General features: G+C 41.1%; 47 protein-coding genes and 5 pseudogenes (2 of these 52 cut by a window edge). 31 read left to right on the top strand and 21 right to left on the bottom strand.

Annotated features, from left to right (window positions below):
• Window positions 1–588, bottom strand: the 5' portion of a protein-coding gene (locus tag QUD05_RS22895) for an ATP-binding protein (protein ID WP_289798090.1). Its footprint begins 1,323 nt before the window's first position; the window shows 588 of its 1,911 coding nt (coding positions 1–588); it begins with the start codon at window positions 586–588; its stop codon lies beyond the left edge, outside the window.
• Window positions 589–846: 258 nt separating this feature from the next.
• Between QUD05_RS22895 and petN the strand changes: the two genes are divergently transcribed.
• The 3 genes from petN to QUD05_RS22880 all read left to right on the top strand — a co-directional run bounded on the left by petN (window position 847) and on the right by QUD05_RS22880 (window position 4,407).
• Entirely contained in the window at window positions 847–936 is a 90-nt protein-coding gene (petN, locus tag QUD05_RS22890; protein WP_012408302.1) for a cytochrome b6-f complex subunit PetN, read from the top strand.
• 7 nt (window positions 937–943) lie between these two features.
• Window positions 944–1,105 (top strand): hypothetical protein, encoded by a 162-nt coding sequence (locus tag QUD05_RS22885; protein WP_094350864.1) that lies wholly within the window; start codon window positions 944–946, stop codon window positions 1,103–1,105.
• Window positions 1,106–1,257: 152 nt separating this feature from the next.
• Complete coding sequence (locus QUD05_RS22880) at window positions 1,258–4,407, top strand: GAF domain-containing protein (RefSeq protein ID WP_289798087.1); 3,150 nt, start codon at window positions 1,258–1,260, stop codon at window positions 4,405–4,407.
• A gap of 1,201 nt (window positions 4,408–5,608) precedes the next feature.
• On the opposite strand, the gene QUD05_RS22875 is transcribed toward QUD05_RS22880, so the two are convergent.
• Entirely contained in the window at window positions 5,609–6,232 is a 624-nt protein-coding gene (locus QUD05_RS22875; protein ID WP_289798086.1) for a hypothetical protein, read from the bottom strand.
• Window positions 6,233–7,817: 1,585 nt separating this feature from the next.
• Between QUD05_RS22875 and QUD05_RS22865 the strand changes: the two genes are divergently transcribed.
• Window positions 7,818–7,976 carry a hypothetical protein gene (locus QUD05_RS22865; RefSeq protein WP_289798084.1) on the top strand — a complete coding sequence of 53 codons (159 nt, stop codon included), beginning with the start codon at window positions 7,818–7,820 and terminating at the stop codon, window positions 7,974–7,976.
• A gap of 33 nt (window positions 7,977–8,009) precedes the next feature.
• Here QUD05_RS22865 and QUD05_RS22860 read toward each other — a convergent pair whose 3' ends face one another.
• The 4 genes from QUD05_RS22860 to QUD05_RS22845 all read right to left on the bottom strand — a co-directional run bounded on the left by QUD05_RS22860 (window position 8,010) and on the right by QUD05_RS22845 (window position 11,660).
• Window positions 8,010–8,237: a hypothetical protein gene (locus QUD05_RS22860; RefSeq protein ID WP_289798082.1), complete on the bottom strand. Its 228-nt coding sequence runs from the start codon at window positions 8,235–8,237 to the stop codon at window positions 8,010–8,012.
• 442 nt (window positions 8,238–8,679) lie between these two features.
• A complete protein-coding gene (locus QUD05_RS22855) occupies window positions 8,680–10,083 on the bottom strand; it encodes an NAD(P)(+) transhydrogenase (Re/Si-specific) subunit beta (protein ID WP_289798081.1) in 1,404 nt (467 codons plus the stop codon).
• A complete protein-coding gene (locus QUD05_RS22850; RefSeq protein WP_190889745.1) occupies window positions 10,080–10,373 on the bottom strand; it encodes an NAD(P) transhydrogenase subunit alpha part 2 in 294 nt (97 codons plus the stop codon). The genes QUD05_RS22855 and QUD05_RS22850 overlap by 4 nt, the downstream gene beginning before the upstream one ends.
• 75 nt (window positions 10,374–10,448) lie before the next feature.
• Window positions 10,449–11,660 (bottom strand): Re/Si-specific NAD(P)(+) transhydrogenase subunit alpha, encoded by a 1,212-nt coding sequence (locus tag QUD05_RS22845; RefSeq protein ID WP_289798080.1) that lies wholly within the window; start codon window positions 11,658–11,660, stop codon window positions 10,449–10,451.
• Window positions 11,661–12,429: 769 nt separating this feature from the next.
• Here QUD05_RS22845 and QUD05_RS22840 point away from each other — a divergent pair.
• From QUD05_RS22840 to QUD05_RS22805, 8 genes and pseudogenes are all read left to right on the top strand, one after another.
• Window positions 12,430–12,942 (top strand): DUF2808 domain-containing protein, encoded by a 513-nt coding sequence (locus tag QUD05_RS22840; RefSeq protein WP_289798079.1) that lies wholly within the window; start codon window positions 12,430–12,432, stop codon window positions 12,940–12,942.
• 113 nt (window positions 12,943–13,055) lie between these two features.
• Window positions 13,056–13,190: a 50S ribosomal protein L34 gene (gene rpmH / locus QUD05_RS22835; protein ID WP_289798078.1), complete on the top strand. Its 135-nt coding sequence runs from the start codon at window positions 13,056–13,058 to the stop codon at window positions 13,188–13,190.
• Window positions 13,191–13,215: 25 nt separating this feature from the next.
• Window positions 13,216–13,638, top strand: a complete 423-nt coding sequence (rnpA, locus tag QUD05_RS22830) for a ribonuclease P protein component (RefSeq protein WP_289798077.1) — start codon at window positions 13,216–13,218, stop codon at window positions 13,636–13,638.
• Window positions 13,625–14,017 (top strand): PH domain-containing protein, encoded by a 393-nt coding sequence (locus tag QUD05_RS22825; protein WP_289798076.1) that lies wholly within the window; start codon window positions 13,625–13,627, stop codon window positions 14,015–14,017. Before rnpA ends, QUD05_RS22825 begins: the two co-directional genes overlap by 14 nt.
• Before the next feature lie 178 nt (window positions 14,018–14,195).
• Window positions 14,196–15,347 (top strand): membrane protein insertase YidC, encoded by a 1,152-nt coding sequence (yidC, locus tag QUD05_RS22820; RefSeq protein WP_289798075.1) that lies wholly within the window; start codon window positions 14,196–14,198, stop codon window positions 15,345–15,347.
• Window positions 15,344–15,871 carry a Jag family protein gene (locus QUD05_RS22815; RefSeq protein WP_289798073.1) on the top strand — a complete coding sequence of 176 codons (528 nt, stop codon included), beginning with the start codon at window positions 15,344–15,346 and terminating at the stop codon, window positions 15,869–15,871. Before yidC ends, QUD05_RS22815 begins: the two co-directional genes overlap by 4 nt.
• A gap of 161 nt (window positions 15,872–16,032) precedes the next feature.
• Entirely contained in the window at window positions 16,033–16,560 is a 528-nt protein-coding gene (locus QUD05_RS22810) for a YceD family protein (RefSeq protein ID WP_289798072.1), read from the top strand.
• Between the two features lie 145 nt (window positions 16,561–16,705).
• Window positions 16,706–16,837: pseudogene (locus QUD05_RS22805) on the top strand (IS982 family transposase); the annotation flags it as partial.
• On the opposite strand, the gene QUD05_RS22800 reads toward QUD05_RS22805, so the two are convergent.
• The 5 genes from QUD05_RS22800 to QUD05_RS22780 all read right to left on the bottom strand — a co-directional run bounded on the left by QUD05_RS22800 (window position 16,827) and on the right by QUD05_RS22780 (window position 19,321).
• Window positions 16,827–17,255, bottom strand: coding sequence for a putative toxin-antitoxin system toxin component, PIN family (locus QUD05_RS22800; RefSeq protein ID WP_289798070.1), 429 nt, complete (start codon window positions 17,253–17,255; stop codon window positions 16,827–16,829). The pseudogene QUD05_RS22805 and the gene QUD05_RS22800 overlap by 11 nt on opposite strands.
• Complete coding sequence (locus QUD05_RS22795) at window positions 17,255–17,476, bottom strand: AbrB/MazE/SpoVT family DNA-binding domain-containing protein (protein ID WP_029637898.1); 222 nt, start codon at window positions 17,474–17,476, stop codon at window positions 17,255–17,257. Before QUD05_RS22795 ends, QUD05_RS22800 begins: the two co-directional genes overlap by 1 nt.
• A 73-nt stretch (window positions 17,477–17,549) precedes the next feature.
• Window positions 17,550–17,780: a hypothetical protein gene (locus tag QUD05_RS22790; RefSeq protein ID WP_289798069.1), complete on the bottom strand. Its 231-nt coding sequence runs from the start codon at window positions 17,778–17,780 to the stop codon at window positions 17,550–17,552.
• A gap of 19 nt (window positions 17,781–17,799) precedes the next feature.
• The gene (locus QUD05_RS22785) at window positions 17,800–19,026 is read right to left on the bottom strand and encodes a protein NO VEIN domain-containing protein (protein WP_289798068.1); all 1,227 of its coding nucleotides are present in this window, start codon (window positions 19,024–19,026) and stop codon (window positions 17,800–17,802) included.
• 160 nt (window positions 19,027–19,186) lie between these two features.
• Window positions 19,187–19,321, bottom strand: coding sequence for a hypothetical protein (locus QUD05_RS22780; RefSeq protein ID WP_289798067.1), 135 nt, complete (start codon window positions 19,319–19,321; stop codon window positions 19,187–19,189).
• Between the two features lie 410 nt (window positions 19,322–19,731).
• Here QUD05_RS22780 and QUD05_RS22775 point away from each other — a divergent pair, with 410 nt between their 5' ends.
• The 3 genes from QUD05_RS22775 (at window position 19,732) to QUD05_RS22765 (ending at window position 23,685) form a co-directional block, all read left to right on the top strand.
• On the top strand, window positions 19,732–21,243 hold the full coding sequence (locus QUD05_RS22775) for a Ycf46 family AAA ATPase (RefSeq protein WP_289798066.1): 1,512 nt from the start codon (window positions 19,732–19,734) through the stop codon (window positions 21,241–21,243).
• Between the two features lie 290 nt (window positions 21,244–21,533).
• Window positions 21,534–22,043: an SH3 domain-containing protein gene (locus tag QUD05_RS22770; RefSeq protein ID WP_289800054.1), complete on the top strand. Its 510-nt coding sequence runs from the start codon at window positions 21,534–21,536 to the stop codon at window positions 22,041–22,043.
• Window positions 22,044–22,260: 217 nt separating this feature from the next.
• A complete protein-coding gene (locus QUD05_RS22765) occupies window positions 22,261–23,685 on the top strand; it encodes a peptidoglycan-binding protein (protein ID WP_289798065.1) in 1,425 nt (474 codons plus the stop codon).
• A 115-nt stretch (window positions 23,686–23,800) separates the two neighbouring features.
• Here the strand turns inward: QUD05_RS22765 and sbcC are convergent, their stop codons facing one another.
• Both sbcC and QUD05_RS22755 read right to left on the bottom strand, forming a co-directional pair.
• A complete protein-coding gene (gene sbcC, locus QUD05_RS22760) occupies window positions 23,801–26,827 on the bottom strand; it encodes an exonuclease subunit SbcC (RefSeq protein ID WP_289798064.1) in 3,027 nt (1,008 codons plus the stop codon).
• A gap of 354 nt (window positions 26,828–27,181) precedes the next feature.
• Window positions 27,182–27,373: a hypothetical protein gene (locus QUD05_RS22755; protein WP_289798063.1), complete on the bottom strand. Its 192-nt coding sequence runs from the start codon at window positions 27,371–27,373 to the stop codon at window positions 27,182–27,184.
• 413 nt (window positions 27,374–27,786) lie between these two features.
• Here QUD05_RS22755 and QUD05_RS22750 point away from each other — a divergent pair, with 413 nt between their 5' ends.
• The 8 genes and pseudogenes from QUD05_RS22750 to QUD05_RS22720 all read left to right on the top strand — a co-directional run bounded on the left by QUD05_RS22750 (window position 27,787) and on the right by QUD05_RS22720 (window position 38,504).
• Complete coding sequence (locus QUD05_RS22750) at window positions 27,787–29,133, top strand: hypothetical protein (RefSeq protein ID WP_289798061.1); 1,347 nt, start codon at window positions 27,787–27,789, stop codon at window positions 29,131–29,133.
• A 54-nt stretch (window positions 29,134–29,187) separates the two neighbouring features.
• On the top strand, window positions 29,188–29,352 hold the full coding sequence (locus tag QUD05_RS22745; RefSeq protein ID WP_289798060.1) for an NACHT C-terminal helical domain 2-containing protein: 165 nt from the start codon (window positions 29,188–29,190) through the stop codon (window positions 29,350–29,352).
• Window positions 29,353–29,742: 390 nt separating this feature from the next.
• Window positions 29,743–30,462, top strand: a complete 720-nt coding sequence (locus QUD05_RS22740; protein ID WP_289798058.1) for a conjugal transfer protein TrbI — start codon at window positions 29,743–29,745, stop codon at window positions 30,460–30,462.
• A gap of 398 nt (window positions 30,463–30,860) precedes the next feature.
• Window positions 30,861–31,757: pseudogene (locus QUD05_RS34495) on the top strand (right-handed parallel beta-helix repeat-containing protein); the annotation flags it as partial.
• 348 nt (window positions 31,758–32,105) lie between these two features.
• Window positions 32,106–32,735: pseudogene (locus QUD05_RS22735) on the top strand (S-layer homology domain-containing protein); the annotation flags it as partial.
• Window positions 32,736–33,151: 416 nt separating this feature from the next.
• On the top strand, window positions 33,152–34,393 hold the full coding sequence (locus QUD05_RS22730; RefSeq protein WP_289798057.1) for an S-layer homology domain-containing protein: 1,242 nt from the start codon (window positions 33,152–33,154) through the stop codon (window positions 34,391–34,393).
• Window positions 34,394–35,036: 643 nt separating this feature from the next.
• Window positions 35,037–35,771, top strand: a complete 735-nt coding sequence (locus QUD05_RS22725; protein ID WP_289798056.1) for a hypothetical protein — start codon at window positions 35,037–35,039, stop codon at window positions 35,769–35,771.
• Between the two features lie 6 nt (window positions 35,772–35,777).
• Entirely contained in the window at window positions 35,778–38,504 is a 2,727-nt protein-coding gene (locus tag QUD05_RS22720; protein WP_289798055.1) for a protein kinase domain-containing protein, read from the top strand.
• A gap of 133 nt (window positions 38,505–38,637) precedes the next feature.
• Here QUD05_RS22720 and QUD05_RS22715 read toward each other — a convergent pair.
• Window positions 38,638–39,994 (bottom strand): annotated as a pseudogene (locus QUD05_RS22715) (GAF domain-containing sensor histidine kinase).
• Between the two features lie 287 nt (window positions 39,995–40,281).
• Here QUD05_RS22715 and QUD05_RS22710 point away from each other — a divergent pair.
• On the top strand, window positions 40,282–40,599 hold the full coding sequence (locus QUD05_RS22710; protein WP_041566316.1) for a DUF3155 domain-containing protein: 318 nt from the start codon (window positions 40,282–40,284) through the stop codon (window positions 40,597–40,599).
• Between the two features lie 451 nt (window positions 40,600–41,050).
• Here QUD05_RS22710 and QUD05_RS22705 read toward each other — a convergent pair whose 3' ends face one another.
• Together QUD05_RS22705 and QUD05_RS22700 are read right to left on the bottom strand one after the other, a co-directional pair.
• Window positions 41,051–41,581, bottom strand: a complete 531-nt coding sequence (locus QUD05_RS22705) for a cofactor assembly of complex C subunit B (RefSeq protein WP_289798054.1) — start codon at window positions 41,579–41,581, stop codon at window positions 41,051–41,053.
• A 53-nt stretch (window positions 41,582–41,634) separates the two neighbouring features.
• The gene (locus QUD05_RS22700) at window positions 41,635–41,982 is read right to left on the bottom strand and encodes a PadR family transcriptional regulator (RefSeq protein ID WP_289798053.1); all 348 of its coding nucleotides are present in this window, start codon (window positions 41,980–41,982) and stop codon (window positions 41,635–41,637) included.
• Between the two features lie 667 nt (window positions 41,983–42,649).
• Here QUD05_RS22700 and QUD05_RS22695 point away from each other — a divergent pair.
• The 6 genes and pseudogenes from QUD05_RS22695 to rpsN all read left to right on the top strand — a co-directional run bounded on the left by QUD05_RS22695 (window position 42,650) and on the right by rpsN (window position 47,731).
• The gene (locus tag QUD05_RS22695; protein WP_181930989.1) at window positions 42,650–43,228 is read left to right on the top strand and encodes a DUF3611 family protein; all 579 of its coding nucleotides are present in this window, start codon (window positions 42,650–42,652) and stop codon (window positions 43,226–43,228) included.
• A 233-nt stretch (window positions 43,229–43,461) separates the two neighbouring features.
• Complete coding sequence (locus QUD05_RS22690; protein WP_289798052.1) at window positions 43,462–43,662, top strand: hypothetical protein; 201 nt, start codon at window positions 43,462–43,464, stop codon at window positions 43,660–43,662.
• 153 nt (window positions 43,663–43,815) lie between these two features.
• Window positions 43,816–45,075, top strand: a pseudogene (serS, locus tag QUD05_RS22685) (serine--tRNA ligase); the annotation flags it as partial.
• 511 nt (window positions 45,076–45,586) lie between these two features.
• The gene (gene rseP, locus QUD05_RS22680) at window positions 45,587–46,687 is read left to right on the top strand and encodes an RIP metalloprotease RseP (RefSeq protein WP_289798051.1); all 1,101 of its coding nucleotides are present in this window, start codon (window positions 45,587–45,589) and stop codon (window positions 46,685–46,687) included.
• Complete coding sequence (gene nth, locus QUD05_RS22675) at window positions 46,663–47,352, top strand: endonuclease III (protein ID WP_289798050.1); 690 nt, start codon at window positions 46,663–46,665, stop codon at window positions 47,350–47,352. Before rseP ends, nth begins: the two co-directional genes overlap by 25 nt.
• Window positions 47,353–47,428: 76 nt before the next feature.
• Window positions 47,429–47,731 carry a 30S ribosomal protein S14 gene (rpsN, locus tag QUD05_RS22670; RefSeq protein WP_012410383.1) on the top strand — a complete coding sequence of 101 codons (303 nt, stop codon included), beginning with the start codon at window positions 47,429–47,431 and terminating at the stop codon, window positions 47,729–47,731.
• A gap of 78 nt (window positions 47,732–47,809) precedes the next feature.
• Here the strand turns inward: rpsN and QUD05_RS22665 are convergent, their stop codons facing one another.
• Window positions 47,810–48,139, bottom strand: a complete 330-nt coding sequence (locus QUD05_RS22665; protein WP_012410384.1) for a DUF8822 family protein — start codon at window positions 48,137–48,139, stop codon at window positions 47,810–47,812.
• Window positions 48,140–48,239: 100 nt separating this feature from the next.
• On the opposite strand from QUD05_RS22665, the gene aat reads away from it, so the two are divergent.
• Window positions 48,240–48,815 (top strand): leucyl/phenylalanyl-tRNA--protein transferase, encoded by a 576-nt coding sequence (aat, locus tag QUD05_RS22660; protein ID WP_289798048.1) that lies wholly within the window; start codon window positions 48,240–48,242, stop codon window positions 48,813–48,815.
• Between the two features lie 77 nt (window positions 48,816–48,892).
• Here the strand turns inward: aat and QUD05_RS22655 are convergent, their stop codons facing one another.
• The 4 genes from QUD05_RS22655 to QUD05_RS22640 form a co-directional block, all read right to left on the bottom strand.
• The gene (locus QUD05_RS22655) at window positions 48,893–50,260 is read right to left on the bottom strand and encodes a diguanylate cyclase domain-containing protein (RefSeq protein ID WP_289798047.1); all 1,368 of its coding nucleotides are present in this window, start codon (window positions 50,258–50,260) and stop codon (window positions 48,893–48,895) included.
• A complete protein-coding gene (locus QUD05_RS22650; RefSeq protein ID WP_289798046.1) occupies window positions 50,250–52,913 on the bottom strand; it encodes a hybrid sensor histidine kinase/response regulator in 2,664 nt (887 codons plus the stop codon). Before QUD05_RS22650 ends, QUD05_RS22655 begins: the two co-directional genes overlap by 11 nt.
• A 9-nt stretch (window positions 52,914–52,922) precedes the next feature.
• Window positions 52,923–53,900 (bottom strand): ABC transporter substrate-binding protein, encoded by a 978-nt coding sequence (locus QUD05_RS22645; RefSeq protein WP_289798045.1) that lies wholly within the window; start codon window positions 53,898–53,900, stop codon window positions 52,923–52,925.
• A 223-nt stretch (window positions 53,901–54,123) separates the two neighbouring features.
• Window positions 54,124–57,671: the 3' portion of a WD40 domain-containing protein gene (locus QUD05_RS22640; protein ID WP_289798043.1), read on the bottom strand. Its footprint extends 43 nt past the window's final position; only the last 3,548 of its 3,591 coding nucleotides appear in the window; its start codon lies beyond the right edge, outside the window — the gene reads right to left on this strand; the stop codon is at window positions 54,124–54,126.

Raw genomic sequence — 57,671 nt, 5'->3', positions numbered from 1 at the left:
CTCACTCAAAGATTCTGTGCGTTGAAGAATTTGTGTATAGCCTAGAATACCGTTAAGAGGTGTGCGTAGTTCATGACTCATATTGGCGAGAAATTCACTCTTGGCTTGGCTGGAGTTTTGAGCAACTTCTTCTGCAAGGCGTAATTCTTTTTCGATGCGCAAGCGCTCGACAATTTCAGTTGAAAGCGCTCGATTGATAACTTCTAACTGGGTTGGACTAGGTAGTATTAGAGCTTGAGGCATGAGATAAAATAACGCAAATGCCGTATATATCGAAATAATGGCAGTTAGAGCTTTTAAACTACCTGCAACCCAATAATTTGGATGCCAAAGCGTCCAAATATCCATCAAGTGTCCAGTACCGCAGGCAATGATAAAAGCACCAAATAACAAAAAGACTCCATTAAAGGGAACGTCTTTACGCTTAGAAATAAAGTAAATCAGCAGGAAGGGAATAGAATAATAGGCTAGAGCGATCGTGGCATCAGAAATAATGTGAAGCCAAACTAATCCAGTTTGCCAAAGATAACAATGTCCGTGGGGAATAAAACCGTTGGAGTGGAAAGGATAGTTGAAAAATGTCGGCATGATATTAAGGGTTGCTGGATTGGATGTATATACGCATAGCCCTAGTATTCCCAAAGCATTAAATCAGAAAGCGCGATCGCTACTTTATTTATATTAGTTTTCATTATTACGTACAGCGCTAAAGTATCAAAAAAAGATAGTATCTGGTTTACAGCTGCACGCAAAACTTACAATGTCATTGATAAAAAAATCTCAGCCTGCCCAATCCCTGTATGATAAATATTAGAAACCTTTTGTAATTATTTGAAAAATGGGACTATGGAGATTTTGACACTAGGTTGGGTATCGTTGTTAGTTGTGTTCACTTGGTCAATTGCAATGGTAGTGTGGGGACGTAACGGACTGTAGAGGCATTGTGGAAAGTCCATTCTTGAGTATTTTGGCTTTATTTGCTGTAGTGCTGCTTGTAGTAGTCACTGGTGGTATTGGTTATTTGACCTTGGCAGATTGGCGCGATCGCCGTCGTCGAGATGAAGAGAAACGCACCACCCGCAGCGCCACTCCCAAGCGGCGATAATTTTCTCGTGATTGAAAATTTTTTTGTAGGGACGCGATACAATCGTGTCCCTACATTGTTTTTATGACATTCCCAGGAAATAATTGTTACCTTTGCGATCGCAACGGGAATCATGAGATAGAAGACTTTCAATATTTAAAGTCCCACTGGGAATGGAAAACTCCTCTACTACTCAACCCATACAACCAAATTCAGAACACCAAGAATCTCATTCAGATGTAACATACTCCTTGCGTCAGAATGAGCAACAAAAAGCCTTGTCTGGAGTTATTGCCCGCATTCGGGAGTCTCTAGACATAGAAACTATCTTCAAAATTACAGTCACTGAAGTCCGCCAACTTTTAAAAAGCGATCGGGTTGGCGTGTTTCGTTTTTATCCTGATTTGGCATGGGAAGGAGAATTTATCTATGAAGATGTGGCAACCGAATGGGATTCGGCACTATCAGCCAAACTGCGCGACCACTGCTTTAGTGAGGAGTTCGCAGGACTTTATCAGCAAGGTCGAATTAGAGCAATAACTGATATTTATGAAGTTAATGCCAGTGATTGCTACATCCAAATTCTGGAAAAATTCCAAGTACGTGCCAGTATAATTGCCCCCTTGATCAAAGGTAAAGATTTATGGGGATTGTTGTGTATTCATCAGTGTGGTAATCCTCGACAATGGGAAGCATCAGAAATTGAGTTTGTGCAATTAATCGCCGAACATCTAGGAGTTGCTTTACAGCAAGCAGATTTCCTGGAGCAAGTCAAACTACAATCAGCACAACTAGCACAAGCAAAAGCCAGAGAAAAAGCAGCCCAATGGCAGAAAACTATAGCTATCACTATTGAGAAAATTCGCCAGTCCCTAGATTTGGAAAGTATTTTCCACACAACCACCGCAGAACTTAGGCAGCTACTAAATGCCGATCGCGTGGCTATTTATCGCTTCAATCCCGATTGGAGTGGTGAATTCGTGTTTGAATCAGTGGCAGAGGGTTGGGTTTCCCTCATAGATCAACAGTCGCAACGGCCGGAATTGAAAGAGAACGTCAGCGAATGTAGCGCCAAAGATTTAGCTAACCCCCCAATCGCTGATACCTACTTACAAGATACAGAAGGTGGTAGCTTCAGTCGGTGTGAAGTGTACCGGATTTGTAATGATATTTACAATTCAGGCTTTAGTGACTGCTACATTAAAATTTTAGAGATATATCAAGCAAGAGCTTATGCGATCGTTGCCATTTACCACGGTCAGAAGCTTTGGGGCTTGCTAGCAGCATACCAAAATGCTGGAACCCGTGATTGGCAAAAAGATGAGGTTTACTTGCTTACCCAAGTTGGCACCCAACTAGGTGTGGCTTTGCAGCAAGCGGAATTTATCCAACAAATGCAGATTCAAGCAGCAGATATCAGCAAAGCTGCTGAAAGGCAAAGGGCGTTGGCGAACACTGTAGAAAAAATTCGTCAGTCACTTGAAATTGAAGCCATATTTAAAACCACTACTCAAGAAGTTCGTCGGCTATTAGAAGTGGAACGAGTCGCAATTTATCGCTTCTATCCTGATTGGAGTGGGGAATTTGTGGCTGATTCCATCGTTGATGGCTGGACACCAATGGTTAAGCCGCAGCCAGTGACGGAACGCGTTCTTGTGCAAGGAAAACAAGCGGGTAAGTATGCACGTAATGAAGTTTTTGTACCCATTTCTCAGGGTGAAAAGCTGTGGGGATTGCTAGTAGCTTATCAAAACTCCCAGCCCCGTTATTGGCAAGATGAAGAAATCAACTTGCTAGCCCAAGTTGGCGTTCAATTGGGGGTAGCATTACAGCAAGCTGAGTCTTTGAAACAGATGCAAGTGCAAGCCCAAAAACTGGCTAAAGCCGCCGAACGAGAACGGAAAGCAGCCGAAAGGGAGAAGGCGCTTGCTGCAACAGTAGAGAAAATTCGCCACTCTCTTGATATTGACACCATTTTTGCGACCAGTACAGAAGAAGTCCGACGGCTATTGGAAGTTGACCGAGTGACAATCTATCGATTCGGGACTGATTGGAGTGGCGAATTTGTTGCTGAATCTTTAGCCCAAGGTTGGACATCAGTAAAGGAAATTGTACCTGCAATATCTACGACGGGCTACGCCTATGCAAGTAATTACTTGCAAGAAACCCAAGGCGGGGATTTTGCTAATGGTAAAACTCTTGTTATTAAGGATATTTACAGCACCGACGATTCTATTCCTTATATTGCCCTGATTGAACTCATGGAGGCTAGGGCATATATGATTGTGCCGATTTTTCAGGGTGAGAAACTTTGGGGATTACTAGCAGCTTATCAAAATATCAAACCCCGTGATTGGCAAGAAGATGAAGTAGATTTATTGATGCAAATTGGTACTCAATTAGGTGTAGGACTTCAGCAAGCGGAATTACTAGAACAAACTCAATGTCAAAAAGAAGAACTGACCCAGACTCTTAAAGAATTACAGCAGACTCAGAGCCAGTTAATTCAAAGTGAAAAAATGGCAGGTTTGGGGCAGTTAGTTGCTGGTGTAGCACATGAAATTAATAACCCGATTAGTTTCATTTATGGGAATATCACTTATGTTACTGAACATACCGAAAATTTATTTAAATTACTGCGCCTTTATCAGAAACAATATCCTAAGACAACAGAAGAAATTAAAAAGCAAGTAGCAGCATTAGATTTAGATTTCATTAATGATGACTTGCCAAAAATTCTTGCTTCAATGAAGATGGGGGCAGAGCGGATCTCTCAATTAGTCTTGTCGTTACGAAGTTTTTCTCGGCTTGACGAATCAGGAATGAAGCCCGTTGACCTTCATGAAGGTATCGACAGTACTTTGCTAATTTTACAACATCGACTGCAACCACAAATTAATTCTTTTGCTATTGAAGTAGTTAAGCAATATGGTGAATTGCCTCCAGTAGTCTGCTACGCAGCCCAGATGAATCAGGCGTTTATGAATATTCTCAACAACGCGATTGATGCACTGGAAAACTCAGCAATTAGTGGAAAAGGAATTGACAATCCTAAAATTTGGATACGTACAGAAGTCATAGAAGAGAATACTATATTGATTTGGATTGCTGATAATGGTTGTGGGATTCCCGAAAATGTGCGATCGCACATTTTTGAACCTTTCTTTACCACCAAACAACCTGGACAAGGCACTGGTTTGGGGTTATCTATTAGTTACCAAATTATTGTCGAAAAACACGGCGGTACTATCAAATGTGTTTCTGAGCCTAGTAATGGCTGTGAGTTCTGGATACAAATTCCGATGAAACGGACAATTAGTTAGGAAAAAAATAGGCGATGTATTCTCTATGAGAGGCTACGTAAACATCTATGCAGTGTGGATATTTTATAGCCGATGCCCACGTTTTTTTAACGAACCACAGAGGCGCAGATAAGACAGAGAAGAAAAACAGGAGTTTCTATTTATAAGTGATTGAAAATGCACGCTGTAAATATCATATTTTGATTAGGATTAGCAATAGAGCCACTCTATAAACTTATATGCAAATTAAAGAAATTCTCCAAGCACTCCCAAACCTGAGCATAAGCGATCGCTTAAAGATAGCTGAGTCAGCGCTGCAATTAGTTCTTTAAGAAAAACACTCACTTACTAAAGATGAGTAAAAACGCCAATTAACACTAGCCGCAATACGTCCAGCCATACAGTGATACACCCTTCTCAAATGAGAAGTAGATTACCACATTTTCATATAGCGGTTCTCAGTTGAGTGCAATACAGACCTAACCCCCAGCCCAAACCCTACTAGGGTTGGGGAGTAAAGTTCAAAGCCTCTCTTCTTAGGATAGAGGAATGGAAGTGAGGTCAGACTGTCTTGCTTCCATTTGAGAACCTCTATATTAGTGGGATAGATTCAAATACTCATTTAAAGCTGCTGCTGTTTTTGATTCCTTCTAATAGCCGCAGAAACTGACCCTGTTTTTAATTGGAGTATGTGCTGAGTCAGATCGGATTGAGTCAGCAAATGCAATATGGCTGGAGTACAACAAGGACAAAACAATTGTTCGAGAGGAAGCATAACTATTACTGTCTGAGATTTGTATATTGAGTTAGGCATTCATAGTGCACTAACGACATCAGTATGTATGACGAACTAATACCAATTCAAAATTCAAAATGACGTTCGCGGACTCGCTTGTCGCCAGCGCTAACAAAATTCAAAATTAAGAAAGCCAGACAGAACAAAGGTTTGGGAGTATGTATCTGTCGCATTCTTTTTTCAAATTGGTATAATTCAGGGGACTCTTGTCAATCTTCCCGTTTTTCATGATGAGTTTAAAAGCTAAAACTCCACTATTCAACCGAATGGATAGCCAAAGTGTCGCAAATCTCATTGATCCGTTGCGCTCCCGAATGGCACAAGCTATTCTCATCAGAGAAAATCTCCCTGCACGTATATCAATCCTTTATGAATGACAAGCACCTTTAATAGGGTATCCTCACGCTGGGATTGCACCACAAACCATTAGAAAAACTCACTCCCGGTGCTATCTTTGATGCCACAAGCACTATTACAGGTGTTATTAGCACCATTCAATTCAGAGGTAGTAGTTCCACCAACTGCCATTACTTGAGACCATTCACTGACGCGGTTGTTATCTAAGACAGCTCGCACTCGATAACCAAGCTGAATTTTATGCATTAACAAGATTAAATCACGGTTGAGTAATCCTTGTGATTTTTGGTTTTCATTAGATGCAGCTTGTATACGAAAGCAGCGATCGCTTTGTCGTTTCAACTTGGGAGACTTGCCTTCCATAAGCACCGTTTGCAGTTCGTATACTTCAGCTTCAGGATATGCTTCCCAGCAAAGTTGCCAGTAAGTCGACCAGCGAATTAACTGGGCTGGTAATTCCTCGACTTCATCCGACAGTGTAGACACAAGTCCGGTGACTGAAGGTTGTACCACTTGAGACTGACTGGAGGTGATATCAGTATTTACAGGGTTTATAAATCCTGGTTGACCAACCTTCTGTGCAGCTATAGATGAACCATCATCAACAATTAGTATCAACCCGAATATGAAAGTTAACAGCAGCATCAATCGTAGGCATTGTAATTGCACTAACGACAAGATTTTCAGATTCATAAATTATGCAAAAGTTAATTGCTTAGGCACAAGCTAAGAAAGAAGATACCAGCCGTCAGAAAAGAGATCCACGCTACACAACGAGCAGCTAAAAATACGGCTGGTATAGCGCTCTTCCATCACTCTCATCAAACAATAATCGAAGCAGAAAACTAAAACTATCACCCAATCAAGGTTTGAGGCTTTATTTTTTAATAGAAATTCAAAAATCTAGCTAAAACCTGAAAACCGAAGTCTCGTAAGCCTTGCAGCGAGTGCTTTTCCCAAGACTGATGGAAGAGCGATAGGATTGAAAGCGGTCTCTTTTTACCACTCCACAGGTAGAATCATGCTGCCGTTGTCGGCATAGATTGTTCGAGAACGGATCTCTGTTCTGGGAGCTAATGTAGAATTGAAGACTGCGCTTTTTTGCCCAATTGCTGAGTTTTTACCAATAACTGAGCGGAATATCACAGAATTTGGCCCTAGCCCTACAGAATCACCTATGCTCGTCTCAGGGCCATTGTCAACACCGTTGACAACCTGCCTACCGCCATGAACTAGAACACGAGCNCCATAGCCAACCTTATTACCAAGAGTCAGGCTAGTTGTTTTTAAAGCGTGAAAGACAACATCGTTTGCCATACTAGCAATTTCGCCGACATTAAAAGGTTGACCTTCATCAGCACGCAGCGAAATTCTATTACCTATTTTGTTAGTAAGGCTTGCTAAAGGATCTTGCAGAACGAGATTGCCGATGATGCGGTTACGGAAGTTTGGATCGCGAGTAACACTCCCACCTATCTGCGGTAGACCTCCAGGGTTAAAAGCTGTGACTGGAGCGTAATTTATGCCTTGTACGTTTGTCAAATCTGCTCTAGCTAATTCTGTGTAACCTTTGGCAAATGCATCATTGACTTCAATAATGCCTTCCATTAATGCAACGTCGGCTTGGGTCAGGTTTGCCACTTTCCCCAAACTGCCGCTAGTAGCTTCAAAGTTATTTGTGACGTTTTTACCTGGCAGCACTACTTTGCTAGCAGGTAAGGTAACACCAGGGCCAACCCGTGAGAGAAAGTTAATTACCGTGTTTTTTTCTACAGTTGCACCGTCTATTTCACAGTTGAAAGCGAGAAACGTCTCTGGAATATCGTTGTTGAACTGAGCATTGGTAATCGGGTCGGTAAAAGGCCCAGTAGAACCTTGAGTACCGATTTTGGCTGCACCTTTGACAATGGCCATGTGTGCCAAAATGACTCGTTGCCCAATTTCTACTCCCGTTCCCGAAGCTGTAATTTTCACTTGGTCTTGGACATTAGAATCTTCTGCAATGCTAATAGGAGCAGTAGTAGCATCTAACTTGGCAAATGGTGCAACATAGACTTTTTCGCCCAAGCTTATATTTGTTGGATTTCTGATTATTGCAGCTGGGTCAATGAAACTAGCTGACTCTGAAGGTGCTGTGCTTGGACATATAGGTAGGTTATTCGCCGTTGGATTACAACCCCCTCCAGTAGCAACGGCGGGTTGTTTATGTATCTGTGTACCTATGAGAAACGCTAGGATAATTGCAACTAAGGCGCTAAAAATTGGGCGAGGTTTGAACATGGAAAGAAAACTCCTCACGGTTTTTGGAATATTTGGCTATGGGAAAATCTGTACTCTTCAAGTAAGAGATATACTCAGGCACTCGCCTACAGTGGGCGAAACGCGATCGCAACCGCAGAAATTACTAAAAAATTACATTGCACCCGTCTTTATTTAGGCTCTTTCTCTGTTTGAGTATGAGAAATGCGGGTTAACCACCCCAATAACCTCCCAATTTGAAGACTACTTGCAAGATAGATGATAATAAGGAGTTCAAAAGTGGAACTGTAACTATCGTTGTTGCCCCAGCAGCCGCCTCATTGTAGACACTTTGCCAAGCTTCTAGCCCGCTAGTAGATTCTCTATGAACTTGTGTACTAATAGCTAACGTTAAGCCAAGCGCAGCTAAACCAACTAGTATTGTCCGACGTTTCAACATTATTTCTTGATACCTAATAGTTCGCCAAGTTTATTGGGTAAGGTAAAGCGAAAAGGTACAAGACCTACTTAAACTTTTCGGTTTACCTAACCTAATAACTTTCAAATTTAATTTAATCAAGTACAAATTGCTACATTTAGCAACTAACAGCTTATTATAGTGTTATTTGCTGTTTTATACTAGAGTTTTAGATATTGAAAAAATTTATGGAAATAATAAAAATAGTATTAAATCTATAATGCAAAACTATATGGAAAACATAATGATTTAATCAAAAAATTCATCTATCTTAAGGAATAAAATTAGATTAATTGCTGCTAGTATACAAAAAACTTGCCTCAGAAGCATCACGCTCCTAAGGCAAACAAAGTCTCTAATTCTTTCTTTACTTCGCGCCTTCTCTGCGAAACGCTACGCGAACGCGGTTGGTTTCTAGTTTCTCTTAAAGTTGCTTCACTTCCGAAACCAACTTCGCCACCATATCCTTAGCGCTACCAAAAAGCATCGTCGTTTTATCCTTGTAGAACAACTCATTATCTACACCAGCAAAACCCGTACTCATTCCGCGCTTAATTACAATCGTCTGCTTCGCCCGATCTACTTCCAAAATCGGCATACCATAAATCGGGCTACTTGTATCACTCCGCGCCGCCGGATTTACCACATCATTTGCCCCAATTACTAAAGCTACATCTGCTTGCTCAAACTGGGGATTAATATCATCCATATCGTACAACTGCGTATAAGGCACATTTGCCTCTGCTAGCAACACATTCATGTGCCCTGGCATTCTCCCAGCAACGGGGTGAATGGCATACTTGACATCAACACCCATTTTTTCTAACTGATCTGACAATTCCCGGACGCTATGTTGCGCTTGGGCAACTGCCATACCATAACCTGGCACAATTACCACAGAACGGGCATAACCCAACATCATTGCCCCTTCTTCAGGATCAATGCTGCGGACACTTTGATCGGTTGCACCACCACTAGCAGCACCACCAGAACTAGAACCTGTACCAAAAGCGCTGAACAGCACACTAAATAAGGAGCGGTTCATCGCTTTACACATAATCTCGGTGAGGATTAAGCCAGATGCTCCTACCAAAGCACCAGCGATGATTAACATATTGTTCATCACCACGAACCCAGCCGCCGCCGCCGCCACACCTGACAAGGAGTTCAACAGCGAGATTACCACTGGCATATCGCCGCCACCAATGGGGATGACGAACATCACGCCCAGCACCAATGAAACGCCAACCACTCCCAAGAATATGGGTAAGCTATCTGGTGTGATGATTAAATACGCACTACCTACTATATAAGCACCCAAAAGCAAGAGGTTAAATGGTTGCTGGAATGGAAATGTAATCGGGGAACCGCTAATTAAACCTTGTAATTTGGCAAAGGCGAGAAAACTACCTGTGAAGGTAACGCCACCGATTAACACGTCCAATAGCATGGAAATGTTCACATCTAGGGGTATTGTCTGAGAACTATCCAATAACCGCCAGAATTCCGCAACGGCTACTAGTGCCGAAGCTGCACCGCCCAAACCGTTGAGTAAACCCACCATTTGGGGCATTTCCGTCATTTGGACTTTGTAGGCAACGATCGCACCAATTCCCGATCCAATCGCCAAGCCCAACAATATCATCTCGTAATTCAACACATGTTGATCGAGCATTGTTGCTACGATCGCCAGTAGCATCCCCACAGCCGCTACAATATTACCGTTTCTCGCTGTAGCGGGCGATCCCAGCTTTTTCAAGCCCAGAATGAATAACGATGCAGCGACTAAGTACGTCAGCTGAATGCCAGTTGGTAAAAAGTCGCTCACGCCTTAATCTCCTTCTTCTTGAACATTTGCAACATTCTGTCTGTCACTAAAAAACCACCCACAACATTGATTGTCGCCAGTATTACAGCAATCAAACCGAGAATTACAGACACACTCGTATCTCTCGCACCAGCAGCAACGATTGCTCCCAGTACCGCAATCCCCGAAATTGCGTTTGAGCCTGACATTAAGGGCGTGTGTAAAGTCGGTGGGATTTTATTGATGACTTCAAAGCCGATAAAAGATGCCAATACAAATACAAACAAAGCAGCAAGTAATGCCTCTGTCATGAAATCAAGACTCCTTGTATAAGTGGGAATGGGGCGATTCAATTTTGGATTTTGGATTGAATTCCAATCTAAAATCTAAAATCTAAAATCTAAAATTCTTACTCTCCATTCCCTAATTAACCGCTGCGGTTGTTGAGTATTCAAAGCCTGTAGCGCATCCCGCACTCGTTGATTGCGAATTTCACCAGCGTGGGTAACGCAAGCTGCATCAACGATGTCGTCGCTAAAGTCCACTTGTAAAGCTTTGTCTTTGATTAGCAGTTGCATCAACGATGTTACGTTCTTGGCATACAATTGGCTGGCGTGAATTGGCATCGATGATGGGAGATTGATGGGGCCAATAATTGTTACGCCGTTCCAGACAATATCTTTACCGGGTTCTGTACAGGCGCAGTTACCACCTTGTTCAGCAGCCAAATCCACAATCACTGAACCTGGTTTCATCTGTGCCACCATTTCTTCTGTAACTAGCCGTGGTGCTTGTCTCCCAGGAACTTGAGCAGTGGTAATCACGACATCAGAATTTTTGATGTGTTCGGCGACAACTTCTTGGGTACGTTGTTTGCTAGCCTCAGAAATTTCCTTGGCGTAACCGCCAGCAGCAACGGTTTCTTCGTCTAATTTGACTTCAACGAATTTTGCCCCTAAGCTTTGCACTTCTTCTTTGACGGCGGGACGGATATCAAAGGCTTCTACCACTGCTCCCAAACGTCTAGCGGTAGCGATCGCTTGCAATCCCGCTACACCAGCGCCCATAATAAATACTTTCGCTGGTGCGATCGTACCTGCGGCTGTGGTTAACATCGGGAAGTATTTCGGTAACGCCGCGGCGGCAATTAATACTGCTTTGTAACCTGCTAATGAAGCTTGCGAGGACAAAGCATCCATACTTTGCGCCCTGGTGGTACGGGGAATCATCTCCATACTCAAAGCTGTGACTTTCCGATTTGCCAATTGCTGCGCTACAACAGGATTTCCCAAAGGATTGAGGAAACTGACTAAAACAGCCCCTTCCTTTAACAAATCAATTTCTGAACGTCCATCTTCTCGTTCTTGCGGTGGACTGACTTTCAGCAGAATATCTGTTTCACCCCATAATTTGGCAGTATCGCTGATTATTATGGCTCCTGCTGCTTCATAGTCAGGATCGCTAAAAAAAGATCGCTCTCCTGCACCTGTTTCTACCCACACTTCCAAACCTTGTTTTACCAATCGGGCAACTGTGTCAGGAATTAATGCCACACGGCGTTCACAAACCTCAATTTCTTTAGCAACTGCTATTCTCATGAAATCTCCTGAAGATAAATACTTAATCTCTGCCAAGTAAGCGATTGTCTAGATGATGCGTGTCCCGCACNNNTAGTACNNNGGCAGGAACATCAGCCATGAATTTTACTTGTAGATTGAACCTTGAATCTTTCCTCTCCCACTCNNNGCTCTCCAGGCAAAGCCTCACTTTGCCGCTCGCAGATGTCATATTTTCAGATAGTTGCAANACAGGGTTACGTATTGCACATCCTAAATTGATTCCCAAATTTTGCATCTTTATCTTTAGCTTGTTTTCGGGATTGAGAAATTTTGGTATTCCTTTCTTATAGAGTAATATTGACCGAATTTTGAAAGCTTGATAATTTCCCAANTCAAATTTTAATGATTACGACTTCGATTCCAATCCAACTTATTTTAATCAATTTAGCCCAACTTAACTGGCGATCGCTGATGACATGGATCAATTTTTATAACAAAATTCTCAAATTTAGATACACTTATACATATTTGGAAACACAATCCAACCCCCAACTGTGTTTATATCTAGTTCCAAATTTGACCAACTTAGTAATCAAATCAGGGCTATATAAGGGTAATGAAGTAAATTTGATATGCGTTTATTTTAACACTAAGTAATTTTACTGTTGCCTAAAATTCAGATATAATGGCACTTTTTTTGAAATTAAACGTCCATTGTCAGGAAGCCAGTAGTAAAGTTTAGTAAAGAATACTAACACACAGTCATTTTTAGATAACAGATTTATATTTTGGTAGAGGAAGCCCAATTATGCGACGTTTACTTTCTGCTTTAGCCGTAACTAGCTTTTTGGTTACTGGATTACCAGCCTTGACTTTGGCGCAAAGCTTACCTGGATTTACGCTGTTTAGCGGCGTCAAACAAGAAAATCAGCTACCCTTCCGGTTAGATTTTGGGGGACAAGCTAATGGTTGGGATCGATACATATTAAAGATTCCAGCTAAAAGAATGAAATTGGCAGTTGGTCAATTTGCCATTACCTACCCTGATTATTACAAAGGAACTTTTGACCAGAAAAAAATTGAAGTCCGAGTCAAAGGCAAAGCAGTTCCGCTTTCTGAGGTGAAGTGGGACAAAGAAGGTAAACTGATTAATATTTTTCCTCAAGAGCCAGTACCAGCAGGTAGTGCAGTCGAGGTAGTGTTATCTAACGTGAAAAACCCATCCTTCGGTGGAGTTTACTATTTTAACTGTCAAGTGCTTTCCCCTGGCGATGTACCACTACTGCGCTACATGGGAACATGGATTTTGAGCATTAGTTAAGAATCGGGAGTAGGGAGTGAGGATATAACCAATCGGCGATTCCCAATTCCCTAACAAAATGATAAAATTAGAGATTGTGAGTTTTTATAAAAATCACCTAAGAGGAGAAGAGTATGAAAAGAACACTGGGCGGTACTAGCCGTAAGAGAAAAAGAACCTCTGGTTTTCGCGCCAGGATGCGGACACCAGACGGCAGAAACGTGATTAGCGCCAGNAAGAAAAAAGGCCGTCACCGTCTGGCTGTTTAGGGCATATCAAGCTAAAAGAGCATCTGTGGCTTTGCCCAAAACAAATCGGCTAAAATCCCGAAAGGATTTCCAGGCAGTTTTCCGAGAAGGAATTCGGCGTCATGGCTCTTATTTAACATTGAGAGCCTTAAAGCCCTTATGTTTAACGAAACCTTCTTTGGACACTGCCACCCAGACTACACAAGCAACTGACTCAAAGCTCCTTGCCAGCACGCGGATTGGTATTTCAATTAGCACAAAAGTCAGCAAAAGGGCAGTAGTTCGCAACCGAATCAAACGGCAAATTACTGCTGCTTTATATAATCTGCTGCCAAAATTATCACCAGGATGGCGGCTAGTATTTATTGTCAAACCCACAGCAGCAGAATCTAAGTGCGTAAGCCCACAATTTCTGCAAGAATTAGAGCAGTTGTTGGCACAAGCTGAGGTGTTCGATGGGAATTCGTGAAGATGTTTATTATGAAGGTGGTCCCCATGTTGGGGATTTAATTGTCAACCTGCTGATTGGGCTAACCATTGTTGGGCTACCATTAGCAGTTGGAGCAATTGTCAGAGCATTGTGGCTGCGTTTCCGCATCACCGATCGCCGAATTACTGTGATTGGAGGTTGGCAGGGGCGCGATCGCACTGACGTGATTTACTCAGAAATTGTCAAAATCGTCAAAGTTCCCCGTGGCATTGGCTTTTGGGGAGATATGGCGATTACCCTAAAAAACGGCAGTCGTCTGGAATTGCGTGCAATTCCCAATTTTCGGGAAGTCTATGACTACATTAACGAAAGAATTGCTGCGAAAAACCCCGAATTTAGCGCCACTGCCAATCAGTGATGGGAGTAGGGGAAGATGAGTGAGATGAAGCAATACTTCGGCTACGCTCATTACAAGTGCCCAATTCCCGATGCTCCATTTGAATGTGCGGCTATCCGTAGCGAGAGATAGTCGCAGACAAATCATGATTTAGATAAATTAGATTCAGTTTACAGTACCTCAGGTTGAATTCAGAATAATGGATTTTGGTATCGGCTTTCTCTCGAACAACGTGATGCTGCCAATCATAGATTTTTTCTATGGTATAGTGCCTAGCTACGGATTAGCGATCGTTGCTTTGACCCTGATAGTCCGCTTCGCGCTCTATCCCCTGAGTGCTGGCTCAATTCGCAATATGCGGAAAATGCGAATTGTACAACCTCTGATGCAGAAGCGGATGGCAGAAATCAAAGAGCGCTATAAGGATGAACCGCAAAAGCAGCAAGAGGAAATGGTCAATGTCCAAAAAGAATTTGGCAACCCCTTGGCAGGCTGTTTTCCATTACTAGTGCAAATGCCAGTTTTGTTAGCGCTGTTTGCCACCTTGCGGGGTTCACCTTTTGCAAGTGCGAACTACAGCGTTAACCTGCAAATTCTTCCCGCAGAACAAATCGAACAAATTCAACCGCAAGCCTTTGCCACTGCTCCGCAAAATATTTACGTTGCAGATGGGGAACACGTTAAAGTAGCTGCCATTCTTCCCAGCGGAAGTAAATTAGCGGTGGGAGAACAAACCAAGATACAGTATCAGACTGTTGAAGGTAAACCATTTCAGGTACTCTTAGCAGAACACCCAGAAAATAAGCTGATTCCTGATTGGAAAATTACCAAGGGTGAAGATAGGATAAAAATTGATGCCGAGGGCAATGTAGAAGCCTTGCAACCAGGAGATGTCACCATTCAAGGAACAATTCCTGGATTAGCAGCAGAAAAAGGCTTTCTATTTATTGATGCTTTAGGCAGGGTTGGCGCACAAGATCCAGATGGCACAATCCACTGGGATATCGTCGCCATGATCGTCTTCTTTGGAATCAGCCTTTATGTTAGCCAAATGCTTTCCGGGCAAAATTCTAGCGGTGGCAATCCGCAGCAGGATACAGTTAACAAAATCACCCCCGTCATCTTTTCTGGGATGTTCTTGTTCTTCCCCCTACCAGCTGGGGTGCTGATGTATATGGTGATTGGTAATATTTTCCAAACCGCCCAAACTTATCTTCTCTCCCGCGAACCTCTACCAGAAGAACTGCAAAAAATCGTAGAAACCCAGGAGAAAGAAGCAGCAGTCACAGAACAAAAAGCATTACCGTTTGAACCAAAAAGTCCTAAGAAAAAGGCAACAGGGGGATCATGAGCGACATTCCGATGCAGCGAGGTCAGCAGTGGTTAAAAACCCTGCTGGAACTCACTGGAATACCTGCTGAGATTCAGGGTCATTTAGAAACTGCCCAATCTCAAGATGGCGATTCTCCAGAACCAGATAACTACTGGTTGACTATTGACCAAACCAATTTGACATCAGAACAAATCCAGGTGTTAATTGGTGCTGATGGTTCTGTGTTAGATGCGATTCAGTATCTAGCAAATTCGGTTCTAAACCTTAGCCAACCCCCGGAAGAACAAGCCTCTTACACCATTGAGTTAAATGGCTACCGGGTCAAAAGAGAAGCCGAAATTCGCGCATTAGCAGAAGCAGCAGCCGATGAAGTGCGCTTTTCTGGTAGAGAAGTGGAAATCAAATCTCTTAGTTCTGCTGAACGGCGTCAAGTTCATACCTTCTTAAAGGAATTTGGAGATTTAGAAACCTTCAGTCGCGGTAAAGAGCCACATCGTCATCTGGTTGTCTGTCCAGCTTCGTTGGAAGGAGTTAGGAGTTAGGAGTTTGGAGTTTGGAGTTATGAGTTTGGAGTTAATTGAAAACTCATAACCATATATAATTTCAAAATTTCTCTTGTTCTTAAGGGATAAAATAAAGATTCAGTATCAGTATAATTGCTGGTGATCGAGATAAATTTTAGTGAGGATATCTCACAAATCCTATGGACGCAATTTATATTCTGCAGCTAACTCAAGCCCCGGAGCGGACAGAGGAAGTTCAGGTTAATGAATTTCTGCCTGGTCTGGAAACTTTGACACCAGTTCGCGGCTACGTGCGCGTACAGCATCATGGTAATTACTTACAAGTATCTAGTCAGGCAGAAGCAATTATTACTTGTACCTGCAACCGCTGTTTGCAGCAATACAATCGCCGTTTAGGGCTTGATACAAAAGAAATCATCTGGTTAGACGAAACTGCAAATCAGGCAAATGACTTGCCCTTAGAAAGGGAAGTAGTCATGGAAGATTTGCTGGAAAGTTTACCGCCTGATGGTTATTTTTATCCAAACGAATGGCTGTATGAGCAGATGTGCTTGGCAGTACCACAACGGCAACTGTGCGATCGCAATTGTCCAGGTATTCCTGTAAGTAATACTGTTGGTAGTTCTGATAGTTCTGATAGTGGTGAAACTCCAGTTGATAACCGTTGGGCTTCTCTAGAAGCACTGAAAAAGCAACTTCCCGGCTAATAGCTTATTACTGATGCCTAAAATTCTGTGATTGCCCGCCCGTGCGTAATTTACCAACCTAGGCATCGCTTTCGGGAATATTAACTCGACAGAGACAGCATGGGTGGCAAATATATGAGGCTTGTAAGATGCAATCAGAAAGTTTATGTCTACTATTGTATCTCGGCTCTACATTACACAAATATTCTGCGATGTAGATGACTTCTGTAAGCAGTGGGAAAACTTATGGCAACAAATACCACTTTTACAAGGCATCACCGGAAAAATTAGGGTGACTGACCATCAATAACATTTAGAAAATCTTCAGCCGTGATAATCGGGCAAGAAAAATTATCTTTTAGACTGAGTAAATCGCGATCGCCCGTCACGAGATAATCAGCCTCACTTACCACAGCCAAAAGTAAAAAAGGCACATCAAACGGATCACGACATTCAGGAATTACAGGCAAACGGTCGGGCATCGCTACAGCTTCACAAAAGAGTATGTAATCCGATAGTAAATCTTCTTGCTCAGTTGGTGTGAGCTTAAACTTTGGATAAGCCAGCACTCGGATTAACTCAGTTGTTGTCGCTTTAGAAACCAGTGGAGTGAAGAGATCGTCCTGCCATGCCAAACGAAGCCTAGATATTCTGCCCCCAAATATCAGCGCCGAGATGATGATATTAGTATCAATTACCACCCGTGGACAAACCATTACGATTGACGCGCCCAAGCCACTGCATCAGCCACATCCTGCTCACTCAGTCCTAAATCCGCCAGCTTAGATCGAACTGCATCAGCCCGCTGAATTTTTACAGGAGTCAGAATAATTTGCCCCCCCTCCACCTTTACCTCAAAATACTCAGCCTCACCGATTTCACGAGTAATACTTTTAGGCAGCGTTAGTTGATTTTTAGAAGTTAACTTGGCGAGCATGACTTGCCTCCTAGCCTTTGCTATCAAATGTAAGGATTCCTTACTTTAGTATATACATTTTACCTTACTAAAGCTAAAACCCAATCACAGAAACAGCTTTTCTGACAAACGTGTAACTACTGACCCAAAGCATTGTAAGTCCGTTGGCGACGCGATGGCGATCGCACTTCATCAATTCCAACTTATCAATTGCGTAGGCGTAGCCCGTCGTAGACATCGCTACAACCCGCATGAACCCGTTGGCTGATACAAACCTGCTTATGGTTGCAGCGCGATAACCACTTGCAGGTATAGTTTGCCCCAATTAATGCAGGTGGCCATAATTAAACATAACAACCTCGCTCCTTTTCAACTCTAAATATTGGACGTAATCTAGCCATGTATTGAATTGGTTTTAGCTCAAACTGAGACAACATTTCACATCCAGTCCAACAGTATCCTTTTGGGCTATTAAGTGCTGAAGTCACAACCCAAAGCACAAAATTAGGATTTTTATTTGCCTGCTCAATTTCGTTAGCAGTAATTATAAAAGCTGGTTCTCCTCCAGAAACACCTTTTACTTCAACATTTTTGACTATGGAATCTTTAGTACAAGTTAAGTCGTAACCTATTTTATCTCTTTCAAAAGATTGGATATCCCAGCCATCATACTGTTTTTGTACAAAATCAATTGCGGCTTTCTCAACTTCTTTATTTTTTTGATAATTGCCAAAACCAGCACCTAGAGAAGTCGTTTCTTGTTTTTGTTCCCCTTCCTTTTGAAGTTGAGCTATACTTGTGGCTTGAATAGTTTCACTTTCATTACTAGAGTCTGAAATGTTTGAAGATTCTGATTCCTCAGAGGTGTTATCAGGTTTTATTTCTTTGATTTCAGATATCTTTCTAGTATTTTGATTATGTAGTAACCTTTCACACACCCTCAAGGCATTAACGGCTTTTGAATATCCGGGCTGAATGTCAAGTGCCTGGTTGTATGCTTCAATAGCATCTTGATAGTTCATCTCATCCTTGTGCTTCTTGCCCTTGTCGCAGAAAATATCAACTAAACGCTTACCATATCCTCTCCTCGAAAGAGGCATCGAATGGTCTTCCCAAGCCGAATCTAAACTTTCACAAAATCTTTCATCAAACTTACATCCTCCCTGCATAAATGTGAAATTAGCTCCCCTGAACTGAGGCATACACCTTAATCTTTCTTGCTCTAAAGGCTGATCAAAGTCAACAACAGAATCTATTTGAACAACTACCATAAAGCTGTTTCCATAGAAGCTATTTAAATAGGCTTCACTTAGATTTTTATATTCATTTTGTTTTTTTAGTTGGTATTCTTTAAGTGCAGGAACAACTTTGCCAGCAGCAAAAAAGCCATGCGGTTTACTGCCTGTTCGTTTAAAATAAGCTTTATCTCCAACTTCAATCTTAGTATTATTTCCGCAACTCCACGTAGTATAATAAAATTCTCCAGCAGTAATTTCTCTCTTTGCATCTTGTATATCATCACGAATGTCAATTTCAGAATTGTCATTGCACAAAAATATTAACGTTTTCATTTTTGATAAATATAATTTTGATGTTGGCTGTTTTCAGCTTGACCTTTCTGTTTTTAGTAAGGCATCAGTAATTACATCACAAATTAATAAAGACTTGATAAACGCCTTTCAGTTTGCAGAAGTTTATAAAAAACGTGGGTGACTCCTGCCACCCATAAACCTACTCTTTGGTTAATCCCTCAAACTGTGCGATCGCATCCGAACGGGTTTCAGCTTCAGCTACACAATAGACCTCTTGCAAAAGTGCTTTTTGCAAGAGGGGGAAAAGGGTAAAGGTTAAAGGGGAAGGGGACAATACAGAACCTTTTCCCCTTCCCCCTTACCCTTTTCCCGACTTATGCAAGAAGTCTAATCAGGCAACTCTGGCACTGATGCGATAAAATGCCCCTCGGATGCCTGTTCAACCAGAACATGAAGAGACAGCCTATTCAAACTTGTGACTCTTTGAAGATTTATAGACAGCGATACTAGATTTACTTTCCCCATAATTATGCCTTAATCAAAACTCAAATACCTGATGCAAATAGGCATTGAGCCGAGATATGAACGAAAAAGGTAATTCAGAAATGTTTACGTCTAAGTGTATTATAAAAATCTTGATTTTCCGTTAGTCCACGGAGGCGGACTTTGTTTGTGTAGCAGTGAATTCTATTCGCCTAATATTTTGCTGAACAATGAGAGAAGAACAAATAACCACACCTAAATATGAACTTCCGTGAAGAGTTTAAACTGCTGCTACGCGCCCGCTACCCCTTGATTTATATTCCCACCTATGAGGAAGAACGGGTAGAAGCAGCTATCCGGGAAGAAGCAACCAACCAGGGTAATCGCCCAGTGTATACTTGGGATTTTGTCGATGGCTACCAAGGAAACCCCAATGATGTTGGGTTTGGGCGACGTAACCCCCTGCAAGCTTTAGAATTTATCGAAAAATTACCAGCTTCCGCACCAGCAGTATTGATTCTACGGGATTATCATCGCTTTTTAGATGATGTTGCGATCGCTCGCAAACTCCGCAACCTGTCGAGACTTCTCAAGTCGCAACCAAAAAATATTGTCCTACTGTCACCACGCATCGCCATCCCTGACGACTTAACGGAAGTGTTGACAGTAGTCGAGTTTCCCTTACCCGCCGCCCCAGAAATTAAAACTGAGGTAGAACGCTTACTCCAAAGCACTGGTAACTCCCTTTCTGGCAAAGTTCTAGATGACTTAGTGCGCTCTTGTCAAGGGCTTTCAATGGAACGAATTCGCCGGGTTTTGGCAAAAGCGATCGCTACTCACGGTGAATTGCGACCAGAAGACGTGGATCTAGTTTTGGAAGAAAAGCGCCAAACTATCCGCCAAACCCAAATCCTGGACTTCTACCCCGCCACTGAGCAAATTTCTGATATAGGCGGACTCGATAACTTGAAAGATTGGCTGATTCGTCGGGGAGGTTCATTTACCGATCGAGCGCGACAGTACGGATTACCGCACCCCCGTGGTTTAATGTTGGTGGGTATTCAGGGAACTGGTAAATCGTTAACGGCAAAAGCGATCGCTCATCACTGGCATTTACCCCTGCTACGTCTGGATGTGGGAAGGTTATTTGGTGGTTTGGTAGGTGAATCAGAATCTCGCACTCGCCAAATGATCCAAGTAGCTGAAGCCCTCGCCCCCTGTATTTTGTGGATTGATGAAATAGATAAAGCCTTTGCCGGACTTGGTAGTAAAGGTGATGCCGGAACAGCTAGCCGTGTGTTTGGTACTTTTATTACCTGGCTAGCCGAAAAAAGCTCACCCGTGTTTGTCGTCGCCACCGCCAACGACATCCAAGCCTTACCGCCAGAAATGCTCCGCAAGGGGCGATTTGATGAAATTTTCTTTGTGGGTTTGCCCACTCAAGAAGAGAGAAAAGCAATTTATGATGTTCATTTATCCCGACTGCGCCCCCATAACTTGAAAAGTTATGACATCGACAGGCTAGCTTATGAAACGCCCGATTTTTCTGGGGCCGAGATTGAGCAAACTTTAATTGAAGCGATGCATATTGGATTTAGCCAAAACCGCGACTTTGCTACCGATGACATTTTAGAAGCAGCCAGTCAGATCATACCTTTAGCACGAACTGCCGTAGAGCAAATTCAGCAACTCCAAGAATGGGCTGCTGCTGGGAGAGCGCGTTTAGCATCTAAACACAGTCCCTTGAGCGAACGCCTCCGGCGCACTACGTGAACCCAAAATAAATGTAGAGACGTAGTACTCCTATGTCTCTACAAAGGTTTTCGATAACGCATATTTAATTTCACCAGATGTCTATTCAGCATAGCTACAATAATCAGTTAGTCAAAAGTCAATAGTTAATGATGAATTATTATGGACTATTGATTCTTATACTGATGGGTTACTTGCTTCTGTACTCGTAACCCTTGAGAGCCAGTTAAACACCACTCTCCTCAATGAGGGAAAATACGCAGATGACTGGCTCACCTAGACCCTTGACTCTTAATAATCAGGTTTTAATTATGTTGTCTGGCTTAACAAAGTTTATACTGGGGTTCTTCTTAGCGATCGCTGTAATAATAGGCGGCGGTGCTGCAATTGCACTCTATTTTATGAATCGTCTGAGCATAGCCCCTGCCAAACCCATTTATTCCAATGATAGTCCTTCGGTGAAAGCCCAAGCTCCTAAAAAAACTGAGCCTGGAGGAGGTAAGCCCACTCTTACATCTGGGACATCTACTGAATCGTCTCCAAGCCCAACCTCTACTCCCACAGAATCACCAAAGGCTACCCTATCATCAAAACCATTACCAGCAGGAGCTTACCAAGGGCGTGTTAGTTGGGCTGAAGGCTTGAGTTTGCGATCGCAACCAAATCAAGAAGCTGAAAAGATTGGTGGAGTTGCTTTTAATCAAAAAATTATTATTTTGTCAGAAAGTGAGGATAAAGCTTGGCAAAAGATCCGTTTGGAAGGTAGCGAACAAGAAGGTTGGGTGAAAGCAGGTAATACTGAAAAAGTTGATGAACAATAGGCATTGGGCATGGGGCATTAGGAGTGCTGAGTGCTGAGTTAAGAGTTAGAAGTTTTGTTTACCCCCTTGTCCTCTTGTCCCTCTATCTCCCTCATCTCCCTCATCTCCCCACTCTCTGCTCCCCAGGACACTTACTTGTAAAGAATCATACGAAAAGTAATTCTTACATATAGCTAAGTGGTATACTTTTTTATAGTCATTAACTTTAAAAAAGCAAGTGAAAACAGGGGTAGCTAGCCATTTAATAAAGCTTGCCTCAGTCTACGAGGCATCCGAAAGCATCAAGGTTGTTCCTATCGTAGTTAATTTTAAATTTTTAAATTGGAAAAAGTTATCGACTGGTGCTGCAATGCGTCTTTTGTCTGTGGCTCTGATTACGGGGCTTCTGAGTATTGCTGGGCAAGCTTTAGCACTCCAGAAAATAGGAAGTAATGGGCCTGAAGTTAGCAGTAGCCAGAGATGTTTAAAAAAGTTAGGCTATTTTAACGGCCCGGTTACAGGTAAGTTTGCTAGTTTGACTCAAAATGCTGTGATCAAATTCCAGCAAGCCAATAGAATATCGGCTGATGGAGTTGTGGGTATTAGTACTCAACGAGCCTTGCAACGAGCGTGTCAAAGTAGAAGTTCTAATAGAAATATCAGTGGCGCAGCGTCGCGATCGCCAGTTGGTCAATATCCTACTCTTTCTCAAGGTCAAACTGGTGCAGCCGTCACAAGATTACAACAGCGTCTACGGCAGTTAGGCTACTTTAATACTAATCCCACGGGGAATTTTGGACGAATTACTAAAGATGCTGTAATTGCATTCCAGCGAAGTTATCGCATAACTGCTAGCGGGATTGTGAATCAACAAACTTGGAACGCACTAATGGGTTCCTCTCCAACTCCAGGAAGATCGGGTCTTTCCACTCAACAAGTCAGAGAACTCCAAGTGCGTTTGCGGCAGCTAGGTTATTTAAATGCTGATGCCACTGGGAATGTTGGCCCAATGACTAGAGAAGCTGTAATTGCATTCCAGCGAAATAATGGACTACCTGTTGATGGCATTGCTAATGCCCAAGTTTTGGACTCAGTGCGTAGAGTCTCTACAGGTGGTATTCAACAACCAGGTAGAAATTATCTAACTGTAGGCGATCGCGGAGAAAATGTCAGAGTAGTTCAAGAGCGTTTGGCGCAGTTGGGTTTCTCTAATGCTAATCCTGATGGACTTTTCAACGATTACACCAGACAATCTGTGGTTGCATTCCAGCAATATTCTCGAATTAATTCCACTGGAAATGTAGATTGGCAAACTTGGGAAGCATTGGGGTTGAATGGTTCAACTCCGGCCAATTATACTGAGAATAATAATTATGTATTAGCTGACACTAACCGCTATGCATTACCTCCTGCCAATGACTATGTAGTACCTGTTACCAATGGCAATACATTAGTTGCTGATAATCCTTACAGAGTAATAATTCCAATTTCCAGTAATGATACTCTGAGTAAAGTGCAACAATATATACCCAACGCTGTTGCGGAGCAATCTGGTCTAGGTGATTATGTGAATGCTGGAGCATTTAGCGATCGCGCCCAAGCAGAAACCCTAACGAAAAAGCTCCGCTCATTAGGTCTAGATGCACGGGTAAAATACAATTGAAGAAGAATACAGAATTCAGAATTCAGAATCAATTAGGAGGGAATTCAGCCCATTTATCCGCCAGTCACAAAGAATTTATTCTGAATTCTGGCTCCTGACTCCTGAATTCTTCCTGTTAAATTGACAAACTCAACTGTGAACCTTCTTGAGTTTTATTGACTTCAATCCTGGCTTGGAAGGCTTCTTTGAGGTGGGGCATGTGGGTGACAGTGAGGATGCAAGCAAAATCGGAGGCGATCGCATTAATTGCGGCAATCAAGCGATCGCATCCTTCGGCATCCTGTGTACCAAAACCCTCATCTACAATCAACAATTGCAACGCCGCCCCCGCCCGTTGCGCTAATAGTTTCGCCAAAGCTAAACGAATTGCAAAGTTAATTCTAAAGGCTTCTCCACCAGAGTAAGTTTCATAAGCTCGTGTTCCTCTAGAATCGGCGATTAAAATATCTAGAGTGTCTATCAACTTGGCATTTTTCTTGGTTGATTTAGCACTGCGCCCAGCTTTTTGAGTAATAAATTGTACATGAAACTGATTTCCACTCAGCCGCGAAAGCAGTTGATTTGTTTCAGCTTCCAGTTGCGGCAACACATTTTCAATCATCAGTGCTTGGATACCATTTTTACCAAAAGCTTGCGCTAATTCCTGATAAACACGATATTCCTGCTTGCAAGATTGTAATTGTTGTTGTTGTTGGTCATACTGAATTTGCAGCGTTTCCAGTTGATGCGCCAGTTGTTCTAAACGCCCCAACTTGGCTATTTGCTCATCGAGTTGCCGTCTACGTATTGCTAACTGCTGCTCTAAAGTTTGAATTTGGGCAGATGGGTTAGCTGTTGCTTGTAGTTGCTGGATAATGCTTTCAATTTGTCCGCCGAGTTTTTGCCGCTCCGTTAATCTGGCGCTTTTAGACTCCTCTAACTCTTGTAACCTCGTCTGGAGTTGCGGATATTGCTGCTGGGCTGATAGCAGTTGTTGATACCGCAAATGCCAAGATTGAGCTTTCTTTGCAGCCATACGCAAATTGTTATGCTGCTCGGAACTGTAGCCAATTTCAGTAATGTGACGCTCAAGAGCCGCGATTTGTTTAGCCCATTCAGAATCAATCTGATCCTGCTGAATTTTGGCTTGTAATTGGGCAATTTGGGATTGTAATTCTGGTTTTCGGGCTAATAATTGCGCTTGTCGCTTAGTTGCATCTTTAATTTGCCCTTGTTTAATTTCTGCCCATCGCCACCGCTCAACTTCGCTCCGGGCGAGGGCGTGGTCTTGTTCATTATAATTAACTTGTTGCAGATATTGGTCTAGTTGCCGGAGTTCGGCTTGTTTATCGGGAGCGTAATCACCAGCTTGGAGCGATCGCTCTAAATGCTGTTTTTCAGCAGCAATTTGTTGTAATTGTTGTTGCACATCAGTTGTCGCTTCTAACTGGGCTGCCAACTGTCCCCGTTGTTCCCGTAAACCATCATAACCTGCCAATTGTTGGGATATATCGCGATATTCCTGCCTAAGTACCTGAATTTCTCGGTCAGATACAGCCATTTGTTCTCGCACTACCCAAAACTGCCCTTGAGTATCCTCTAACTCACTTTGGGTTTTTTCCACCACCCGACTCCAGTGATGTTCATCCAGTGGACGCTCACATAATGGACAAAGTGCTTCAGGATTTTGGAGCATTTGTAATTTCTGCTCTAATTCTCCCAGCAGTTTTTCATAATCCCGTTGATGAGCTTGCAGACGTTCGATAAAGTGCCGCCTTTCTTGCCCCTTTTCTTGGACTCGTTGCAGATAAACCCGCTTTTTCTCCAGTTCCTCAATCTGGATTGCCACATCCATCACCGCTTGTTGCAGTTGTGGTTGGCGGCCATGCTGGCGTTGCAATTGGTTCTCAGTACTTTGGAGTTGTTCGAGTCGCGCTACTAAACCAGCATGAGTGCGATCGAGTTGGCTTTGTAAAGTTGCTCGTTGTTGCAACAAGGGAGTCACTTGCATTTGCAGTTGATCTAGACGAGCAACATGGTGACGGGCTGCGGTTAGTTGTGACAAAGCGGCTTCTACTTCACCCGATTTAGTCAGAGTTTGCTGAATGTCTCGCTCTTGTTGCTGTAAAGCTTCTAGCTGCGCTTGGGCTTGTTGCAGTTGCCGTTCAATTTCGTGAATTTGTTTGGTAAGCTGTTGTTGCTTTTGTTGACGATTCTGTTGGGCGCGGGTGTGTTCTTCAAATTTGACAGCAAAAGCTTCTTCTTGAGATTGTAAACTTTGATATTGGGCATATCCAGCTTTAATCTCGGCTTCTTGATGTAATATTTTTTCTAAATCTGATAGCTGAGAGCCAATAGCTGATTGTTCTTGTTGGAGGCGATCGCAATCTTGGGTAAGATTTTGGTATTGCTGCTTTACAAAATTTAGTTGTTGTTCCCAATTTTGGCGCTGATGCTGGACAACTTGCAAACTTTGTAATTGAATATTATCAAAAGCTTGTACCTGTTGCAGTTGATTGAGTTCGGCTTCTAACTCCACTCTTTGCGCTTGGGTGATCTCGCGTTGTTGCAGCTGAATTTTTATCGACTCCAAAGAACGCTCTAACTCTACTGCCCTTGCTTTAAACTGACGAGAAGATTCCTTTGCCCGTTCTTCCAAGTCATCATACTGATTGAGTTTCAACAACTCCGCTAAAATTTCTTTGCGTTCTGTGGGACGCTTGAGCATGAATTCATCTGCACGACCTTGACGTAAGTAGGCAGAATTAATAAATGTATCGTAATCAAGCTTGATGTGTTCTAAAATCAAATCTTGGGTTGCTCTTACCCCTTTGCTGGTGAGTGAGCGAAACCCAGATGGTATTTCTATTTGAAATTCAAGGACGCTAGTACCTCCCCGAATTCGGGTGCGAATCACCCGATATTTTTGCTGGTTACTTTGGAAAGTAAAATCAACCCGAACTTCTTTTGCACCAGAATAGATGACATCATCTTCAACAGTGGCACGGCTTTCACCCCAAATCGCCCAAGTGATTGCTTCTAAAAGAGAAGATTTACCCGCACCATTGGAACCACAAATACAAGCCGTATGCAAACCGCCAAAATCTAAAGTTGCATCACGGTAACTAAGAAAGTTTTTGAGGATAAGTTGTACTGGGATCATTCACGCTATAGCGCCACATCTACTTTTAATAATTAACAGTACAGATGCACTGTTTGTTAGTTTAGCTATCTAGATATCAGGTTTCTAGTCTTGAAGACATCAATTTTACAAAAATTAACAATATAATGAGTCAATTTTTCTTGTTCCATAAAGAACTTTTGCTATCTTCGGAGAAAAATGAAACTCATCTGGAGGCTTTTAGTTATTTCTTTGTGTTAACTCAAAAGAAAACATTCTTATTTGATTTGTGAGAGTTGAAAGTTACAGATCCCTGACTTTTCAAAGAAGTCGGGGATCTTGTCTCTTATGAATTATTTAGGATTGCTATAGTCGCAAGAGAGAATTTGTCATTGGCTAATTGCTATCGCTTGATCTTGACCGAGGTATCAACAATCCAATATATGTACCGACAGCAAATTTGGTTAAATATAGAAATTGAGGGCGACTCTTCTCGTCAATAACTGCAAGAGTGAGAGAACCAATCACCATAATCAGTGTTACAACAGCCAGCACTTCATCTCTTGAAGGAAATTTCTTGGATAACATTGACTCACTCCCAAATCATTTGAATCACTACATCCATACTTTGACAGGTGAGTGTTTGTTCTAGATTTAAATACAGGTTTGTGATATTAGTGAGTTGTGTATGCGATGAGGATGAATCGCCAAATAGGCAGTTAGAATCAGCAAAAGTCTAGTGGTTAGCTTATGTGCGGGCGATCGCTAAGTTCGCTACGAGCTAGTGGATTAGCCACTGCTTTACAAGTGGTACTCAAACCAAAGCTGCTGCTGGTAGGCAAAAAGCTATTGATACATGGCTTAATGATTTCTATCTTTCCCCAAATCCATCTGTTTTTGCTACACTCTCTACCGAACTGATAATGGACTTTTTGAAGATGTTAGAACTGCAAGAATTTTTACTATCTCTTAACTTTTCAAAAATTTTATTCAAAAGTGACATGAATAGAAAATTTTGCAACCCAATTAAATTTTTTATTTCTACCACAGTATTGACTTTAACAACGATAGGAATTAACTCTGCATATGCAGCCCTAATAGGCAATCCTATTAAACTATCAGAAGGGACAGGTTCATATCCTGTTGATCCATACTTAGCTTACAACAGTATCGATCAAGAGTATATAGCTGTATGGACTCAGCTACGGTCTTCCCAACTAGGTTTGGTATCACAGAGATTCTCCACTACAGGTTCTTTAATTGAGGGAAACGTCAACTTATCTCGTCGATATTTAGGTAGTCAATTTCAGCCAGTTATTGCTTATAACAGTACTGATAATCAATACTTAGTGAGTTTTCAAGTTCAAGGAGACCCAATTTTCCCTTATAACAACTCTGTAGGTCAACTACTAACAGCAGACAGCAAGTTCATTGGAGACAATTTTTTAATCAGTAGTGCAGGGCAAGAAATTAGTCTACTTTATAATCCTGAAGTTAACCAATACTTCCAGACAGCTAGAGCCTCCGACGACTTCGACCCAAGTACAGGCTTCGGCAACAAAATCTTGGGGCAGCGAATTAAATCGGATGGAACCTTAATTAATTCTAATATTCCTCTTGATACTTCTGGTGATAGCGCTCCCAATGGACAGGTTGCATTGGACAGTGTTAATAACCAATACTTAGCAACCTGGCGCGAGCAAGGAAGTTCTCCCAACTATACAGTACAAGGTCGTTTTATTAATGCAGACGGTGGACTAATAAGCGAACAACTTGAAATTGTACCGCCACCAGATTTTAAATCTGGTATGACGCCTCTAAGTCCTATCAGAACAATTTTTAACCCTATTAGTAAACAATTCCTCGTTATTTATAAGAACTTTGAAGATCAACAAATCCGTGGTCGCTTTCTTGATAAGAGTGGGACAACAATCGGCAGTGAGATTATTGTCAGTAGCAATTTATCTTTTGATTTTTTGTCTGTTGCTTTTAATGAAAAATTACAAACTTATCTACTTGCATGGAAAAACGAATCTGGCTTAATTGGGCAGTTTATTGGTACATCAGGCAATCTAATCAGCGATCCCTTCACCATTGCTTCAGAAGGAAATCAAATCTACGATTTTTCAATTGTTCCTAATAATGATTCAGCAGAATTTGTAATAGCTTGGCAGACACAAGGTAGCCAAAAAGGTCAAGCAGGTATCTTCGCTCAACGTATTAATACATCTTCTTCCTCCATTCCTGAACCGTCTACTATCCTTGGTATAAGTATAATCCTTGCAGCTCTACCAGGGTTGAAAAAGAAGTATGCTATGAGAAACAAGAAGGCTTTGGCAAAAGTTTGATAATCTGAAGTGCCTATATAGCGTTTTCTAAGCAACTGAGGTACACCCAAATCTTTGTTACCAAAGTTAGTAGCTTTGAAAAAGTACCTCACCAGTCCGGAAACTGCTATATCTTATTTAAATAGCGATTGTTATGTCAGCCATGAAATTCGACAGCAAATAGAAGATACTTTGTTATTAACGATCGCAGAGATTAAAAAGCGCCAGCAGCAATCTTAAATACCTACATAACGGATAGTAAATCATTCGTTAAGAAAACGAAAATATTTCCCAAATCCTAGCAAATCAATCTAGAATGAAAGTAAGAGTTCGCAGTCAGCCAATTCGCCTCTATTCAATGGCTTAGATATGTGGACATGAGTAGTAAAACAGTATTTTGGAACAAAATGATACTCATTTACGTCTTATAGGTGTCTCGCCTCTAATTTGGAGTGACGCACATTAGGAGGATAAAAATTCTGAAGAGTGATTGCGATCGCAAAGACTTCCCATCATAATAAGTACTTTTATCTTCGGAATACTTCTATAGACAGGTTCAAAAACAGTCAGAAACAAACTCAGTGAATCCTCGTCATTACATACATCACATACACAAAGGATAACCTTCTTATGACACGCCTATATCAATGGAAATCTGGAACTGCTGCACTTATGGCAATAGCAGTTACTACAAGCGTCATTAGCCCCCTATTCAGCTTGGCTCCTGCTAATGCTCAATACAACATTGGGCAAAACAGAAATGGACAATACGGAAACGTTACCATTCCTTCTGGAGTTGCTCTTCCTGTCACCTACGAAAAAGAGACAATTACTATTGCTCCTGGAGAAAGTAAATCTCTAACCTTGAGAATAGCGAACGACATTATCGACAGAAATAGAAACGTCTTAATTCCTGCTGGTACTAAAGTAAATGGACGGCTAGAATCTGTTGAGTTAGATAGTTATTCCAGAGATACAAGAGATGATGATAACCAAGGAAAAGGTGTGCGGTTTGTCGCTCAAGAATTAGAATTTTCTAACGGTCAGCGTCAGTCGATTAATGCAACTTCTCGGACATACACCACAACTGAAAGAGTTTCACAGAAGCCCAACACAACTCAGGTTTTAACTGACGCAGCTATTGGTGGGGGTGCTGGTCTTTTAGGTTCATTAATTACTGGTAATCGCAGAATTGACGATTTAAAACCTGTTATTGGTGCGGCTGCGGGTGCGGGTGCTAGCGTGCTGTTACGGAAAAAAGAAGGAAATGCCTTTGTACTCAGACCTGCACAGGATTTAAAGCTCACTCTGAATTCTAACTTGAATTTAGTACCACAATCCCGCTACTAAATTTAACTTCATTCAAGTTGTGAACTTAATCATTCCTTATATGCGATCGCCACTTTAACTAGAGTGTGCGATCGCCTTTATTTTTAACCCTAAAAACTTCTATTGAACAGCAACTATTCCACCTCTATATCGTCTTAATCAGTATCGATATTTATTGTAATACTTATTTAAAAGTTGGCTTTATTGTATTCTGTATCCAAAAGAGTATTCAAAATGATGGAATATCCTGATACTTTTGTTAAGTAGTAGCGATCGAGGAGCTTTTTCTTGTGGTAATTCAAGGTTTAAATTTAAGCACATATCTTGCAATTCCCGTAGTATTAAGTCTTTTGGTTCCGGGAGACAATATAAAAGTATCTTTAGTTGAAAACGCCCGTCAGGTATCCACTAACAAGGAAATGAGTCTATCTAGCCGTGAGCTAATCAGCGCGAATTCAACACCGAAAACATACTATGTTAGTGGTAATGGAAACGACAATGATAGCGGACTTTCTACTTCATCTGCCTTTAAAACAATTCAAAAGGCAGCAGACCTTACCAACCCTGGCGATACAGTATTGATAATGAATGGAGTATACACAAATACAGGCAAAGCTGGGAGTGTAGTAAGTATTAAACGTTCTGGAACTGCAAATGCATGGATTAGGTATAAAGCATATCCTGGGCATTTACCAAAAATTCAGCACAATACATGGAATGGTATAACGATTTCAAATAAAGCTTCATATATCGAGATCAACGGGCTGGAGGTTATGGGAAACAATGCCAATATCACCCTTGATTATGCGATGAAAGAGAAGACTAACAAAGTAAACCCACTGACAAATGGAAACTGTATAAGCGTTGATGGACGAACTAATGGTCATGTTCATCACATCCGTATTCTGAACAACAAAGTGCATGACTGTGGAGGAGCAGGTATTTCAGCGATTCAAGCAGACTATGTGACAATAGATAATAATGTAGTATTTAATAATGCCTGGTACAGTGTTTATGGTTGCAGTGGCATTTCAATGTTGAATAATTGGAATTCTGACAACAACCAGGGATACAAGATGTTTGTTACCAACAACAAGACCTACAACAATCGTATGTACATCCCTTGGATTGCAGTTGGAAAGATCACAGACGGTAATGGCATTATTATCGATAGTACAAGAAATCAAGACACCTCAAAATTGGGTGCATATAAAGGACGTACTTTAGTTAAAAACAATCTTGCATTTAATAATGGTGGATCGGGTATTCATGCCTTTTTTAGCGACCATGTTGATATTGTAAATAACACAGCTTTTTTAAATAATCAGAGTCCAGAACTTAATGGTGGGCAAATATTTGCTCATACCTCATCTGATGTCAAAATTCTCAGGAACCTTCTCTATGCTTTTCCTGGAAAAAACATTAATAACAATACTAAAAACAAAAACGTTGTTTATGATTATAATATCTATCTCAATAGCTCTAAAATAAGTGCTAAGGGCCCTCACGATATTGTTGCAGACTCAGAGTTTTTAAGTAAGCATCCCACTCTCGAAAAAATATCTGACGATTGGAAATCACAGCCAGAGAAACAAAATCCGCCAACCCGGACTTCTATACAGGCTAATTCGGCAGGTTTTGTTTGCGATCCAGTGAATTATCCTTTGCAAGGCAAACAGATCACAGTGGGATGCTCCCCCCTATCTTCAACTCAAACTGCTTTTTCTGATGTTTCATCTAACTATTGGGCAGCACAATTTATTCAACAATTGTCTCAGCAAGGTGTAATCGCCGGATTTCCTGATGGTAGCTTCCGCCCAGAAGAACCAGTTACACGCGCTCAATTTGCCGCGATGGTTGACAAAGCTTTTCAAAAAGCCCAACAACGGACTGCAATCAGTTTTGCTGATGTACCTAGCAACTATTGGGCATCTAGTGCGATTCAGCAAGCTTATAGCATTGGTTTCTTATCTGGTTATCCTGGAAATCGATTTGAGCCTAATCAAGCTATCCCCCGCGAGCAGGTTTTGGTTGCCCTCGCTAACGGTTTGAAATATAGTCCTAGTGGCAATACCGAAAGCACTCTGAAATACTTCAACGATGCCTCTAATATCGCTAGCTATGCCCGTAGCCCAATTGCAGCTGCAACCCAAAAGCAAATTGTGGTGAACTATCCGAATGTCAAGTTACTCAATCCAACCGCAACTGCTACTCGCGCCCAGGTAGCAGCTTTTATCTACCAAGCATTAGTTAGTTCTAATCAAGCCTCAGCAATTAACTCGCCTTATGTTGTGTTAAAACTTAGCAATTAACTCGCCCTATACAATGGTTGTTGAGTCTACTACTTCAACACCTCTATCAGTCACAATTAGAATCTGTTGATTTAGATAGTTATTCAAGAGGCGATCGCTACTTGAACGAGAGTGTGCGATCGCCTTCACTTTTAACCATAAAATTTTCTATTTAACAGCAACTATTCTTTCTCTATATCGTCTCACTCAGTATCTATATTTTCGGAATTTTGCTAATAGGTAATAGTGTGATTACATTACTTCTATTAGCTAGTTCGTTTGGCATAGATTATTTAATAATGAGTGCATGACTAAAGTAATGGTTTTTACAAAAAGCATAAAAATTAGGAACCTTGTACTTTAGTAAATGTCTAACTAATTAACAGTAAAAAAAATAATAGGACTGGAGCAAAAAAATAATGTTTAACTTAAATCGTTGGCAATCTAGAACAGCTGCACTCATGGCTTTGAGCATTACAGTCGGTACTGTAGCACCTTTCATTACATCTTCACCATCTTTAGCTCAAACTACTTTTTCTGATGTTTCATCTAACTATTGGGCGGCACAATTTATTCAACAATTATCTCAACGAGGTGTAATTGCCGGATTTCCTGATGGTAGTTTCCGCCCAGAAGAACCGGTGACACGCGCTCAATTTGCTGCGATGGTCAACAAAGCTTTCCAAAAAGCACAACAACGGCAGCCAATCAATTTTGCTGATGTGCCTAGCAACTATTGGGCATCCAGTGCAATTCAGCAAGCTTATACCATTGGTTTCTTATCTGGTTATCCTGGAAATCGCTTTGAGCCTAACCAAGCTATTCCCCGCGAACAGGTTTTAGTTTCCCTCGCTAACGGTTTGGAATATAGTCCTAGCGGTAATACAGAAAGCACTCTGCAATACTTCAACGATGCCTCTAACATCGCTAGCTATGCCCGTAGCCCGATCGCAGCCGCAACTGAAAAGAAAATTGTGGTGAACTATCCGAATGTGAACTTCCTGAATCCAACTGCAACTGCTACACGGGCGCAAGTAGCAGCTTTTATCTACCAAGCATTGGTTAGTTCTAATCAAGCCTCAGCAATTAACTCACCTTATGTTGTGGCTGTCGGATCTACTACTCCAACACCTACATCAGTGACAATTGCTCAAGGGACTGCTATTCCTGTGAAGTATGACAAGGCAGAAAAAATTCTCGTTACAAAGGATGAAACCTCGCCCTTGACATTGACAGTATCCCAAAACGTGGTTACGCAAGACGGAGCTGTAGTGATTCCTGCTGGGAGTCAAGTTGTTGGTCAACTCAAACCTGCTACAGGCGGTTCTCAATTCGTTGCTGAAAAACTGGTTTTGACCAGTGGTCAAGAGTATCAGTTGAACGCTACTTCTGACGTTATTACCAAAACTGAAACTGTCAAGAAGGGTACTAGTGTTAGTTCAATTATCAAGAATACTGTATTGGGCGCAGGTGCGGCAACTGCGGTATCTGCTGTCACAGGCGATCGCGCGATCGCCACAGAAGAAGTCTTGGGTGGCGCTGGTATCGGTGCGTTGGTTGGTCTGTTCTTCGGTAAGAATAGTGTTGACTTAATCGCCATTGACCCAAATACCGATTTACAAATGACCATCAATCAAAACTTGTTGGTTTCACTCAGATAGTTATTAATGCAAAGTTATAACTTACAATCTGTTCGCATAGATTAGACTTCTCCGAAAACGAATGTAGAGACGTAGCAGTGCTACGGCTCTACAAGGGTTTTAGGCAACAAATAATAATTTATGGAGATGTCGAATATATTTTGTAAATTTGGGATACTCTTAAAATTTTTTCCTCTCCAGGGTAAGCACATCATAACTTGTAACTCGACTTTAGCCCTCTTTTATATATCTGATGAGAGAAAAATAAGATGCTGATCTTGAATCTTTTTAAAAGGTTTGATCGGCAAAATCAAAAAATCTTCATTTGGAAGCAAGCACACAGAAACAAGGTTCTAAATATTCTCTAATGAGAGTAATAAAAGAGCGTCAATCTAAAGTCGAATTGTAAGATTAGTGTAAGTGCTGTATATTGTAAGCATGTAGTACTCACACTATTTTTTGACTAAACTTACCATTTTTATAAAATTGCTGAAACCAAGTTTCAGCAGTAATTTTGCGATATTTTCATTGATGAGAGTGATAATGGCGCTCCAGAGGTAAGACAAGACTAATTTTTCTAGGATTTATTAAAAATAATTTTAATGTTGGTACTTTTGCTCAAGCGCGTAAATTAATTAGGTGGTAGAGAAAGGAAATAAGGCTTATGAATCAAGATTTATTAGATATTATTAAATTACTTCAAGGATTTATCCCTAAACTTACAGGTATCGAAAATCTGAATCTAAAGCTGGCAGAAAATATCAATCCGTCTATTAATTTTAATTTCGTTATAATAGGTAATAAAAATAAGCCTTTAGCTATAATTACTCCCAGAGATTCTACAAATAAAAGCTTAGAAAATTCGTTAGACAATGTAAATGAATCCATTGCTTTTCTTCCAAATAATACGCCAGAAAAACGGAGAACAGAGCCAGGAAACAACATCAAATTCAATATTAAAAATGTCCCTTTTAGCAGTGGATTACATTTAATTATTAATCAAAAAAGTTGGTGGAACAAAAAAGGAAAACCAGAAGATAAATCAGTGCTAATTGACAATATTAAATTAATTCCCATACAGGAAAATGAGTGGGCATTGATTAAAACAATCGAAAATGCAGAACAATTTGGATTATGTCTTAATAAAAACGGGGTTATAGAATTAGAATTTCCAAGAAATAGTTCCAAACGAGTGATAGATATAAATAATTTATCATCAGAGTTATCGGAAACCTTCCAATTTACAGAGTATAAAGTCGGCGAAATTATAAAGCTGGAAGCAATTCCTGACTTAGTATTCTCAGTAGAGAAAAACATAGTAAAAAAAACAATCTTAATTGAATATAAACCCAAAACCTCTCGTAAAGAATATTTTCTCTTTATTTTAGCTCAGGAGTAAATTACTATGTCCTTAGAAAAAGAAGATAGCCTTAAACAAGAAGCTGACAAATATTCATTTAAAACCTTAGGGGGTAACAGCCAAAATTTTTATTTGACATTAGATGCAAAAGGGCAGCCTATTAAACTTGGTGATGGCACTTTTGGTATAGTATTTGCAGTCCATGATAGTAATCAAGAAGACAGATTTGCTGTTAAACTTCTTTATGCTCATAAGATCGATCAGTCACGTTTTGACAATGAAATTAAATCAACACAAGAAATTACACGAGCCAAGGGAGAGAGAAAGATTTTTGGTGTTATCAGGACAGTTGGTTGGACTGATTTATTTCAAGAATCAAATGTTTATAAGACACTAAAGGTATTTTTTGAGCAATTAAGAATCTCAAACTATGCTTTAGTAACTGAGAAGTATGATGCAACACTGAAAGACATTTTGGAAAGAGACGGTAAACAAAATACAGAAGAGGAAAAATCTCAACATACTACTGCTGGGAACCTTACAGGATATGAGATTCTTAGACAGATGACCTTTGAAGATCGTATAGCTAACATACTTCCATATTTAAAAGATATTGCTCAAGGTCTTGTAACTCTTCATAAAGCTGGTCTGTTACACCTCGATATGAAACCTGCAAATATTTTCGTAAACGAAGAGGGTTCTGAGGTTAAAGCTGTGATTGGCGACCTTGGTTTTCTGTTACCAAAAAGAGATCCAATAACTACATCTTTGCCAATAGCTAGTGCAGAGCTACCTCTTGGAACACGTCACTACCGTTCACCTGAACAAAAAGACTATTTTGATATTTGTGATGCAGATATTCAAGTGGATAGCGAAAACCATAAAGTTGAGCTTATTAGTACCGATCCTAAACTTCGTGATTCAATTATTGGAAATAACGATTTTGTCGTTTTTAGTAAAAATAAAGAACAGTATGAAATTGAGTCAATCTCTATTGATGAAAACTCATCAATACGCATTTTCCTTAATGTGAATAATGATGTTATTAAAAATATTAATAACGATCGTAAAACACAGATTTTATTGTATAAACGGCAAGGAATACAAACCGATCTATTTGGTTTGGGAGCGATTTTCTTTGACCTACTTACTTGTGGAGAATCACCAGAGCGTTTTTATGATAATATTCGAGTAATTTATGACAAAAACGAGAAAAAAGTTGATGAGATAATGGAAGACTATGAGAAGGTTTTTAGTCTTCAATCTAGCGAACCAAGTTTAGTGCAGGTATTTGAGCCTTTTAAGCTTCATAAAAATTCCACAACATATGCTCCTCGCGAAATTGTTGAGATTATTTTAAAGTGCATACTTTACAAAGCAGGAAATACTTTTTATACCCTTAGCGATGACAGTTCTGATAAAATAGCTGTGCAGCTTGTGCTTGATAAAATACTGGAATTAGAGCAGAGTAAAAATTTTGAATTTAGAAGAACAAATAATAGTCTTTATCGCCGCAATTGGGAAAAGGAAAATAATTCACCTACTCCAAGTTTTTTAGAAACACTTAAAGAACTACAGAACTTGGATAAGGATAAATTACCTGCTCGTTTTGTAAGAGGATTTTGGTATTTGGATAAAATATCTGAATTAGTTAATCGCTCTGTGCAATCTTCATCCTCGCAGAATTCATTCTCATTTAGTGAGTTACATCCTACAAACTTGGTTATTAGAGAGACAAATGGTGAACCAGAAAATCTAACTATAAGGTTTCAGGCATACAAGACGGAAGAGTATTATAAGAAAGATTTAAGAAGTGACTCTGTATATACAAAAATTACTCGTGATATGGGAAATCCTTTTGTTCCAAATTATTTAGCGTTTCTGCGTCGAAAAATTAAAATTAAAGAATTAGAGAACAAACAATATGAATATCAATTTTTAGATTCGTCTTATTATAGAAATAATATTGAAAAGGGAGATTGGATTATAATAAAGCCTCAAAATAATACTACAAATGTATTGTTGCAAGTTGAATTTTCTGAAGGGTCTAATTTAACTTATAAACACGTCTCGTTTCAGGAAGACAATAAAGATGAAGTATCGAAAATTATAAATAATATTGCTAATAGTGAGATAGTAAGGGAAGTTGTGTACTACCAAAATATTGAACCTTGTGTTTATTATTTAAACATGATAGGAATTTATATATACAATATATTTTTCGTAGGTATTGAAAACAATACTTACAGTAAACCAGGAATAAATGATATAATTAATAGTCTTTTGACTATGAATAATTCTCTTAAAAATAAGAAGATAAATATAAGAGAACCATATAATGATAATGAACAAAAAAAGAATTTTTTTGATAACCTTGCTTTTAGCAAGCAGCCAAAAAATGTAAAAATGTCTAAAATTAGAGAAATTCTTGAAAGAGTTGCTTATATGTATTTAAAACTTACTATTAAAGAAAGTGAGAATTCCTATTATAAGAGCGGCACAGAAGATAAGTTGCGAATTACTTCACTTCTTAAGGATATTGAGAAACTCAAGCATAATATTACTGATTTTATCAATAGCAATGACATCCATCCTGTCCTTCTTAGATCATATGTTAGTGATGAGTCGCTTGAAGAAATACCAACACTGTCTAAATTAATAAATAATAACCAGATAGGTGTATCTCTAGAGTTTGATAAGCTAACTTCTTCGCTCGTTGAAGTACAGTCAGGTAATATGACAATGCGCTTGGATGACATGCTAACTCTTTAAATGCTAACTATAATGCAATACGGTTCAGTTAAGGCTAAAACTCTTTATCAAAGTCAATTTTTTTAACGAACCGCAGAGGCACAGAGGGAACAGAGAGAGGAAAACAATGCTTAACTGAACCGTTTTGAATAGACTAACTTTTAGTTTCAGGCAACCAAATAATAAAAGTAGTTCCCGGTGCATTGGTTGAAGTTAATTTAGCGTTGATTGCAGGGCTGAAAACCTCTATTTCGCCCTGCATTTGTTCTATTAATTGTTTAGCGATCGCTAACCCCAAACCTGTGCCCGGAATTTCTGTTTGCGCTTGTACTCCGCGATAATGCCGTTCTCCAAGATGTTCTAAATCCTGGGGTGGAATGCCAGAGCCGTTATCACTAATGACTATTCCCTGAAAATTAGCTTTTTCTTGTCCCGCCTGAATCAAAATTTTGCCACATAGTGGGAGTGTATTTCAAAGCATTATCAATAATGTTAGTTAACACCTCTCGTAATGCTTTGACATTGGCACGTACTAAGGATGAATTCTGTTTAATTTCAGTTATTAGTTTTAGCTTTCGCTCTTGGGCGATCGCTTTGGCTGATATTAATAATGGTTCTAATATATCTGCTAGGGAGCAGTCAACTGCTTTATCTCCCGTTCCCGGCAATAATAGTGGCGGTTTAGCGTCTTTTTGGATAGTTGCTTCTACAAATACTTCATCTTCAGGCAGATGTAGTGGTGCTAAATCTGCCTCTGTCAAGTCAATTACTTGTTCAAATTGTTGCAGTAATTCTTTAAGGCGATCGCTTTCTCTGACAATACTATTTGCCACATCCCGGTTAGCGTCTGCTGGTCGTAGTCGTTTCAATAGCAGTTTGCCAAAAGTCCGTAACGCCGTTAATGGGTTACGAAACTGATGCAATAAATTATCCAGCAAATCCCGCTGTTTTTCTTGGAGAATTTGTTGCTCGCGCAACTGTTGCTCAAACCATGCTCGCCGCTGATCTAAAATACAAGCGATCGCTAATGTTTGCGCTATCCGTTGAATTTGATTTTGCTCGTGTTCATTCCATGCCCGATCTTTCCTGCGTGTCACTAGTAACCCCATCATCACACCCTCATAAATCAGAGGTAAAACAATTTGGTTGCCACTAAGTAAGTATTCCTCTTTAAGATCGGGTTGAGATGCATTTGGTATTTCAGACTCCCGTGACGAAGTTGGAGATTCTGAACCTGCTGTCAATAACCTTCCCTGATGATTGGGTAATATAAACGCATTTCCAACTTGAAGTTGCTTATATGCCGTCGCTTCAATAGTTTCCTCTCCTGGCGGCAATAATGCTGTTTCCGGGTAAATCACCACAGGAATTAGTTTGGCATCGCCAGAAGGAGTATCTACCAATTCTTGTGTTAGGTATACAATACTTAAAGTTGCTCCCAGCCCTTGGGTTAGTAGCGCTATTTGCTCTCGACACAGAGCAAGAAAATCGGAACTGGCAGACATTAACATTTTTTAGCTCTTGCTCAAGATTATAGATTTTGAGGCATGATGTAAGAGAGGATACTTAATTTTTACCTCACTCATTTAATAAAGCTTAACTAAAATTTTCAAAAGAGATGGTTTCTACTAGGGGATTATATTCTTAGGTGATTTTATTTTCTCGATGTTTCAAAGATATTAACTTTCTTATATTAAAAGGTTAAAAACTATTGATATTCTGAACTAGAACCTATATAATGACGACGGATTTTGTAGCTATCACTACAATCTATAGCTTGAAAGAGGAGGACAATAGATTGGCAAGGAGACGCAAAAGGAAGAGTCGTCGTCGTCAGGAAGGACGACGCATTTTGGAACACGTGCCTCAATATAGCATCGAAAGTGGCGAAGAAAAGCCTGTAACAGCAGCTAGAAGATTCATTCAAGCTGAAGGAATTTTGCCACCAGCGTTGCTACTTGTAAAGCGAAATGAACACACTACAGATCGTTATTTCTGGGCAGAAAAGGGACTGTTTGGTGCTCAATACGTAGAGGAAAACCATTTCTTGTTTCCTAGTTTGAGGGTGTTAGAACCTTCACCAGGTCAAGAACCTCTTGCTTTAGCTAGTCGGTGAACCATAGATGGTCATCTTGGGCATTGAGTGTGGCTCCTGACTATTATTAACTGGCAAAATTGCTAAGTTTATGCAAAATTTAATTTTTTTTTAGTTTGTAGCTGATTTGCCAGTAAATCTAGTCCAGGTAGTTGGAAATTGAACCTGTTTCAAACCACGCTAGATTGCATGGGTTGATACTAATTTGATGATGCAGAAGGGAGTGGGTATAGAGCCAAGCGCGTCTAAAAGGAAGAGTGAAGTTGCGCTCTTATGCCGTAAATGGTTAAAGTTTGCTCTGTCAATGAATTTAAGTTAATGAATTTAAATTTTTTCCCCACGACGTTGGTCATGGGGAAAACTGACAAAGCAGCAGTCTTGATTTTCTCCTGACTACTTTCCATTGCCTGCATAGTAGGTTAGGTCAGAAGTCTGCATATCATAGTTAAGAGATGGTCGCAAAAATCAACAATTATTTCCCAGGCTTGAGCTGTAGAGTCCTCTGCAACTCGCTGAGTTCATCTCGATGGGCGACTACAGTGATCTTACTTGAGGAGGTTTGTTCGCTCTGAGTTGTTTCTACTTTGAGCGACACCTTCTCAAGTCTTCCAGATTTTTTCCAATAAAATAGACCACTTAAAGGCGACAGCAGTACCATCGCCAGAACAAGGGTACTGAGGCTAGGAAAAAGCAGGTATGTAACCAGAGATAGACAAACAATCCCAGTCGCTGCCAGTAAAGTTAGAAATATAGCTAAGAACCAGCTGGGACGAACATTACCTTCAAAAATTACCTGATTTTGTTCTCGGTCTACCGCTGCCACTCGGTAAGACCGCGATCGAAAGTACTCTTTTAATTGAGACATTAAAACAGCTTCATCTTGCTCAGATACCAGTTGCGCTATTTCTATGCGGTCTTTAGTCGAGGCACGAATAAAGAAAAACAGCCCAACCGATAACAACAAGGTTAGCAGGAACGTAGATGGCAGAATAGCAGTATCCATAACTTAATTGTTAGTGTTTGACTGGAGGAGACTTATTCATTATCAATGATTCGTTACTTTTTCCTCCCGTTGATGTAGTCAAGCCATTGAAAAGCTAAATCCTGAGCTTGAACTTGCCATTCGGGAGAAACTTGGTACATCCGCCTGGGGCGTCCCCGTCCTTCAAGTTTCTTCCAATATCCAGTAATTGCCTTTTGGTCTTCCAGAAATTTGATTGCACTGTAAAGTACGGTATCTGAAAGCCGATAGACGGGATACTCAGTTTCTAATTGCTCAATCAACTCGGTTCCGTAGGATTCACCTTGTAATAAAACAGACAGTATGTAACAAACTGCTAGTTCCTGACAAAGGTAAGTTGGCGGAGGATTCTCAAAAAATTGATATATATCCTCAAGTTTCATGGTTAGGTGAATGGCTAAAAAAAATGCATTAGGGTAAATTCTGTAATCCTTGTAGTCAGTATACAGTGCTACTACTACGCGAGTAATACATAATAAAGCTACTTAGACTAGATATCCATTGCGTAAACATCAAACAGTTACCCACGCCTGTGAAGTTGTGGGGCGAGTTTGCGAGTTTTAAGGGCACAAAATAATGTACCCCCACTCAAGCTCGATACGGTGTGGTGAGGAGCGAACAGACAGTGAGAGAGTCACTATCTTGGTGCTAACTGATGCCGAGCTGCTTAGAACTGCTTAAGCAATAAAATGCCATCGAAGAAATTTTACAGGTAAAATGCTGTTTTGTCTGTAAAACTTAATAAACACTTTTTTTACAGTGATTTTCCCAATGCAAATTCTAAAATCTTAAGCTAAGGGATATATTTGGGATCTAGCTGCTATGTCAGTGGACACACTTAAGCAGTAACCATTTCTGATTTCTTCGATCGCAGAATTTCTTGTCTTATTTGACAAGTGTAATAGTAAATTTATCAAAGAAGGCGCTAAACACTAGGGAAAGAAGACAGGAGAGGGGAGACGTAGGGAAAGAACTCTCCGTGTCCTCGCATCCCTTTATCCTCTTGTTCTCGCCTTCTTTTATCAAGCACCCAGCATATTAGCGATCGCTATGTCACAAACTCCCGATGCCCCATCATCTTCCTCAACTCTTAGGGCAATTGCCCAAACTTTTCGCCTTACAGGTTGGATTAGCTTTTGGATTCAGCTAGTACTAGGCGTTGTTTCTAGCATAATTGTGCTGCTGTTCGCCATCTTTAATCAAAGAACTGGCAGTCCTAGTAATAATCCTGGGACTGGCTTTGGCGTATTTTTAGCAATTTGTGGATTGGTTGTTTTGGGTGGGGGGATTTATTTAGCTTACCGTTACACTAGGATTGGCAAGCAATTGGAATCCTCCAATCCCAGCAACCGCCCTCGGAAAAGCGAGACTGTGCAAGTATTACGCTTAGGGCTGTGGGTGAATTTAGGGGGAACGCTAGTGACTCTTTTGGGGGCGCAAGCGATCGTTGGCACACTGGTAGCACGATCCATATCTCCGCAAGCGATAACTACCCAATTTTTTGACCCTACCCGGATTATTAGCGGTCTAGATATGCTTGTAGTACAGGCAAACACCAACACTGTCTCTGCCCACTTTGCAGGGCTGGTGGCGTCACTTTGGTTACTCAATCGCATTAACCGACCTTAGAAAAGGGAGTCAGAAGAAAAGGTAATAGTCAAAAATAAGCAATTCTTTTGACTTCTTTTCTCCTCTTTTCAGAGGTTGTATGGCAATAATTCAAATATGTTGATTGTACTTTTCCGAAATTATTAAATTACAGTGTGAAGACTAATACCAGTTACTTAATATTAGCACCCATCTAAAGAGTGATATTTGAACCGTTATTAGGGTGAATTAATTTTTATTGGAGGTCTGACACTATGAAAAAACTAGAAATCTGGAAGTTTGGGATACAAGTACTTTTTAGCACATTGATGATTGGATTATGTAGTTCCCTAATCTTTATGGAACGCGCTAATAGCCAAAATCAGGCAGTGTATTGGAGTGGTTTATCAGGTGTACTTGCCTACTGGCTACCCTCACCTGCAAACACTCAAGAATCGAGAAAATCGGAAGATTAATCCCAAATTTTGGGTTTTAAATTTTTCTAGCCCTGGCAGGATTGGCAGGTCTAGAAAAATTTAAATGGTTGCTTTTCTGTTCATACGAAGCCAAAATCAGTATATGCTGATGTGTTGGCAGGTAGATAATAGGCTAAAAACTGAGAAAAATCTGTGCTGGATATCAAGCAAATACGGGAAAATCCGCAATTAGTTCAAGAACGATTGAATAGTCGTAGTGGTAAATACGACATCGAACCGATATTACTGTTAGATCGGCAACAACGGGAACTTGAGGGGACGCGTAGTCAACTCCAAGCCCGGAGTAACGAAATTGGTAAAATAGTCGGCCAGAAGATTAAATCTGGGATTAATCCTCAAGACCCAGAAATTCAAGCTTTGCGGGATGAAGGTAACTCTGTCAAAGCGACGTTGAGTCAACTAGAACCCCAAGAAAAAGACCTCAAAGCTGAAATTGCTCAACTTGTGTTAGCACTTCCCAACTTGCCAAGCGACTCTACACCCCTTGGAAAGAATGAGGAAGATAACGTAGAAGTGCGGCGTTGGGGTGATGAGTACATTCCCCAAAATCCGAATATTCTTCCTCACTGGGAAATTGGCGAAAAGCTGGGTATTCTCAATGTTGAACGAGCTGTGAAAGTTGCCCAAAGTCGCTTTGTGACATTGATAGGCGCTGGTGCGGCATTGGAAAGGGCATTAATTCAATTTATGCTGACTCTCCATACTCAAGCTGGGTATGTGGAAGTTAGTCCGCCTCTGTTAGTGAATACCGAGTCTTTGACAGCGACCGGTCAGTTACCCAAGTTTGCGGAAGAAAGCTTTAAATGTGCTGATGATGACTTATGGCTGATTCCGACAGCCGAAGTTCCAGTTACAAATCTCTACCGGGGTGAAATTCTCGCTGCTGAAGATTTGCCTATTTACCACTGTGCTTATACTCCCTGTTTTCGCCGCGAAGCTGGTAGTTATGGGCGCGATATGCGGGGATTAATTCGCCTCCATCAATTTAACAAGGTGGAAATGGTGAAATTTGTCGAACCCAGTACGTCTTTTGATGAACTGGAGAAATTGGTAGGGAATGCAGAAGCAATTTTACAGGCGTTGCGATTGCCTTATCGAGTAGTAAATTTAAGTACTGGAGATTTGGGATTTGCCTCTACCAAAACTTATGATTTAGAGGTTTGGTTGCCCTCTTCTGGCAAATACCGCGAAATTTCTAGCTGTTCCAATACTATAGATTTCCAAGCGCGACGGGCTGATATTCGTTTCAAAGAGGCAGGGAAGAAAGGAACTCAGTTCGTACATACCCTCAATGGTTCGGGTTTGGCGGTGGGACGGACGATGGCAGCAATTTTGGAGAATTATCAACAACCTGATGGGACAGTAAGAATACCAGAAGTATTGCAACCTTATTTTCAGCATGGAGAAAAGTTGAGTTTTCCATCGCTGCCAAATTTACAAAGAGTTCAAAACTCACCAGTTGTACCCCAAGTTTTGCAACCAGTCTTACTAGAACGTGTTTCAAAGCCAACAATACAATTGCAATACCGTTATATTGTTGATTTGCTGTTTTGGCTTCCAATTGCCTCTTATGTTGTGTGGGTAATACTATCGTTGTTGTTTTAGCAGAAAAACCAATCTGACCAAAACTTACGATTTGGAGTATATAGACAAAATAGTGCGTTATGCTGTCGCTAACGCACCCTACTGCCGTGTCTAGACTAAAATAGTGCATTAGCTGACTCTTGTAGGATGGGCGTCTCGCCCGTCCAGGGCGGGCAGGATGCCCACCCCACAAGAAATTTTATTGCAACATTTAAAGCTTGACACGCCACTACTAACTTGAAATAATGCCCCATGCCCAATACCCAATGCCCAATTAGAATGGAGATAACTATAGCTTAATATCTTCACAATTTACTCTATGTCAGTTTTAGCAGCGATCGCAGTCTTGGCTGTTTTGATCTTGGTACACGAGTTGGGGCATTTTGTTGCAGCACGTTCTCAAGGCATTCTCGTTAACCGTTTTTCTTTGGGTTTTGGCCCAGTTCTTTTGAAGTACCAAGGGTCACAAACCGAATATGCTGTCCGCGCCTTTCCCTTGGGCGGCTTTGTGGGCTTTCCCGATGATGACCCCGATAGCGATGTTCCACCCAATGACCCAAATCTGCTGCGTAACCGTCCAGTTTTAGACCGGGCGATAGTTATCAGTGCCGGAGTAATCGCCAATTTAATATTTGCCTACTTGGTGTTGGCTCTGCAATTGGGTATTGTTGGCATTCCCAAGGAATTAAACTATCAAGCTGGTGTCGTTGTACAGCCTGTTAATCAAGAATCTGTTGCCTATCAAGCAGGAATTCGGGAAGGAGATATTATTCTGGCTGTTAACGGTCAAGAACTCCCGGCTTCTGAGAAATCAACTCCTTTGCTGACGAAAGAAATTCAAACTCATCCCAATCAGCAAATCGAACTGAAAATTCTGCGTGAAAAACAACAACAATCCATAAAATTAACTCCGAAATTGGGAGCCGATGGCAAAGGTGTAGTTGGTGTGGCACTTAGTCCAAATGCTACAGCAATTTATCGCCGTCCTAATGGTCCTTTTGAAATTTTCGGTCTTGCTGCTAATAGATTTCAACAATTATTTGTTGGGACACTCAGCGGTTTTGGTCAGTTGATTACCAATTTTCAACAAACTGCTGGACAAGTTTCTGGCCCAGTTAATATTGTCAAAATCGGTGCAAAATTAGCTGAGGACAATACCGTAAATCTGTTGTCTTTTGCGGCTATTATCAGCATTAACTTGGCTATTATCAACATTTTGCCTTTACCAGCCTTGGATGGCGGACAACTCGCTTTTCTGCTAATTGAAGGTTTACGCGGTAAGCCTGTACCGTCCCGGATTCAAGAAGGTGTAATGCAAACTGGTTTGGTGCTACTCTTAGGCTTGGGAATTTTTCTGATAGTCAAAGAAACCTCCCAATTAACTAGCCAATTGGAGTGGGTACAAAAATTATTCCAGTGAGCGTTACCCGCAAATCTTTATCTAAAAAGCAACGGGCGATAGAAGTTTTAGCTCGTCTGAAGCGTCTTTATCCAGATGCTACTTGCTCTTTGAACTACTCAACGCCAGTACAATTGTTGGTGGCAACGATTCTCTCCGCTCAATGTACTGATGAGCGAGTGAATAAGGTGACACCAGCTTTGTTTGGTAAGTTTCCTGATGCTGAGAGTTTAGCGATCGCTGACTTGGTAGAATTAGAAAGTTTGGTGCGTTCAACAGGGTTTTATCGCAACAAAGCCAAGAATATTCAAGCCGCCTGTCGGATGATTGTTACTGAATTTGACTCTGTTGTTCCCAACCAAATGGAGCAATTATTAAAGCTTCCTGGTGTGGCGCGCAAAACAGCAAATGTAGTCCTAGCTCATGCTTATGGCATTAATGCTGGCGTGACAGTAGATACTCACGTCAAGCGCCTCAGCGGACGTTTGGGTTTAACTGAACATACAGACCCCGTTCGGATTGAGCAAGATTTAATGGGTTTATTGCCTCAGCCTGATTGGGAAAATTGGTCAATTCGGCTGATTTATCACGGTCGTGCTATTTGTAAAGCCCGCTCTCCTGTTTGCGTTGCTTGTGAGCTTGCCGATTTATGTCCTGCTGCGAATCAGCCAGTAGTTGTAGGGTAAGCGACACAAGTAACCCCAGAATTGATGGAGAGACTGTAGAATGGAAAACGGTGTCTTTAAATAAGTTAGAGAATATATGGCTAAAAAGAGCATGATTGAGCGCGAGAAAAAGCGCACTAGGTTGATAGAAAAGTATGCTGACAAGCGAGAAGCTCTCTTAGAAGAGTTCAGAAGTGCAGCATCTCCTTTGGATAAGCTAGAAATCCACCGGAAGATTCAACAGCTACCCCGGAATAGTGCGCCCACCCGCCACCGCAATCGTTGCTGGTTAACTGGTCGTTCTAGAGGAGTTTACCGCGATTTCGGCTTGTCTCGGAACGTACTGCGAGAATGGGCGCATGAAGGTCTTTTACCTGGAGTTGTGAAGTCTAGTTGGTAAAAAGTTATGAGTGATGAGTTATGAGTGATGAGTTATTAATTGAAACAAACCTAACTCCTAACTCCTAACTCATAACTGTTATTGACCACAACACTTATCAATTCCCAGACTTTCTAAGAGTAGATCGCTGACGGCGTTAGCGATCGCAAACTCTCCGTAAAAGCTATTGGAAAAATCATAGGACTGCATCTCTGTGACAATGGCAATTACCAGAGAACCAAGGTCATTTTCTCCTTCCATCCGTTGACGCACAAAAATCTGTGCGGCTCGTTGGGCTATATTTTGGTTTACTGCTTCGGGGATAAATTCTGTATCTAGCCACCGTTGTAAGCGTTCTCGTAACCATTCACCTTCGAGTAGAGGGTTTTCGGGCGGTGGTAGGGTAATGGGTGGAATTGGTTGAGTCATTTTTTTTAACGCAGAGGGACGCGGAGGGAAACGCAGAGAAACGCTGAGGTTGAGTGGTAGCATCAAATTGCGTTTCTCTAGTGTTTTTTTATATTTATTTATGCAATATGATATCGCCGCTATTGTTGAGGGCTATGCACAAGGCTATTTTCTCATGGCTGATGAACGCGATCGCTTGAGTTGGTACGGAAGTCGCGATCGGACTTTGATTCCTTTGGATGAGCGGTTTCGTTACCCGAAGTCTTTGCAGCGCGTTTTGAATCAAGAACGGTTTACTGTGGCGATTAATCGAGACTTTCAAGCTGTGGTGGCTGGCTGTGCTGACAGAGAGACAACTTGGATTTCACCGGAATTGGAAAAGATTTACTGGCTACTTTACCAGAATGGTTATGCTTATAGTTTTGAAACTTGGCAGGGTGATGAATTAGCGGGGGGAATTTTAGGGATTGTGATTGGTGGGGCTTTTATTGGCGAGTCGATGTTTTACCGCATTCCCGAAGGCTCAAAGGTGGCGATGGTTAAGTTGGTGGAAAGATTGCGTCAGAGGGAATTTGTATTTTTTGATGCCCAAATGATGAATCCCCATTTGGAAAGGTTTGGCGCTTATCGAATTGGGGATAAAGAATATCAATCTTTACTTCAGCAAGCGTTGCAATGTGCTTGTAAGTTAGTCTAATTTGAGAAAAAAGCCTCGGATGCGATTGTTACTCATGTAGTAATGGCGGGAATGAAGGTATTGCCATAAAAAATGTTTTAATCATTACAATAGCGATCGCGTCCATTTTGTTTAGCATGGTACAGTGCTTTATCTGCTGAGGCAATGAGTGTATCTGGCCTGATGTCCCAAGTGGGTAGGCGAGAGGTAATTCCTAAACTAACGGTGATGATATTCTTGACATCAGACTGTATATGGGGAATAGCCAGAGCATGAATTGCTTGCTGGATACTTTGCGCAACTTTAATCGCTCCCTCTAAGTCAGTATTAGGCAAGAGTACCAAAAATTCTTCTCCACCGTAACGCGCCACTAAATCGGCAGGACGATGAATTGTCTTTTGTACTGTTTGCGCTATCCTCATTAGACAATCATCGCCTGCAAGATGCCCATAGTAATCGTTGTAAAGTTTGAATTTATCAACGTCAAACATAATCAGTGACAGGGGTTGTTGTTCTCGTGCAAGGCGTTTCCATTCTGCTTTCAGTCGTGCATCAAAGCAACGACGGTTAGCCACTTGAGTCAAGCCATCTAAATTTGCCAGTTGTTCTAGTTTCTGATTGGCATCTTGGAGAGCCAATTCAATTTCTTTACGTCCAGTAATGTCGCGTATGGTAATAGCAAAACCATCATTTAGTTTGACTGCAACAAAGTGATACCAGCAAGAATTACCTAATGGATGGTAAAAATCCCGTTTTAAAGCTTCTCCCGTTTCGACAAGATTAACGAAGTGATTAAAGAGTTCTGGTTCTAGATTGGCTAAGAATTTTTTGAGTACTAATTTGCCAATCATCTCTTCAGATTTACTTCCGAAGGCTCTAGCAATGACAGGATTCATAACTAAGCAACGAAAATCCTCAATGTCTCCAGTTACAGGGTTGCGAACAGCTTGCATAGCGGCAATACCATCTAGTGAACTATTCAAAATACTGGCTAGCATTGCCCTGGACTGATACAGTATCTCTTCTGTTGCCCTACGCTTAATATTTTCTTGTTCTAGAAGCCTTTGCTGGCGTTGAATGGTTAACTGATTTTCTAGGCGCGCTACAACTTCTTCCATCTGAAAGGGTTTGGTGATGTAGTCTATGCCCCCTGACTCAAAAGCCATCACTTTATCGAAAACATCATCTAAAGCACTAATAAAAATAACAGGAATGGTGCGTAGAACTTCATCTGCTTTCAGAATTCTACACACTTCATAGCCATCCATTTCTGGCATCTTGATATCTAAAAGAATGATCTCTGGCCGCTTCGCCTTAACTGTTTTTAGTGCCATCCGCCCACTTGTGACGCTGCGAACAGTGTAGCCAAGTTTGACCAGAGAATCACTTAATAAATGTAAATTCTTGGGACTGTCGTCTACTAAGAGAATATTACCTTTATTTTCTTTATCAGAATCAAGATTCATTGCTTCTCAGGGGTTCGGCTAAATCAACCAATTCCTCAAATTCAAATTGACGAGCAAGTTTTGTTAAAGATTGAATTAAAAATGTTTCTGTTTTGGGAATATCTCTAATTAATTCTATGACCCGATTAGTATTTGCTTCTAAAGCAGCTTCATGAAATTGATTAATCCACTCTTGAGACATACAAATTAAATTGTTTGATGTTAAAGGATTTTTTTCTGTATATTCCAAATTTGAATAATTATTTTCAGCAAATATATATTTAACACCAAGATGTTTGGCTAGTGTGTCAAAAATTGTATGTTCTGCAAAAGGTTTGCGGAGAAAGTCATCACATCCGGCTGAAAGGACGATCGCTTTTTCTTCTTCTAAAACACTTGCCGTCAGAGCAATTATAGCTGTAGCATTCCCCTTTGTAGTGGACTTGATATATTTTGTAGCTTCGTAACCGTCCATGACAGGCATTCGCATATCCATCCAAATCAGGTGGGGTTCCCATTCATTCCAAATAGCGATCGCTTCTTTGCCATTACCAGCTTCTTTCATCTCAAACCCTAACGGTTGTAAAAGTTTAATTAATAATTGGCGATTAATAGGTTTATCATCTACTATTAATAGTTTATATATAGATTGTCCTGGTGCAAGTTCTAATACTTTTGGATATCCTTCTAAAGTATTGTTGTTGCTTGGTTGACCTAATTTTGCTTGAATATAAAATTGAAAAGTTGTCCCTACACCTAATTTACTTTCAACAGAAATATCTCCTCCCATTAACTGAATAAACTTGTGACTAATTGCTAAACCTAAACCTGTTCCTTCTTGGGATTCTTTTCCAGCTTGTGCTTGAGAAAAAGCATTAAATAGTTTGGGTAATTCTGCGGCTGCTATCCCCACTCCTGTATCACAGACTTTAAAATCAATAGTTAAAATATCTGTGATTTCTTCACTAATATTATTTACTGTTAAACTAACTGTTCCTTTTTGAGTAAACTTAATGGCATTACCAATTAAATTAATTAATACTTGCCGGAGTTTTAACTCATCTGTGCAAATATAACATGGGACATTTTTACTACGTTGAAATATTAAATTTAAGCCTTGATTACTTGCCTGTAAATGTAACATATCTTCTAAGTCATCTAGCAAGCGATACAGGTCAAAGTCTCTAGGGTTAAGAGTAGTTTGACCCGCTTCTATTTTTGATAAATCGAGAATATTATTGATGAGGGTTAGTAAATAATCACCACTGTGATAAATGATCCCGGCATTTTCATAATGCTCGGCAGGTAAGTTGTTAGCACGTAACATTAATTGAGAAAAACCTAGAACAGCATTGAGTGGCGATCGCAATTCATGACTCATATTCGCAATAAATAAACTTTTAGCTTGATTTGCTACTTCGGCTTTCTCTTTAGCAATGGCTAACTCTGCTGTTCTTTCTTGTACCCGTTGTTCCAAAGTTTCCAAAGATGTTTGTAACTGAAGTGCCATGTTGTTAAACGATTTTGCCAGTTGACCTATTTCGTCTTTTGATTTATTTTTGGCGCGGATATCTAAGTTACCTGCGGTAAACTGGAAAACTATATTGGTAAGATGAATTATTGGCTTTGTTAGCAATTGTCCAATGACAAAAGCAATGATTGTCACTACTCCAGCAATAAATGCAAATAGAAAAATTGTGTTACGAATTTGATTTTCTACAGGTGCTAGGGCAACGGCAAGGGGTCGCGCAAACAACACAGACCAAGGTTTATATTGCAAACGAGCGATCGCAATCAGATTAACCCAATCGCCTGTTGCTTCCAAGGATGCAATTAAATACGACTGTTTATTATCCAATGCTTGTTGAAGTTTTGACTCATTAGTTGCCAATTCTTTGAGAGAAGAATTAGGCAAACGACCTTCCAATTGCAGTTGAGTTACAACATCATCGGGCAGAGGCACAATTGATTTAAAAAGCAGTTCTGGTGCAGTACTATGTGCCAGATAAATATTATTGTCATCTAAAAGAATCGCAAAAGATTTTGCCCCAGCCCGTTCGGTTTGTCGAGTTACTAACTGCTGAACAACAGTCGCATTATATGAAACACGCAATATACCCAATATATCTCCCTTAGCATTGCGAACCGGACTGCTAAAAAAGAGGGTAATAAGATCGGGAATTGTCGGCGATCGCTTCATGCTAGAAACAAAGGAAAAACCAGTTTTTAGCGGTTTTTTAAAATAATCTTGAACTGATTCATCTTTGCCAATATTTAGTGTACGTGTATCCAATACATTTTTACCGTTTAAGTCGAGCAAAGCATAAGAGAGAATATTGAGCATATCTTTGCGACTGAGACGGATTAATGTTTCTGTCGCCAATTGCATTTCGGGGCTGCCATCTCGCTGTTTTGGAGTTAGGCTGAGGTAGCGTGCCAAACCTGGTAAAATCGCCTCTACGCGCACGGCATTGAGATTTCCATCAATAAAGGCATCTATTCTGTTAGCGGTTTCGTTAGCCGCCGCAGATAGGGCTTGTCGGGCGTTGTCAGTTAGTGCTTTTTCAGTTGTCTGTTTGTTGACAAATGCCAATAACAGCAACGGAATCAAAGCAACAACGAGAAACGAGGCGATTAACTTTGTACGGATGCCACCCAAAAAGGAGTGCTGCATAGCTTCAAACTAGAGGGGATTCAAGAAGGAAGAATTGAACAAACTTTTTATCTCAGGAATACGTGTAATGTTTCCAGAACGAATAAAAAAGTCTGCATATATATTCGCAGTTTTGTAAATGGAGTTAGGGTTGCTAGATTGAAAATATTTTTGATTTTCACTTAAATCAGTTAGGTCTATTCCCTCCAGTGAGAGAGTATCGATCGGAATTTTTAACGCTTTGCTGACGATCGCTTTTCCCTCCTCAACATTTGCTTCCCAGTAGTTCGAGGCTTGCAGCCATCCTCGCACAAATGCCCGAATGTCTTCGGGGCGATCGCGGATTGTCTCACCGCGAAAGATAATTAAATCTAAAATCAACCCAGGGGTTTGCTTGCTAGTAAATAGGATATTTCCCCCTAATTTCATCACTTCGGAGAGATAGGGTTCCCAAGTGTGTCCGGCTTGAATCGTATTATTCTTCAGGCGTTGAGGAATTTCTAAAGCCTCTAATTGAACCAAGTTCACATCATCACTGGTTAAATTGGCAGTTTTCAACATTTCAGTCACGAAAACTTCGCTAAAACCACCTAGATTTGCACCCAGCTTTTTCCCTTTTAAATCAGCAACGGTTTTAATTTTTGATTGGGCAACTACCACATCTGCTCCTATTGATTCATCTATAACGATCGCGCCTTGTATATCTGGATTTGTGGCACTCAATGTTATAAAATTTCCCAAGGACGATGTAATCCCATCATACTTACCCGCATTGAAGTTTGCTTGTACCAATTGGGCGTATTGTTGATGAATTAGTTCCACATCTACCCCTTGGGCTTTGAAGAATCCTTTTTCTTGGGCAATGATGCCTGGAAGCTCTCCAACAAAAGATGCAAATGCCACTTTCAATGGAGGGCGTTTTACTTCAGTTGGTGCTGAAGTATTACAAGCAAGTAGTAAACAGACGGTAATGAGAAAAATGCTAATGTATCTGAGTAGTTTAAGCATAGAATTTTTGATGTTTTTTAATTATTGTTAATCAAAGATTCCGCTAAACAAACTAATTGTTCAAATTTAAATTGCCGTGTAAATTTCGTCAGTAATTGTATTCAAGGAGTTTTGGCTGTTGGAATTGCTTCAAAATTGATAAATTCCGACCGCAAGAGCGGCTTAAGAATTTAATTCACAGGTATTGTTTTGCAGCCGCCCCAACAAGGTATTATGGTTCAAATCAATGAAAAAGCCTGTAATTGCAAAGAGAGCGATCGCTCTTTTCCACTGTTATATTAGTCTTTAAATAATCCCGCACCCAATCACAACTGTATTTCAGTAGGTTGAGATGGAGAATTTGTTCTAAATCCCACATAATCACAAGTTGGTCATCTCCGCCAGAGGCGAGGGTTTTGCCATCGGGGCTAAAAGCAACACTGCTGACATTAGAAGTATGTCCATTCAGGGTGACGAGTAAAGTGCCATCAATTTTCCAGACTTTGATCGTATTGTCAAAACCTGCGGCTGCTAACATTTGACCATCTGGACTGAATGCTACCCTCGTTAAGCCAATACTTTTACCATCAAAGATCCTCACCAGAGTGCTATCACGTTTCCAAAGTCGCAGACGACCATCTCCACCTGTAGAGGCAATCAATTGACTATTCGGGCTAATGGCAACCCCAAAGACTTCACTCTTATGTCCTTCTAAGGTGCGATCGGGTTTTTCTAACAGGCGTTCGCTATTTTCTGAAGTCCACAGTTTGACAGTGCCATCAGCACTAGCAGAGGCGATAAACTGTCCATCTGGACTATAAACAATGTCCCAAATTCGGCCTGTATGCGCCTGGATAATTTGCTGGAGTTGGAACTGTCCATTGGAGTCGCGTTGCCAGAGTCTCAACTTGTAATCAAAACCTACTGCCACTAGCCGATTGCCATCGGGACTGTAGCTAACACCCAAAAGACCGATACCTGGGCCTTCCAGAATGGTTCGCTGATTGCTGTCTAGTTGCCACAGTCTCACAATACCCTTAGAACCAACGATCGCTAAAGTTCGGCCATCGGGGCTAAAGTCGAGACTAAGCATTCGAGAATCTTCTTCAACAATGGTTTTGGCGAGAGAACCATCGCGTCTCCAGAGTTTGACTTCTTTGCCAGCAACGGAAGCTAGCCGTTGCCCATCAGGGCTAAATGCCACCCGCCAGACCATTTCTTGATGGCCATTGAGTAGCTTTACTAAAGGTGAGTTGACTCTCCAGAGTTTGATGGTGTTGTCGTGACTGGCAGAGGCGAGAGTTTCTCCATCGGGACTGAAGGCGATGGTTTGAATATTTGAGGTATGCCCCTGCAAAGTTCTTAATAAAGTACCATCTATTCGCCAAAGTTTAACGGTTTTATCAGAACCGCCGGAAGCAATAGTCTGCCCATCAGGGCTAAAGGCTACACCAAATACTTCAGCAGTATGCCCTTTAAAAGTTCTCAGGAGATTGCCTTCTCGATTCCACAGTCGCACCATCTTATCTGCACTGCCAGATATTAAAGTTTGTCCATCAGGGCTAAAAGCAACACTCCAAATAGTTGCGCTTCCGGCTGTGAATGTTTTGAGCAGCGTTCCATCCAACCGCCAAAGCTTATTAGTGCCGCCTACCATAGAAGCAGCGAGAGTTTGACCATCGGGGCTGAAAGCAATTCCCCACACAGCACGCTCATGTTTAAAAGTTCTGATTAAAGTGCCATCTAGTTGCCAAAGCTTGACGCTAAAATCGCCACTGGCAGAAGCGATCGTTTGTCCATCTGGGCTAAAGGCAACTCGCCACACCGCAGATTTATGTCCTTTAAAAATGGTTGACAATTTACCATCGATTGTCCAAAGACGGATAGTGCCATCAATGCCGGCAGCGACTAACCGGCGACTATCGGGGCTGAAGCGGACGCTTTGTATGGTTGCAGTGTGTGGTAGCGTTCTCACCAGTGTTCCATCTCGCTTCCATAGCTTGACTGTGCGATCGATGCTAGATGAGACAATCCACTGACCATCAGTGCTAAAATCAACGCCTAAGACAATCCCTTGATGTCCTGACAGGCGATTGAATTCATCAGCACCGTAGACAGCTTGTTGTAATACTTTGCGAGTTTGGAGATCCAGGGCATTGGCATCTGCCAAATTTTGCAGATCGAGCCGTTGAAATTTCTCTCTGGCTTGGATTGCTTGTACCAGTGCATCTAAGCGTTGATTGGAATTAAAACTCCCATTGGAAGCAGCTGCGATCGCCCGTACCTCACTCAGTGATGCTTGTCGATCGGCGTAGAGTGTTGTGAACCCCAAAACAATAACTGCTAGTAGGGCCAAACTTACTCCTAATAGGAGTCGTCGCTGAAGGAGGGCGCTCTTTTGTTCGCTTGCTAATCGCGCTTCAATTTCTTTGAGGCGTTCTACTTCCATTTTTTGCTGGACTTCCCGACGTTCCAATTCTTGGCTGGCTGCTAAAAATCGATAGTCCAAATCGCTGAGACTTTTACGCTGAGTCCAGTCCAAAATCTCTTGTAAGGCATTACCCCGCAGTAGACGTGACTCATCTTGAAAGCCCGATGCTACCCAAGCATTGAATGGCTGTGAATAAGGGCGCAGATTGTCTAACTGCTTTAACACCCATTCAGCATTAAAAATACTGCGGTAGATGGGATTTTTAATTCTGAGATAGCCGTTGTGTTTCTCGACCAATCCCGATAGTAAAAGCTCCGTCTGTTCTCGACTATCATCGGTAGGCACGGGAGATATTGGAGGTAGAGGATACCAAGAGTCGCTAGTATTTTTATTCTTTGCGTCCTCTATTTTCTCTGCTTGCAATACCTGCTGATAAAGACTTAATAACCGTCCGGCTTGTTGTTGGTTGAAAAGTAGGCGATCGCGAATCGTGCGGAGGTGTTCGGGTTCATCTTGTGATTGCCAATGTTGGATAATGTGCGATCGCACCAATGCTTCTACCCAATACGCCTCAGTTTTTGGGGATAGGATAATTTTCCGCTCTGATGTATTTAAGGCAGTTTGGAGAACTAATTGACAAAGTTTTTGAGTTAAAAATGGTTGTCCCCCTGTCCAATAGATCACCTCTTGCAGCACGACTTCTGGTTGACTGATTGCTCCCTGTAACCCGTTTAGCAATGGGTTAGCTTCATGCAATCGAAAGCCGTATAACTCTATAGCTGTCCCAATGTTAAAAGGTGTTCGGCGTTTGTCAGCAATTAAATCAGATGGACTGGCGACTCCAAACAATGCAAATCCCAGGCGTTGAAAATTCGGATCGTGTGCCTGCTGATTGTAGCAATGACGAATCCAGGCAAAAAAGTCATTGACTGGAAAATTCAAACTCAGCAAACTATCAATTTCGTCAATTAAAATGAAAATGCCTTTAGCTTCGCCGCCGCCTTCACAATCGCTCTTGACATTTGGCAGCAATACTTCTTCAACAAACTGGTGTAATTTTTGTACAGGAGACAGACCTGTTTGCATATTCCACCATTGCTTAAAGTTGACGTGTTCCGCCAGATTTAACCCGTAGAATATGCTGACAATGATTCCTTTATACCATTGTGCTGATGTGGTATCCTCGCTACCCAATTGCGTCACGTCTAAGTAAACACATTTATAGCCTTCTGACTTGAGACGACGACTTATTCGCTGTAGTAGGGATGATTTACCCATTTGGCGAGAGTTGAAAACGTAGCAAAAATCACCACTTTTCAGACTGTTATAAAGTTTTTCGTCTGCTTGACGCACAACATAAG

The organism is Nostoc sp. GT001, assembly GCF_030382115.1.
GTDB lineage: Bacteria > Cyanobacteriota > Cyanobacteriia > Cyanobacteriales > Nostocaceae > Nostoc.
The sequence above is the reverse complement of the archived record's forward strand: the minus strand, read 5'-3'. Positions and strand labels throughout refer to the sequence as shown.

What these genes read in the sequence shown, in the direction of transcription:
- QUD05_RS22725 (WP_289798056.1), top strand. Translation starts at nt 35,037, where the DNA reads ATGAATCAAGATTTATTAGATATTATTAAATTACTTCAAGGATTTATC.
- QUD05_RS22695 (WP_181930989.1), top strand. Translation starts at nt 42,650, where the DNA reads ATGTCACAAACTCCCGATGCCCCATCATCTTCCTCAACTCTTAGGGCA.
- QUD05_RS22755 (WP_289798063.1), bottom strand. Translation starts at nt 27,373, where the DNA reads ATGTTATCCAAGAAATTTCCTTCAAGAGATGAAGTGCTGGCTGTTGTA.
- QUD05_RS22665 (WP_012410384.1), bottom strand. Translation starts at nt 48,139, where the DNA reads ATGACTCAACCAATTCCACCCATTACCCTACCACCGCCCGAAAACCCT.
- aat (WP_289798048.1), top strand. Translation starts at nt 48,240, where the DNA reads ATGCAATATGATATCGCCGCTATTGTTGAGGGCTATGCACAAGGCTAT.
- QUD05_RS22705 (WP_289798054.1), bottom strand. Translation starts at nt 41,581, where the DNA reads ATGGATACTGCTATTCTGCCATCTACGTTCCTGCTAACCTTGTTGTTA.
- QUD05_RS22850 (WP_190889745.1), bottom strand. Translation starts at nt 10,373, where the DNA reads ATGACAGAGGCATTACTTGCTGCTTTGTTTGTATTTGTATTGGCATCT.
- QUD05_RS22880 (WP_289798087.1), top strand. Translation starts at nt 1,258, where the DNA reads ATGGAAAACTCCTCTACTACTCAACCCATACAACCAAATTCAGAACAC.
- QUD05_RS22800 (WP_289798070.1), bottom strand. Translation starts at nt 17,255, where the DNA reads ATGGTTTGTCCACGGGTGGTAATTGATACTAATATCATCATCTCGGCG.
- QUD05_RS22865 (WP_289798084.1), top strand. Translation starts at nt 7,818, where the DNA reads ATGGAAAGAAAACTCCTCACGGTTTTTGGAATATTTGGCTATGGGAAA.
- QUD05_RS22720 (WP_289798055.1), top strand. Translation starts at nt 35,778, where the DNA reads ATGTCCTTAGAAAAAGAAGATAGCCTTAAACAAGAAGCTGACAAATAT.
- QUD05_RS22875 (WP_289798086.1), bottom strand. Translation starts at nt 6,232, where the DNA reads ATGAATCTGAAAATCTTGTCGTTAGTGCAATTACAATGCCTACGATTG.
- QUD05_RS22770 (WP_289800054.1), top strand. Translation starts at nt 21,534, where the DNA reads ATGTTGTCTGGCTTAACAAAGTTTATACTGGGGTTCTTCTTAGCGATC.
- yidC (WP_289798075.1), top strand. Translation starts at nt 14,196, where the DNA reads ATGGATTTTGGTATCGGCTTTCTCTCGAACAACGTGATGCTGCCAATC.
- QUD05_RS22795 (WP_029637898.1), bottom strand. Translation starts at nt 17,476, where the DNA reads ATGCTCGCCAAGTTAACTTCTAAAAATCAACTAACGCTGCCTAAAAGT.
- QUD05_RS22840 (WP_289798079.1), top strand. Translation starts at nt 12,430, where the DNA reads ATGCGACGTTTACTTTCTGCTTTAGCCGTAACTAGCTTTTTGGTTACT.
- QUD05_RS22845 (WP_289798080.1), bottom strand. Translation starts at nt 11,660, where the DNA reads ATGAGAATAGCAGTTGCTAAAGAAATTGAGGTTTGTGAACGCCGTGTG.
- QUD05_RS22655 (WP_289798047.1), bottom strand. Translation starts at nt 50,260, where the DNA reads ATGAATCTTGATTCTGATAAAGAAAATAAAGGTAATATTCTCTTAGTA.
- QUD05_RS22785 (WP_289798068.1), bottom strand. Translation starts at nt 19,026, where the DNA reads ATGAAAACGTTAATATTTTTGTGCAATGACAATTCTGAAATTGACATT.
- QUD05_RS22730 (WP_289798057.1), top strand. Translation starts at nt 33,152, where the DNA reads ATGTTTAACTTAAATCGTTGGCAATCTAGAACAGCTGCACTCATGGCT.
- QUD05_RS22815 (WP_289798073.1), top strand. Translation starts at nt 15,344, where the DNA reads ATGAGCGACATTCCGATGCAGCGAGGTCAGCAGTGGTTAAAAACCCTG.
- rseP (WP_289798051.1), top strand. Translation starts at nt 45,587, where the DNA reads ATGTCAGTTTTAGCAGCGATCGCAGTCTTGGCTGTTTTGATCTTGGTA.
- QUD05_RS22700 (WP_289798053.1), bottom strand. Translation starts at nt 41,982, where the DNA reads ATGAAACTTGAGGATATATATCAATTTTTTGAGAATCCTCCGCCAACT.
- QUD05_RS22740 (WP_289798058.1), top strand. Translation starts at nt 29,743, where the DNA reads ATGACACGCCTATATCAATGGAAATCTGGAACTGCTGCACTTATGGCA.
- petN (WP_012408302.1), top strand. Translation starts at nt 847, where the DNA reads ATGGAGATTTTGACACTAGGTTGGGTATCGTTGTTAGTTGTGTTCACT.
- sbcC (WP_289798064.1), bottom strand. Translation starts at nt 26,827, where the DNA reads ATGATCCCAGTACAACTTATCCTCAAAAACTTTCTTAGTTACCGTGAT.
- QUD05_RS22860 (WP_289798082.1), bottom strand. Translation starts at nt 8,237, where the DNA reads ATGTTGAAACGTCGGACAATACTAGTTGGTTTAGCTGCGCTTGGCTTA.
- QUD05_RS22650 (WP_289798046.1), bottom strand. Translation starts at nt 52,913, where the DNA reads ATGCAGCACTCCTTTTTGGGTGGCATCCGTACAAAGTTAATCGCCTCG.
- QUD05_RS22690 (WP_289798052.1), top strand. Translation starts at nt 43,462, where the DNA reads ATGAAAAAACTAGAAATCTGGAAGTTTGGGATACAAGTACTTTTTAGC.
- rpsN (WP_012410383.1), top strand. Translation starts at nt 47,429, where the DNA reads ATGGCTAAAAAGAGCATGATTGAGCGCGAGAAAAAGCGCACTAGGTTG.
- QUD05_RS22825 (WP_289798076.1), top strand. Translation starts at nt 13,625, where the DNA reads ATGGGAATTCGTGAAGATGTTTATTATGAAGGTGGTCCCCATGTTGGG.
- QUD05_RS22775 (WP_289798066.1), top strand. Translation starts at nt 19,732, where the DNA reads ATGAACTTCCGTGAAGAGTTTAAACTGCTGCTACGCGCCCGCTACCCC.
- QUD05_RS22810 (WP_289798072.1), top strand. Translation starts at nt 16,033, where the DNA reads ATGGACGCAATTTATATTCTGCAGCTAACTCAAGCCCCGGAGCGGACA.
- QUD05_RS22645 (WP_289798045.1), bottom strand. Translation starts at nt 53,900, where the DNA reads ATGCTTAAACTACTCAGATACATTAGCATTTTTCTCATTACCGTCTGT.
- QUD05_RS22750 (WP_289798061.1), top strand. Translation starts at nt 27,787, where the DNA reads ATGAATAGAAAATTTTGCAACCCAATTAAATTTTTTATTTCTACCACA.